Genomic DNA, 55,695 nt, shown 5'->3' with positions numbered 1-55,695 from the left:
AGAGACAAACGGTTTCAGTATGAACATATAAAGCCGGATCCGCCATCTCCGCGCGTAGAACTGATCACCTCGTAAGCTGTGCGCATGGCCGGGTTTTTTTCGGGTTCCTTCAAGCACGAGGCGCCGGAGCCCCTGGAGGGCCCCGTGGTCGCCACCGTCACCGGCGGCACCGTCGTCTGGTTCGTCCTCTTCCTGGCACAGCTGCCGTTCTACGGCTGGTTCGACGACCACGGGCACACCTGGTGGCTGTGGACCTGCCTGGCGGGCGGCGGGCTCGGTCTCATCGGCATCTGGTACGTCCGCCGGCGCGACGCCGCGCTCAAGCGGGCCGCGGCGGCCGCCGCGGAGCCGGAGGGCACCGCCGGGACCCCCGCCGCCGAGTGACCGGCGGCCCCGGCCCGGCGGGGCCGCGGCGCCGCACCGCGCCCCGCCCCTCCTCCCCGGGCCGGGACTTGCGCCCGTTCCAGGGGTGAAGCCGCACATCCGCACGTACCGTCGAGGGCATGACGCACCTCGACGCGGACACCGGACTCGTCCCCGCGCACCCCGCCGTCTCCCCGACGCCGACGACCGGGCTGACCGCGGCGGAGGTCGCCGAACGGGTCGCGCGAGGGCAGGTCAACGACGTTCCGGCGCGCAGCAGCCGCTCCACCGTCGACATCGTCCGCGCCAACGTCTTCACCCGGTTCAACGCGATCATCGGCGTGCTGTGGCTGGTCATGCTGGTCGTCGCGCCGATCCAGGACAGTCTGTTCGGCTTCGTGATCCTCGCCAACACCGGCATCGGCATCCTCCAGGAGTGGCGGGCGAAGAAGACCCTCGACTCGCTGGCGCTGATCGGCGAGGTGCGGCCGACCGTGCGCCGGGACGGGGCGGCCGCCGAGATCGGCACGTCCGAGATCGTGCTGGACGACCTGCTGGAGATCGGGCCCGGGGACAAGATCGCCGTCGACGGGGTGTGCGTCGAGGCGGACGGGCTGGAGATCGACGAGTCGCTGCTCACCGGTGAGGCCGACCCCGTGGTGAAGCGGCCGGGGGACCCGGTCCTGTCCGGCAGTTTCGTGGTCGCGGGCGGCGGCGCGTTCCAGGCGACCAAGGTGGGGCGCGAGGCGTACGCCGCGCAGCTCGCCGAGGAGGCCTCCCGTTTCACCCTGGTCCACTCCGAGCTGCGCTCCGGCATCTCCACGATCCTCAAGTACGTGACGTGGATGATGGTCCCGACCGCGATCGGCCTGGTCGTCAGCCAGCTGGTCGTGGAGGGCGACGACCTCAAGGACTCCGTCGCGCGCACCGTCGGCGGCATCGTGCCGATGGTCCCCGAGGGGCTGGTGCTGCTCACCTCGGTCGCCTTCGCCATCGGCGTCATCCGGCTCGGCCGGCAGCGGTGCCTCGTGCAGGAGCTGCCCGCCATCGAGGGCCTGGCCCGCGTGGACACCGTCTGCCTCGACAAGACGGGCACCCTCACCGAGGGCGGCATGGACGTCACCGGGCTGCGTGTCCTCGACGGCCACGACGAGACGTACGTGCGGCGGGTGCTCGGCGCGCTCGGCGAGTCCGATCCGCGGCCGAACGCCTCCCTGAGGGCCGTCATCGACGCCTACCCGGACGCCGAGGACTGGCGCTGCACCGAGTCCCTGCCCTTCTCCTCCGCCCGCGGGTACAGCGGCGCCGCCTTCGGCGAGGGCGACGGGGAGACCAGCACCTGGCTGCTCGGAGCGCCCGACGTGCTGCTGGACGAGGACGATCCCGCGCTGGCCGAGACCGAGCTGCTGAACCGGCAAGGGCTCAGGGTGCTGCTGCTCGCCCGCGCCGTCCGCGACCTCGACGACCCGGAGGTGGCCCGGGACGCCGCGCCGGCCGCCCTGGTCGTCCTGGAGCAGCGGCTGCGGCCGGACGCCGCCGACACCCTGCGCTACTTCGCCGAGCAGGGCGTGGCCGCCAAGGTCGTCTCCGGCGACAACGCGGTGTCCGTCGGCGCGGTCGCCGCCAAGCTGGGGCTCGGCGGCGACCCGGTCGACGCGCGGCGGCTGCCCGCCGACCGGGAGGGCATGGCGCGGGCGCTGGAGAGGGGCACGGTGTTCGGGCGGGTCACCCCGCAGCGGAAGCGGGACATGGTGGGCGCCCTGCAGGCGCGCGGGCACACGGTCGCGATGACCGGCGACGGCGTCAACGACGTGCTCGCCCTGAAGGACGCCGACATCGGGGTGGCCATGGGCTCCGGAGCGGAGGCCACCCGGGCGGTGGCGCAGATCGTGCTGCTGGACAACAGCTTCGCCACGCTGCCCTCGGTGGTGGCGGAGGGCCGGCGGGTGATCGGCAACATCACGCGCGTGGCGACCCTGTTCCTGGTGAAGACGGTCTACTCGGTGCTGCTGGCGCTGCTGGTGGTGTGCTGGCAGGTGGAGTACCCCTTCCTGCCCCGCCATCTGACCCTGCTGTCCACCCTGACCATCGGCGTCCCGGCGTTCTTCCTCGCCCTCGCGCCCAACCGGGAACGCGCGCGGCCGCACTTCGTGCGGCGGGTGATGCGGTACGCGGTCCCGGGCGGGGCGGTGGCGGCCGCGGCGACCTTCGCGACGTACCTGCTGGCCCGGCACCACTACGTCGGGCCGGGGGCGCTGGACGCGGAGACGAGCGCCGCGACGCTGACGCTGTTCCTGGTGTCGATGTGGGTGCTGGTGATCGTCGCCCGCCCCTACACCTGGTGGCGGGCCGCGCTGGTGGCGGCGATGGGCGCGGGGTTCCTGCTGGTGCTGGTGGTGCCCTGGCTGCAGGAGTTCTTCGCGCTGCGGCTGGTGGGCACGGTGATGCCGTGGCTCGCGGTCGGTGTCGCGGCGGTGGCGGCGGCCGCCCTGGAGTTCCTGTGGAAGTGGGCCGGCCGCCGCTTTCCCGCCTAGCGGCGGGCGGAGCCGCTGTTACTGCACGTCGGCTACTGCACGTCGACGTAGTCGCCCGCGGCGTTGACCGCCGGGGTGGTCGTGGTGCCCGCGAAGGAGAAGCGGTAGTAGCCGTCGGCGGAGGCGGTGACGGTGGTCCGCAGCTCGCCCGTGGAGTTGCTCTTGATCGTCTTGATGGTGGTGTAGGTGCTGGAGCCCTTCTTGCGGAACTGCAGCTTCACCGACTGGTTCGTGTAGCCGTGGTACTTGTTGTCCTCCCAGTTGGCCCGGGAGAGCTTGCCGGTGACCGTGATGGTCTTGCCCTTCTTCACCGGCTCCGGCGAGGCGTTGACGGTCAGCTTGGAGTACCGCTGCACCTTGGTGGTGCCCAGGTCGCCCTGGTCGGCGTAGGCCTCGGTGCGGTAGTCGAGGGCCAGCGCGCCGCCCTTCCAGGTGCCGGCGTCGGAGTTGAACAGCTCGCCGTAGGCCGGGTAGACGTCGATGTCGCCCTTGCAGGTGGCGGTGGTCGCCGAGGTCGCGGTGCAGGTCGCCGGCTCGTCGCCGAACAGCATGTTGTCCGGGAGGTCGAAGTCGCCCTTGTAGATGTAGGGGCCGGTGGCGAAGTCCACGTCGTCGATGTCCACGTCCGCGCCGTGGGTCAGCTTGTAGGTGACCGTGGTGGCGACGTGGTTGGTGGTGCCGACCTTGATCGCCGAGGTGATCTTGAAGTTGGAGAAGGAGACGTTCATGTCGTCGACGGCGGCGGCGCTGAACGCGGCCTTGGCGGACCCGCCGTGAGCGTCCGCGAAGGCCGCGGCGGCGTCCTCACGGTACGAGGGGCCGTCGGCCTGCGCGGCCGGCACGGCGAGGGCGGACAGGGCCACGGCGCCGGTGACGGCGGCCACGGTGGCTCGAATGCGCATGTGTTCTCCAGGTAAGGAGAGGGGCCCCGCCGGTCCTCGCCCCCAACGGCTCGCGGTGTGGGCGGGGCCCAAGTGATCGTGGAGTCTCTTGACTCAGATGATCAGATGCGCGACAAGATCGAATGGTTGTACGGCCGGTGAAAGATGTTCGAAGACCGGTGGAAGACCTCCGGGGGTCAGTCGAACCACCGGTCCCGGGCCAGCTCCTCCGTCCGCGACGGGTCCTCCAGCAGGGCCGCGACCTCGAAGCGGCGCGGCCACTGGCCGGCCGCCCAGGCGAGCCCGGCGGCGACCCCCTCCAGGGTGGCGGCGTGCAGCACGCCGTCGGCGGTGAGCCGCCAGTCGATCTCCACGCCGTCGACGACGAGTTCCTCGTGCTCGACGTAGGTCGCCGGGGTCCGCGGCCCGAGCAGCACCCGCACCGGCTCCGGCACGTCGTGCTCGGTGCCCGCGGAGTCCACCTCACCGGTGACCGACTCGCTCAGCCGCCGCACCTGGAACAGCTCGGCCAGTTCGGCGGCGCGGGCCGGACGCACCGGCAGCAGCGGCACGCCCTCGGTGAACGGCAGCAGGTCGGGCGAGTCGACGACCACCGCCTCGGCCGCGTCCACCACCTCGACCCGGCCGTCCACGACCGCGCGCAGCTCCTCCGGCAGGGTCACCTGCTCGGGGTCCAGCTCGGCCAGCGCGCTGTACAGGCCGTGCAGTTGGGCGGGCGTGACCTCGCGCCCGGGGTCGGCGAGCCGGTCCAGCAGCTCGGCGGCGCCGCCCGGCTCGTCGAGCAGCGCGGCCACCGAGGTCCGCACGCCCAGCGCCCGCAGCACCTGCTCGTCGTCGAAGCCGGCCGCGTCGGCCTCGTCGTACAGCCCGCGCAGCAGCGGGTCCCCGCCCGCCGCCAGCAGTCCGGCCGGGCGGCGGCCGCCGAGCACCGGGTGCCCGCGCAGCCACCAGGCCGTGTAGGGCCGCACCACCTCGTGGGTGCCGTCCGGCAGCAGGATCCGCACGGGCTGGGTGAGCGCGTCCCGCAGCGGCGGCCGGGACAGCAGGGCGAGGGCCTCGGGCCACTTGTCGTCGTCGACGAGGTCCAGGTCGCGCACGGCGACGATCTCGGTGGCGACCGGGGGCACGGGCGTGTCGGGGAAGCGGTCGAGGACGTCCTCGCACCACACGTCCACGGCGTCCAGCAGCCCGGCGTCGTCGGGCTCGGCGAAGTCCCCGTCGCGGGGCTCCAGCTCGTCGGGGTCGAGGACGACGTCGGTGGCGCGGACGAGGGCGAAGTCCACCAGCACCCCGCAGGCGGCCAGCGGCTGCTCGCCCCACCGCTCGGCCAGCTCGGCGTCCACGGCGGCCAGCTCGCCCTCGCGCATGACGCGGGCGAAGGGGCCGCCGGGGAAGACGAGTTCGCCCGCGGGGGCGAGTTCGCCGTCCTCGTCGGGCAGGGCGAGGGCGCCGAGCCAGGGTTCCTCGCCGGGTTCGAGCCCGGCGTCGCGCACCAGCGCCAGCACGGTGTCGGCCAGTTCCTCGGCGTCGAGGGCGTCCTCCTCCCAGGACGGGCCGCCCTCCTCGTCGAGGGAGGCGGCGACCGCGGCCCGCACCTGCGGGGTGGTGAGCACGGCCCGGGGGGTCGCCGGGAGGGCGCCGAGCTTCTCCAGCAGCGGGTGCGCGGCGTCCGGGTGGGCGACCTTCAGGCCGAGCCGGGCGAGGACCTCCGGGTCCAGGGCCGCCTCCGCGGTGGGCAGCAGCACCTGCCGGGGTCCGATCACCGTGCGCCCGTCGGCCAGCGGCACCGGCAGCCCGGACAGCCGGTCCGGGTCGACCCCGGCCAGGCTGTCGTACAGCCGCCGCCACCAGCCGGGCTCCTTCTCCAGCCCGGCCAGCCGGTCGATCGCGTCGGTCAGCGGCACCCGGGCCACGCCCAGCGTGCGCAGCTCCGCGCGCCGCTCCAGCCCGGCGGGCAGCAGCGTCGGCAGCACCTCGGCGAGCACCCGCACGGTGTCCGCGCCGGCGCCCTCCACCACCTCGGCGTCGCGCGGCCGGAGCGACTCGGGCAGCTCGGAGTCGGGTCCGGCGGGGACGGCGGCGGGCGGCAGGAAGGAGGTCCGCGGCAGCCGCTGGAGGATCGCCTGCCGCAGCGCCCCGTCCAGTTCGCCCTTGCCGAGCGGGCCGGGCACGAGGCCGATGACGCCTTCGGTGACCGGCCGCCAGTCGGCGAGCAGCCCGGCGTAGGCGTCCGCGGCGCGCTGCACCAGGAAGTCGGTCAGCGGGCCGGGCGCGGCGTGCCGGCGGGTGGAGTCCAGCGGGAAGGACGCGATGAGCAGGGCGGGCACGCCGAGGGGTTCGTCGCTGGGCGTGGGCGCGTGCACGACGGGGCTGGTGCGGGGCCGGGCCGGGCCGCCGTCGGCGTCGACCGGGACGGCCCAGGTGACCGACCAGTGGGGCCGCAGCCGCTCCTCCACGGGCCGGTCGGCCAGCAGTTCGGGCGTGAGCGGCCCGTGCGCGGACGCGGTGCGCCACCGGGTCGTGCCGTCGCGGGAGTCCTCCACGACGGTGAGGCCGTCCTCGGTGCGGCGCCACAGCGTGCGCGGCGCGTCGTCGCCGGTCTCGACGACGACCTCCTCCAGGCCGGGCAGGGTGAGCAGCAGGGAGTCGTCGACGGCGTGCAGCAGCCGCTCGGCGAGGCCGGCGGCGGCCGTGTCGCGCAGCGGCAGGATGACGACCGTGTCGTACGGCTCGGGCGCGCTGCCCTCGGCGGCGAACGGCAGCCGCAGCAGCGGCACGTGCCCGTCGCGCCGGCGGATCTCGTCGCCCAGCCCGGGGCTGTGCCGGGCGGTCTCGGCGGCCAGGTCGCGGGCCTCGGCCAGCGACCAGCGCACCCCGCCGTGCCGGCCGACGACGGCGGGCTCGTCGGTGACGGCGAGGACGGCGGCGAAACCGACGCCGAAGCGGCCGACGGACGGCGTGTCCCGCTTGGCCGAGGCGCGCAGGGTGGACAGCGACTCCACCCCGGCCGCGTCCAGGGGGGCGCCGGTGTTGGCGGCGACGAGGACGCCGTCCCTGAGGGTGAGGCGCAGCCGGCCCGGCACACCGGCCCGGGCGGCGGCGTCGGCGGCGTTCTGGGCGAGCTCGACGACGAGGCGGTCCCGGTAGCCGCCGAGGACGAGGTCCTCCTCGGCGTTGGCGTCCTCGCGGAAACGGGCGGGGCTGGTGGCCCAGGCGTCCAGGACACCGCGCCGCAGACGTGCCGTACCGAACGGGTCGGTCCCCTCGGCGGCGGACCGCACGAACTTGCTCACGTTGACTCTCCTCATCGGCTGACGACGAAGGTACCGCGAGCGCGAGGCTCCGCGTTCCCGCGCCGTCACCGCCCCACCGGCCCGGCCGCATCCCGCGCGGGACGGGCCGTGTGGCGGCCCGCACGGCCGGGTCGCAGGAACGACGTGCACGGCCGGACAGCGGGGACAACGTGTACGGGGTCGGCAGGTCAGGCGCCGGGCCCAGGGGTGATCAGGAGTCGAGGCGGGTCAGGCCGCGCGGTCCTCGAAGCGGAATTCGGGACTGGTGCGCGGATCGATGCGGGCTCCGGCTTCCAGAGCCGTGGCCAGTCGCTCGATCAACTCCAGTGTGGGGTCGACGCCGCTCTCCTCGATGGCCTCGATGTCCTCTTCGGACAACTCTGCGCGCCGGGCCAGCTCCGCGGTGCTCCAGCCAAGGGCGGAACGCCGGTCGTAGACGGCTTGGGCGAAGTCCATGCGGCGGCCCGCAGCACGGTATGCCGGATCCTCACGGTGCTCCGGCGGCACTTTCCAGCTCGTGTGGTATCCGCTGCTCATCAGGCCTCCTCTTCCCTACTGTAAGTGGCGTGCTCACCGGCTGGTGCATGCTCCGCCTCGCATAGTTTCCTCGCTCGCTGCGCTCTCAGGACTTCGTCCCGCTCCCGCATTCTGGTCTTGCGGAAGACCGTGAGGAGGACCGCTCGTCGCCCCGGGGCGAACCAGTAAGTGACGCGCACTGGCCCGATGCGCAATTCCCGCAGCCCGTCGCCGAGGTGGCTGGCAAGTGGGAACGGCAGCGCGGGGCCGTCGGCGGCGAGCCGTTCCGCGAAGCGTTCGGCAGCTCTGTAGTCCGGAAGCGGGAGGCTCTCCAGCCAAGATCTGACCTCCGGCTCGATTTCGATGATGTAGGGATCCGAGCTCGGCGGTTCCGACATGACCGTTCCGTTCGTGGGGCGGGTGCGTGGACGAGACGTACGGTGTCCACACAATCGGGCAGTCGGCTGCCCTCAAGGCGGATCCCCCCGGGTTCACACGATCAGGTACGGGTCCACGCCGGGATGAACCGATTCTTCGGCGTCAGTCCCGTGGGACGCCCAGAAGGCCAGAGAACAAGGAGTACGAAGCCCAACACCCACCCGCCCACGCCGTCCACGACCTTTTTCCGGAGAAGTCCCCATGCATCACCCCTGCCGAGAGACCAGAAACGATCTTCCGGTCATCTTCATTTCCGGACCGCTCGACCTCTGTCTTTCTCATGCCCCTGGACATTTCCGTTGCGCTGCTGGAGCAGCGGCGAGGTAGTGACCATCGGAAAGAGGGGATCAGACCGTCGCCGGCCGGCCTGTTCAAGGTCCTGGCGATCCACGACCCGGACGATCAGGACGAGATCACGACGGCCTTCCGGATCCTGTGCGAGCTGGTCGACGAGGACCGCAACCACATCTGGTCGTACTACGTCCGCCTCGATCGCCGTCATGCCGCACCTCTCCGTCGGAACCGTCCCTGATGCACCCGCGCTCTACCCGTACGGCCCGTCGGCACAGCCTCGACAGCACCGGACAACCTCCGGACGGTGACCGTACGTACGCGCTGAGTCACCCACCACGGTACGCAGGCACGGCCACGCTGAGTGACGTGAATCAGAAAACCGGCGAAGCCGCGATCCCCGTCCTCGACTTCAGCGTGCAGCTCTCCGCCACGCCGCGCGGCGCCCGCCTCGCCCGCCTGCTCGGAGCGGAACAACTGCGTTCCTGGGGGCTGCCGTTGGACCCCGCCCGCCAGATCATCGCGGAGCTGGCGGTCAACGCGGCCACGCACGGCCGCGTGCCGGGCCGCGACTTCCGGCTCGCGCTCCACGTCGTCGCCGGGGTCCTCCGCATCGAGGTCGCCGATACACGCGGCGAGGAACTGCCCCGCTCGCAGCGGCCCGCCCCCGACGCCGAGTCCGGACGCGGCCTGCTGCTGGTCGAGGCCCTCGCCGACCGCTGGGGCGTGACCGGGGACCGCTTCCCCCGCAAGACCGTCTGGGCCGAACTGCGCCTCACACCGCCGGAACCCGGTTCCCCGGGTTCCGGTGCCGCCGGCGCCTTTCCGGAGGAACGTGAGAGGGAAAAGGACCCCCGCCGAACCCCACCCCTCCCGCCCGGGACCGGCCCTCACTCGGGCGGGTGAACATCACCGGCTCGACTGGTTTTCCCGGCCCTCGGCTCCCCTACGCTCAGCGCACATCACCACAAAAGAGATCGGCCCCCGCCGGGACGGCAATCCCAGTGCGAGGGCCTGACCACCGAGGAAGAAGTAGCTTCCCGATGGGTGCCCAGAACCCTAGCGTGCCCCCGCCCACCCGGTCAGCCGTCGGCGGCATCCGACCCCACTCCCGGGTGAACCGGCGCCCTCCCGGGTGAACCGGCGCCCTCCCGTGCGATCCGCCACGCCGCCACCGGTCCGGCTCCCCTCCGGAACCGCGACGGCCGCGACCGCGCCTTCCGCGCTCCCGAACCCGGTCACCGCCACGACCGCCACCGTGCCGTACCCGTGCGGGCTGCCCGAACGGCAGTTCCCGCGCCCCGACGAAAGAAGCACATCCATCCGATGGTCGGCTCATCCCACGAGGCGATGCACCGCATCTTCCAGGACCACCCGGGCCTGTTCTCCCGGGTGTCCGAGGTGCTGGGCATCGACTTCGCCCCACCCACTTCGGTCACCGTCCTGCCCACCGACCTCACCGAGGCCCGCCCGCTGGAGCGCCGCGTCGACACCCTGCTCCGGCTGGAGACGGAGGACGACGAGCCGTTGATCCTGGCGGTCGAGGCCCAGAGCGGGAAGGACCCGGACAAGCCCGCGAGCTGGGCGTACTACGCCTCGTACCTGCTCACGAAGTACCGTCTGCAACCCATGCTGCTGGTGGTCTGCCAGGACCGCGCCACCGCGGAGTGGGCGGCGCGCCCGGTCCGCTTCGGCCCTCCCCAGTGGCCCCTGCTGGTCCTGCGCCCGCTCGTCGCGGGACCGCACAACATGCCGGTGATCACCGACCCGGCCGAAGTACGCAAGGACCCCGCGCTCGCCACGCTGTCCGCCATCACCCATGCCACACACCCGGACATCGGGCGCATACTCAAAGCAATGACCACCGTGCTGCGGGACATGCCGCACGCCATCGCCGACCCGATCGTCGAACTCATCGCACAAGGCATGGGCAAGCACCCAGCCGCGGAACTGTGGAGGAACCTGGTGGCCGTGGACCTCTCCTTCTACAAGTCGTACATCTCGCAGGAGATCCGGGCCGAGGGCCGGGCCGAGGGCGAGACGCGGCGCGCCGCCGAGGACGTTCTGGCCGTCCTCGACGCACGCGGCATCCACGTCCCCGAGGAAGCCCGCGCCCGCGTCACCGGCTGCGCCGACCCCGAGGCCCTGCGCCGCTGGCTCCGCCGCGCCGTCACCGCCACCACCGCCGACGAGATCTTCACGGACGAGTAGGCGGTGGCCGTGGACCTCTCCTTCTACAAGTCGTACATCTCGCAGGAGATCCGGGCCGAGGGCCGAGCCGAAGGCCGGGCCGAGGGCGAGACGCGGCGCGCCGCCGAGGACGTTCTGGCCGTCCTCGACGCACGCGGCATCCACGTCCCCGAGGAAGCCCGCGCCCGCATCACCGGCTGCGCCGACCCCGAGGCCCTGCGCCGCTGGCTCCGCCGCGCCGCCACCGCCACCACCGCCGACGAGATCTTCACGGACGAGTAGGCGGGCGGCCGGGCGGTGACCGGCCGCCCGGTCAGCCGGCTACGAGTGCCCCAGCTCCGCCGCCGACTCGTCCTCCGCCTCCGGGACCGACCCGGAGTCGGCGGCCGGCCGCAGCGGGAACGGGTCCACCCGCGTCTCGTCGACCACCGGCGGGGCCGGCTGCGGCGGCTTCGGCATGACCGCGGCCTCGGAGTGCCCGCCGCAGCCGTACGCCAGCGACACCACGCGGCCGTCGGCCGGGGAGAACTCGTTGGCGCAGACCCCGAACGCCTGCCCCAGGGAGCCGCCGATGGGCATGAGGAATCCGCAGCTGACGCAGGAGGCCGGCGCCGCCTGCGCCATCGGCGTCTTGGGTCCGAACGCCTCCTCCCAGCGGTCCGCGGCCGTGTGCAGCCCGTACCGGGACAGCACCCGGGCCCGCCGCAGGCCCAGTTCCTCCGCCACCGCGGCGATCGAGCCGCGCAGCGGGACGGCCGGGAGGTGGGCCGGCGTCCCGGCCGTGACCTCGGCGTCCTCCGCCTCCGCCAGCTCGGCCATCTCCCCGGAGACGGCGGAGTCCGACGGCGGCTCGTCCACACCGGTGTAGCCCGGCTCCAGCCGCAGGTCGTCGGCGTCGGTGGGCAGCAGGTCCCCGGGGCCGAGGTCGCCGGGGCGCAGCCGCTCGCTCCACGGCACCCACTCGGGCGCGAGCAGCGCGTCCGGGCCGGGCAGCAGCACCGCCTCGTCCACGGTGACGATCCTGGCGCGCGAGGCGCGGGCCACCGTCACGGCCCAGCGCCAGCCGCGGTACCCGAGCTCCTTGCACTCGAAGAAGTGCGTGACAACGCGATCGCCCTCGGAGACCAGGCCGATGTGCTCGCCCACCACACCGGGCGCGGCGGCCTCCTCGGCGGCGGCGCGGGCGAGGTCGACGGCCTCGGCGCACAGACGGTCGGGGGTGCGGCTTCGCGTTGTCGCTGCGCTCACAGGTATCGCTTCTCTCCATACGCCGTCTCACGAGTGCGCCACTGTCAGCGGGGACGGCGGACGGAGCGGACCGGGGGACCGCGTCGACGTCCGCGCCCGATCGCACCCGGGCGCACCTACGTCATCCATTCTGCGGGATGGCCGTACGGCGCGCGGCCGGGAACGTTCGCCACGGCGCCCTACGCACGCTACCTGCTCGCGTGCGCTCGGCATACACCGCCGGTGCCCCGCGGCGGGGTTCGCCGGATCCCGCCCGGGCCGGGACGGCCGGACCCACCGTCCCCCACCCCCGCCGGCCCGGCCCGGTCCACCGGCTCTCACCTGTGCCGGTCCGCCACGAGACGCACCGCCATACGCGCGGCGAGGGCACTACGCACGGCGTTACCGGGGCACTATGAACGTCGTGGCAGCCGCGAGGACGCCCCGAGGTGCCGCCGGGGCCGGCGGGACGAAAGAGGGCAAGGGGAGCAGCCGGAGGAGCGGAGCGGGCCGGGGCGGTCCCCTCCGCGCGATCGGCCGTGCCCTGCACCTGCCGCTGACCGGTCCCGCCCGCGGCATCCGCCGGGTCACCCACGCGCACGGCGCCGGCGAGTCCGGCCTCGGCAGGCTGATCGAGCTGCACGGCGTGAACGGCGCCGGCGACGTCATGATCACCGTGGCGCTCGCCTCCACCGTCTTCTTCTCCGTGCCCACCGACGAGGCCCGGGGCCGCGTCGCGCTCTACCTCGCCATCACCATGGCGCCGTTCACCCTGCTCGCCCCCGTGATCGGCCCGCTGCTCGACCGGGTCCCGCACGGCCGCCGGGTGGCGATGGCGAGCGCGATGATGGCCCGCGCGCTGCTCGCCCTGGTGCTGTCCGGCGCGGTCGTCACCGGCAGCATCGAGATGTACCCGGCGGCCCTGTGCGTGCTGGTCGCGTCGAAGGCGTACGGCGTGGTCCGCAGCGCGGTCGTGCCGCGGCTGCTGCCGTCGGGGTTCTCCCTGGTCAAGGCCAATTCGCGGGTCACGCTGGGCGGGTTGCTGGCGACCGGCGTCGCGGCGCCGATCGGCGCGGGGCTCCAGCAGATCGGGCCGCGCTGGCCGCTGTACGGAGCGTTCGTGATCTTCATGGCGGGGACGTTCCTGTCGTTCTCCCTGCCGCCGAAGGTCGACTCGGCCAAGGGCGAGGACACGGCGCTGCTCGCCGCGGACGAGCGGCACCTGCACGGGCCGCACCGCAAACCGGTCAAGCGTCCGGGCCTGCGCACGGTCGGTCCGGCCGTCACCCACGCCCTCGCCGCGAACGCCGCCGTCCGCTGCCTGTCCGGGCTCCTGATCTTCTTCCTGGCGTTCCTGCTGCGCGAGCACCCGCTGACGGGGCAGAGCGCCGCGGTGTCGCTGGGCGTCGCCGGTGTCGCCGCCGGCGCGGGCAACGCGCTGGGGACGGCGGTCGGGGCGTGGCTGCGGTCCCGGGCGCCGGAGATCATCGTCGTGACCGTGGTGGCGTGCGTGCTGGGCACGGCGCTCACGGCCGCCGTGTTCTTCGGCGCGGTGCTGGTGGCCTGCCTGGCCGCGGTCGCCGGGTTCGCGCAGGCGCTGGCCAAGCTGTCGCTGGACGCGCTGATCCAGCGGGACGTGCCGGAACTGGTGCGCACCTCGGCGTTCGCGCGGTCGGAGACGCTGCTGCAGATGTCGTGGGTACTGGGCGGGGCGATCGGCATCGCGCTGCCCCTGAACGGCGCCTTCGGCCTCGCGGTGGGCGCCGCGGTCGTCGCCGTGGGCTGGCTGACGACCGTGCGGGGCCTGCTGGACTCGGCACGGCGCGGGGGCGCGGGCCGGCCGCGGGCGGGGTGACGGCCCAGGCACGCCGTACCCCGCGTGGGAGGGCGGTGGGGCCTGCCCGATAGCCTTCGCCCATGACCACGTTGCAATCCGTTGTGCGACGCCGCCGCGCCGTCGCCGCCGCCGGCGCCGTATCCGCCGGACTGCTCGTCCTGTCGGCCTGCGACAAGCCGACCCCGATGGCCACGATCACCGTGGGCCAGTCCTCGGTGAGCTCCGAGGCCACCTGCGGCGGCGAGGGCGGGTCCCTGAAGTCCGCCGCCCTCACGAAGTGCCTGAAGGACAAGGACATCAAGACCCTCTCGGTCGACCCGGACGAGACCGTGCGCTTCGGCGTCGACCCGGAGATCGCCGACGAGCGGTGGACGATCCTGATGAACGGCCAGCCGCTGCTGCCCGAGGACCTCGGCAAGACGTACACCACGATCCCCGGCAGCGTGTTCTTCAGCCAGCAGTACGGGGCGCAGGGCAACTCCACCCTCGTCTCCGTCAAGGCAGGCGACGGCAAGAAGAACAGCAACACGGTCACCGGCCTGTGGTCCTTCAAGCTGGAGAAGAAGGACTCCTGACCACGTCCGCCGTACGCGTCCTCGTGGCCACCGCGGTCCCCGCCGAGCGGGACGCGGTGGCCCGGGCGTTCCCGGGGCCGGTGCGCGAGGTGCCCCTGCCCGGTGCGGCCGTCCACCGGGTCGCCGGCGGCCCCGACCTGCTCGCCGCCGGCGTCGGCCCCGCCCTGGCCGCCGCCTCCACGGCCGCCGCGCTCACCGCCGCCGCCCTCGGCGGCGCCCCCTACGGCCTCGTCGTCTGCGCCGGGATCGCCGGCGGCTTCCCGCCCGGCGCCCCCCTGGGCTCCCTCGTCGTCGCCGACGAGATCACCGCGGCCGACCTGGGCGCCGAGACCGCCGACGGGTTCCTGCCGGTCACCGACCTCGGCTTCGGAACCGTCACCCACCGCCCGCCCGAGGGCCTGGTGCGCCGGGTCGCCGCCGCGGCCGGGGCACGCCCCGGCACCGTCCTCACCGTCTCGACCGTGACCGGCACCGCCGGACGCGCCGCGGAGCTGCGCGCCCGCCACCCCGGCGCCCTCGCCGAGGCCATGGAGGGCTTCGGCGTCGCCGAGGCCGCCGCCGCGCACGGCGTGCCCGTGCTGGAGCTGCGCGCGGTGTCCAATCCCGTGGGCCCGCGCGACCGCGCCGCCTGGCGGATCGGCGCCGCGCTCACCGCCCTGACCGAGGCCTTCGGGAAGCTCGCGCCCGTACTGGAAGGTTGGAACCCGCATGACCAGTGAGCAGCTGAAGATCGCCTACTCCCCCTGCCCGAACGACACCTTCGTCTTCGACGCCCTGGCCCACGGCCGCGTCCCCGGCGCGCCCGCCCTGGACGTCACCTTCGCCGACATCGACCTCACCAACGGCATGGCCGAGCGCGGCGAGTACGACGTGCTGAAGGTGTCCTACGCGGTGCTGCCGTACGTCCTGGACGACTACGCCCTGCTGCCCTGCGGGGGCGCGCTGGGGCGGGGCTGCGGGCCGCTGGTGCTCACCCGGGAGCCGGGCGTCGACCTGACCGGCCGCACGGTCGCGGTGCCGAGCGAGAAGTCGACGGCGTACCTGCTGTTCCGGCTGTGGGCGGCGGACACGGTCCCCGGCCGGGTCGGGGAGATCGTCGTCATGCCGTTCCACGAGATCATGCCGGCCGTGCGGGACGGGAAGGTCGACGCGGGGCTCGTCATCCACGAGGCGCGGTTCACGTACCGGAACTACGGGCTGCACCAGCTCGCCGACATGGGCGAGCACTGGGAGCGCACCACCGGGCTGCCGATCCCGCTGGGCGCGATCATCGCGAAGCGGTCGCTGGGCGCGGACACGCTGCGGCTGCTCGCCGACTCCGTCCGCGCCTCCGTGCGGGCCGCCTGGGACGACCCCGAGGCGTCCCGCCCGTACGTCATGGAACACGCCCAGGAGATGGACCCGGCCGTCGCCGACCAGCACATCGGGCTGTACGTCAACGAGTTCACCGCCGATCTCGGCGCGGACGGCTACGCGGCGGTGCGGGGCCTGCTGGACCGTGCGGCGGCCGAGGGCCTGCTGCCGCCCCTCGGCCCGGACGCGCTGGCCTTCCCGTAGCCCCGGCTCGCGCGGCCTGTACGCCCCGTACAGGCCGCGGGGCTCACACGTCCAGCTGGTCGGCGACCGCGCGGAGCAGGCCGGCGATCTTCTTGCCGGAGGCCTTGTCGGGGTAGCGGCCCCGCTCCAGCATCGGGGTGATGTTCTCCAGGAGCGTCGTCAGGTCCTGGACGATGGAGGCCAGTTCGTCGGGCTTCCTGCGCTGCGCGGCGGCCACCGACGGGGTCGGGTCCAGCAGGGTCAGGGACAGCGCCTGGTCGCCCCGCTGCCCGGCCACCACCCCGAACTCCACGCGCTGGCCCGGCTTGAGTGTCTCGACTCCGGCGGGGAGGACCGAGGAATGGACGAAGACGTCACCGCCGTCGTCCCGGGAGAGAAAGCCGAAGCCCTTCTCGCTGTTGAACCACTTGACCTTGCCGGTAGGCACGTCTGTCCTCGTCCTCGTTACTCGTCGGAAAACTGCTTCTGAAACGGCTCTTGATAGCACTGGGGCGGGCCGCTCCGACCCGCCGGTACCAAGGCTAATGGGCTTCAGTCCCGTGACAAGACGTCACCCGGTTGTTCCTTCGCGCTGGGAACTACCCTGGTCCGGTGCGTGACAAAACCCAAACGAATTCCGCCGCGCCCGGTGACCGGCTGGTCCGCGCCGGTGCGCTCGTGTTCTTCATCGGCGCCGTGGCCACCCTGGTCACGGTCGCTCCGCTGTTTCTGGGAACGACGCCCTTTCCCACATACATGTTCGGATTGAGCATGTTCATGGCCGTCGGATTCCTGATGGCGGGCGCGGGGGTGCTCCGGTCGGTCGCGGCCGGGCGGCGCCGGGCGCGTCAGGCGTCGCGGGCGTCCGGCGCGGCGGGCGCGGCCGGCTCCGCCCGGTAGGCCGCGAGCCACCGCGGGAACTCCGTCAGGTCGGCGAGGACCGCGTCGGCCCCCGCCGCGCGCAGTTCCCCGGCGGCGTACGGGCCCGTGGCCACGGCGAGGGAGTACGCGTCGGCCGCGCGGGCGCCGCGTATGTCGCCGAGGTGGTCGCCGACGTACACGTGCGCCCCGTGCTCGCGCAGCGCCTGCGCCTTCTGCTCCGCCCACAGGTCGCCGATCACCGCGTCCGGCTCGATGCCGAGGTGGGCCAGGTGCAGCTTGGCGTTCGGCTCGTACTTGGCGGTGACGACGATCGCCCGGCCGCCGGACGCCCGTACGGCGGCGACGGCCTCGCGGGCCCCGGGCAGCGCCGGGGTGGCGGCGACGGCGATGGCCGGGTACATCGCGCGGTACAGGTCGGCGATCTCCGCGATGCGCTCCGCCGGGAACCAGTGCGCCAGCTCCTCCTCCAGCGGCGGCCCGAGCCGGGTGACCGCCAGATCGGCGTCGATGTGCACGCCGGTCCGCTCGGCGAGCGCCGTGTAGCAGGCGTGGATGCCGGGCCGGGAGTCGATCAGCGTCATGTCCAGGTCGAACCCGACGGTCGGCGCGGAGGAGGTGGTGAAGGCCATGGGGGACATTGTGCCGGGCCGGCCGCCGGTACCGGGGCGACGGGCCGGTGACGGCGGCCGGGCGGGTTCAGCGGCGGGGGCGGCGGGCCCGCCAGACGAGGTAGAGGGCCGAGGCCAGGGCCGCGCCGCGCAGGACCCAGGGCCAGGTGTCGGCGACCGCGTCGTTCATGTGGCCCTCGGGGACGGGATCGCCCCAGCGGCCGTCCGTGCGGCCCCAGAGCCAGACCAGGCCCGCCGCGGCGACCAGGCCGGGCAGGCCCAGCACTGCCCACTTCGCCTCGGCGGGCGTCAGCCGGCGGGAGAGGTGGACGATGAGCCAGCCCATGGCCAGCGGCAGGAGGTTGCCGAGCACCGCGCCGGCCACCAGCAGCACGGCGGCGACCAGCAGCAGGGGGTTGTTCCAGCCGCCCTCGGGCCACAGCCGGGGCAGCCGGCGGCGCGCGGCGGCCGGAGCGGCGGCCTTCCCGGCCGCGGCGGTCGCGGCGGCCGCGTCGCTCCCGGCCCGGCCGGTCCCCTCGTCCCCGTCGTCCCCGTCCGCGGCCGGCTCCCGGGCGGCCCGTTCCTTCGGCGGCGGAGGCTTCAGCAGCTCGGGGATCTCCACCCCGCCGACGAATCCCGGCACGCCGTCGCCGTCCCCGAGCGGGCCGCCGTCCACCCGCCACCAGTCCGCCCGCAGCCCGGCGTCCCCCAGTTCGTGCGCGCCCGCCAGGTGCGGCGGGGACGGCGCGTCCGCGGGCGCGGGACCGGGCGCGGCGGGACGCGGGCGCGGCACGACCCGCCGCAGGCCCCTGCGCCGCTGCCCCGCCCGCGGCTCCCCGTCCCGCTGTACGGGCACGGCGGCGGACGGTTCCGGCGGCGCGCCCCCGCCGCCGGCGCCGTCGCCGGCCGCGTCCACCACCTCGTCGGGGCTGCCGATCCGGGACAGGATGCGGCGGACGGCGGCGGGCGAGTCGACGGGGGACTTGGCCCGGCGCCGGTCGATCTCGTCGCGCAACTGGGACACCAGGCGCATGCGGGCGGCGGACGGCAACTGCCGCTGCTGCGCCACGTCGCCGACGCGGCTCAGATACTCGTAGACGACCTGGTCGCTCTCGATCCCCACGAAGTCCCCTCCGGGGCGGGTGCCTTGGATATCCCGTGGCACGACGGTAGCGCAGCGGGGCGGGCACCGGCGCGCGCCCCGCTGCACGTCACCCGGCCCGCGCGGCGGCGGGAACGGCTCCCGCCGCCCGGGCTTCCGCCCGCCGCGCACCGGTGCCGGGCCCCCGGCCGGGCCGCGCGGGCCGTGCCGTGCGCCGCCACCCGCTACCGTGGGGCGGATGAGCAGTGATGCGAAGCCGGCCGCGCCCAGATCCCTCGCCGAGGCGCTGCGCGCCCGCGACGACGCGTCCCTGGCCGCCCTTCTGCGCAGCCGCCCCGACCTCATCACCCCCGTCCCCACCGACCTGACGCAGCTCGCCACCCGCGCCGGCACCCGGGCCTCGGTCGTGCGCGCCCTGGAGCGGCTGGACCGCTTCGCGCTGCAGACGGCCGAGGCGCTGGCCGTGGCGCCGGACCCGGCGACGTACGGCGGACTGCTCTCCCTGATGGCCGGCGACCCGGGCGACCCGGCCGTGGCCGGCGCCCTGCCCCGGGCGCTGGCCACCCTGCGCGAGCAGGCCCTGGTGTGGGGCGGCGACGACCGGCTGCGGCTGGTGCGCACGGCCCGTGAGCTGCTGGCGCCCTCCCCGCAGCACCCCTCCCCGACCGGCCTCGGCCCGACCGTGCGGGAGGCCGCGTCGGGCATGTCCCCGGGCCGCATCCAGGAGATCGTCACCGCGGCCGGGCTGCCCTCGACGCACGACCCGGTGTCCGCGGCGGACGCGCTCACCGCCCTGTTCACGGACCGCGCGCGGCTCGCGGCGCTCCTGGACCGGGCCCCGCAGGAGTCGCGGGAGGTCCTCGCCCGCCTCGTCTGGGGGCCGCCCTACGGGCAGGTCACCGCCGACCCCGCGCCGCACCTGCGCTGGCTGCTGGACCGCGGGCTGCTGCTGCCGGCCGTCCCCGGCACGGTCGTCCTGCCCCGCGAGGTCGCCCTGCACCTGCGCGGGGGCCGGGCGCACCGCGCGCCGGAGCCGGTGCCGCCGCCGCTGGAGGCCGCGGCCGCCCACCGCCCGCAGGTGGTGGACGCGACGGCGGCCGGGCAGGCGCAGGCGGCGCTGGGCACCGTCGAGGAACTGCTGAAGGAGTGGGACGAGGGCGGCCCGGCGGTGCTGCGGGCCGGCGGGCTGAGCGTGCGGGACCTGAAGCGGACCGCCGTCGCGCTGGACGTGTCCGAGCCGGTCGCCGCGTTCTGGGTGGAACTGGCCTACGCGGCGGGCCTGCTGGCCTCCGACGGCGAGGCCGACGAGCGGTACGCGGCGACCCCCGCGTACGACGAGTGGCTGGAGCTGCCGCCGGCCGAGCGGTGGGCGCGGCTCGCCGGGGCGTGGCTGACGGCGACCCGGACGGCGGGGCTGGTCGGCGGGCGGGACGCCAAGGACCGTGTGCTGTCGGCGCTGGGGCCGAACCTGGACCGTTCGGCGGCGCCGGAGGTGCGGCACCGGGTGCTGGCCCTGCTGGCGGGGCTGCCGGAGGGCACGGCGCCGTCCGCGGAGTCGGTGCTGGCCCGGCTGCGCTGGGAGCGCCCGCCGCGCGGCCGCCGGCCGGAGGACGACCTGCGCGGCCGGCTCGCCCGGTGGACGCTGTCCGAGGCCGAACTGCTGGGCGTCACCGGGCGGGGAGCGCTCTCGGCGCACGGCCGGGCGCTGATCGGCGCGCCCGCGCCGAGGAGGCCGGACGCCGAGCCCGAGGGCCCCGGCGACAAGCTCCCCGTCCACCACCGCGCCCCCGCGCCCCCCGCCCCCCTCGCGCCGCCGGCCCCCGCCGAGCAGGCCGCCGCGCGGGCCGCCGCCGCCCGGCTGCTCGCCCCGCTGCTGCCCGAGCCGCTGGACCACGTCCTGCTCCAGGCCGACCTGACGGCGGTGGCCCCCGGCCCGCTGCGGCGGCCGCTCGCCGACCTGCTGGGGGTGCTCGCGGACGTGGAGTCCAAGGGCGGGGCCACCGTCTACCGGTTCACCCCCGCCTCCGTACGGCGCGCCCTGGACACCGGGCGGACCGCCGCCGACCTGCACGCCTTCCTCGCCGAGCACTCCCGCACGCCGGTGCCGCAGCCGCTGGCCTACCTCATCGACGACGTGGCCCGCCGGCACGGGCGGCTGCGGGTGGGCGCGGCCTCGGCGTACGTGCGCTGCGACGACGACGCGATGCTCAGCGAGATCCTCGCCGACCGGCGGGCCGCGGGGCTCGGGCTGCGCCGTCTCGCGCCGACCGTGCTGGCCGCGCAGGCCGGTCCGGCCGCGCTCCTCGACGGGCTGCGCGCGATGGGTTTCGCGCCGGCCGCGGAGTCCGCGGAGGGCGACGTGCTGATCACCCGCGCGCACGCCCGCCGCACGCCGCCGCGGACGCCCCCGGAGCCCGTCCCGGACGGTCCCCCGGTGCCGGACGACACCCTCCTGACGGCCGCGCTGCGCGCCGTCCGGGCCGGTGACCTGGCCTCCACCGCACCGCGCAAGCCCGGCCCCGGCGCCCCGGCCGCGGACGGCGAGCCGCCCCGCACCAGCTCCGCCGAGACCCTCGCCACCGTGCAGGCCGCGGTCCTGACCGGCGAGTCCCTGTGGATCGGCTACGTCAACGCCGAGGGCGCCGCCAGCCAGCACGTCATCGCCCCGGTCCGCGTGGAGGGCGGTTTCGTCACCGCCTACGACCACACCGCGGACGAGGTCCGCACCTTCCCCCTGCACCGCGTCACCGGGGTCGCGGAACTGGCCGACGACGGGGTGTGACACGGCCCGGCCGGCCGGTCACCGTCACCCGTCCGGGCGTACGCGGCGTTTCATGCACGCCACACCGGGCGCTTCCCACCGACGGGCGATCCGCGGGCGTGTCGCGCATCACGGCGTGCGGCGCCGGGCAGCCCACGGGTGTTCCGACCGCGCTCGACCGAGCGACACAGAAAGGTAGTTCCTCCATGCGCACTGCTCGTCGTATCGCCACCGTGCTGACCGCGACCGCCGCCATGATCGGCGCCTGCGCCGTCCAGGCCTCCGCGGTCGCCATCGAGGCCGCGGGGGTCGTCCTCGAACTGCCCGCGCTCTGATCCACCGGGCGACGGCCGGCCCCGGCCCCTCCTGGGGCCGGCCCGTCCCGCCACCGTCACTCCGTGAAAGGCCCGTCCGCGTCCATGCGTCCCGAACTGCCCGTCCGCGCCCGCCGCGCCGCCTCCGCCGCCCTGGTCCTCACCGCCGCCCTGGTGGGCGCGCTCGCCCCGGGGGCCGCCGCGGCGGCCGAGGCCCCCGCCGTGCTGCCGCTCCCGCTCCCGGGCGCGGAGTCCCTCGTCACGGAGGGGCTCACCATCGAGGGACCGCTGATCAACAACATCAGTCTGCCCACGCTGCGGTAGCGCGCCGCGTCCGGTAGCTGTCCCCGTCGAGCCGCACGATCTCGGCGTGGTGGGCCAGCCGGTCCACCATCGCCGCCGCGGACGGGCCGCCGAAGACCTCGTCCCAGCGGCCGAGCGGACGGTCGGTGGTGACGATCAGCGAGCCCCGCTCGTAGCGGTGGGCGACCAGCTGGAAGAAGAGCCGGGAGGTGTCCGCGTCGAACGGCACGTACCCGACCTCGTCGACGATCAGCAGGGGGCAGTCGTCGAGGGCGGCCAGTTCCTCGGCGAGCCGGCCCGCCGCCCGCGCCCGGCCGAGGCGCCCGGCCCACTCGGCGACCGTCGCGAACAGCACCCGGTGCCCGGCCTGGCAGGCGCGCACGCCGAGGGCGACGGCGAGGTGCGTCTTGCCGGTGCCGGGCGGTCCGACGAAGACCGCGTTCCGCCGGGCGGCGACGAAGTCCAGCTTGCCGAGCCGGGCCACGGCCTCCCGGTCGAAGTCCCGGGGATGCCCGGCGTCGAAGTCCTCCAGCTCCTTGCGGGCGGGGAAGCCGGCGGCGCGGATGCGCGCCTCGGCGCCCGTCTCCTCGGCCGGCGGCGGGGCCTGGGCCGGGATCGGCACGCGCTGCCGGGCCGGCGCCGCCGGGGGCCCGGGGTCCGGGCGGTGCCCGTGGCCGTCCCGGTGGGCGGCCTGCTCGGCCCGCGCGACCATCGGCCCCGACATGTACGCCAGGATCGCCGCCGAGACGATGAAGGCCATGTGGATCACCGTGCCCCACAGCAGGCTGTGGCGGGAGGTGTGCTGCACGTCCACGAACATCTGCAGCAGGTGGACGGAGGAGATGCCCACGATGGCGGTGGCCAGCTTCACCTTCAGCACGTTGGGGTTGACGTGCGAGAGCCACTCGGGCTGGTCGCGGTGGCCCTGGAGGCCGATGCGGGAGACGAAGGTCTCGTAGCCGCCGACGATCACCATGATCAGCAGGTTGGCGATCATGACGACGTCCACCAGCTTGAGCACCGCGAGCATGACGTACGTCTCGGTGGCGCGTCCGGTCACGCACCGGACGATTAAGTTCCACAGCTCGTAGAAGAACTTGTAGACGTACACCCCCTGGACGGCGACCAGGCCGAAGTAGAGCGGGGCCTGGAGCCAGCGGGTCGCGAACAGCGCGTATCCGAGGGTGGCGGTCGGCGGGGACGGGGAACCGGGGGAACCAGTGGAAGCCTGCACAATGCGCATTCTTCGCAGAAAACGGCCATCCGGCCCCATCCGCTCCACCCACAGGACTGACGCGCTCCACCCGCAGGGCTGAATAGACATCCTGTAGGACTGGACGAGGACTGGACGCGCCGGACGGGACCGGCCGGACCGCGCGGGGCCGGACCGGACGGCTGCCCCGGCCCCGGCCCCGGCCCCGGCCCCGGCCCCGGCCCCGGCCCGGGGAACGATCAGGCACACTGGACGTTTGGCCACGCCGTCCGGCCGTACGAAAGGGTGCCGCGTGTGAACGGTCCGCTCATCGTCCAGTCCGACAAGACCCTGCTCCTGGAGGTCGACCACGAGCAGGCCGACGACTGCCGTCGCGTCATCGCCCCGTTCGCCGAACTGGAGCGGGCGCCGGAGCACATCCACACCTACCGCGTGACGCCGCTCGGCCTGTGGAACGCGCGGGCGGCGGGGCACGACGCCGAGCAGGTCGTCGACGCGCTGGTGCAGTACAGCCGCTACCCGGTGCCGCACGCGCTGCTCGTCGACATCGCCGAGACGATGGACCGCTACGGGCGGCTGACCCTGCACAAGCACCCCGCGCACGGCCTGGTCCTGACCACCACCGACCGGCCGGTGCTGGAGGAGGTGCTGAAGTCGAAGCGGATCACGCCGCTGGTCGGCGCCCGCCTCGACCCCGACACCGTCGCCGTGCACCCCTCGGAGCGCGGACAGATCAAGCAGGTGCTGCTGAAGCTGGGCTGGCCGGCCGAGGACCTCGCCGGGTACGTCGACGGCGAGGCCCACCCGATCGAGCTGCGCGAGGACGGCTGGACGCTCAGGCCCTACCAGAAGCAGGCCGTGGAGAACTTCTGGCACGGCGGCAGCGGCGTCGTGGTGCTGCCCTGCGGGGCCGGCAAGACGCTGGTCGGCGCCGGGGCGATGGCGCAGGCCAAGTCGACCACGCTGATCCTGGTCACCAACACCGTCTCGGCCCGGCAGTGGAAGCACGAGCTGGTCAGGCGCACCAGCCTCACCGAGGACGAGATCGGCGAGTACAGCGGGACGAAGAAGGAGATCCGGCCCGTCACCATCGCCACCTACCAGGTGCTGACGACGCGGCGGAAGGGCGTCTACCCGCACCTGGAGCTGTTCGACTCCCGGGACTGGGGCCTGATCGTCTACGACGAGGTGCACCTGCTGCCGGCGCCGGTGTTCAAGTTCACCGCCGACCTCCAGGCGCGCCGCCGCCTCGGGCTCACGGCCACGCTGGTCCGCGAGGACGGCCGCGAGTCGGACGTGTTCTCCCTGATCGGCCCCAAGCGGTTCGACGCGCCCTGGAAGGAGATCGAGGCCCAGGGCTACATCGCGCCCGCCGACTGCGTGGAGGTCCGGGTCAACCTCACCGACTCCGAGCGGCTCGCGTACGCCACCGCGGAGGCGGAGGAGAAGTACCGGTTCTGCGCGACGACCGCGACGAAGCGGAAGGTGACGGAGGCGATCGTCCGCCGGTTCGCCGGGCAGCAGATCCTGGTCATCGGCCAGTACATCGACCAGCTGGACGAGCTGGGCGCGCACCTGGACGCGCCGGTGATCAAGGGCGACACGTCCAACGCCCAGCGGGAGAAGCTGTTCGAGGCGTTCCGGCAGGGCGAGATCAGCGTGCTGGTGGTGTCGAAGGTGGCGAACTTCTCCATCGACCTGCCGGAGGCGACGGTCGCCATCCAGGTGTCGGGCACCTTCGGGTCGCGGCAGGAGGAGGCGCAGCGCCTGGGCCGGGTGCTGCGGCCCAAGGCGGACGGCCACCAGGCGCACTTCTACTCGGTCGTCGCCCGCGACACGATCGACCAGGACTTCGCCGCCCACCGCCAGCGCTTCCTGGCGGAACAGGGCTACGCGTACCGGATCGTGGACGCGGACGAGATCCTCACGGGGAGCTGAAGGTCACTGGCGTCCTGAGCCCGTCAGCACCGGGCCGTCCGCGCCTGCTCCAGCAACCAGTCGACGAGGATGTCGACGTCAGTCCAGGGATTGGCGCTGTGTCCCCTTCCGGAGGCGTCACGGAGGGCGCGCGCTCGGCCGGCGGCTGCCGGATGGGCGAGGCGGAAGGGCTCGTAATCCAGGTGCTTGCGGTCGGTGCGGTAACCGCAGGCCTCGTGCTTCTCAAGGAGCTTCTGGGCAGCCTCCGACGTGTTGTATTTCCTGACCTCTTGAAAGTGGAGGAGCAGCCACAGTTCGAAGCACGGATTGCTCAGCGCAACCTTGATTCCGTGGTCCCGGGCCTCACGCAGAGCTCGCTCCAGGTCGGGGTGGGGCGTCGGGGCTTCCACGTCCATGACGCACCACACTTCGTCGTAGGCGGTGAACCTGTCCTGCCGGCTGCGTGGAGCCCGTTCCTTGTGCTTGATCGCCGCCCTGACCAAAGCGGTCGGCACCCCGTGCTCCGGGCCCAGCGCGATTTGGACGGGAAGTCCGCTCAGGTCGGAGCGCAACCCGCGCAGGTAGTGCTTCTCCGTGCACTCCCCCTCGCAGTAAACGAGAACCCTACGCAGCTCCGGCCGCTTGGCGCCTTTCCTCTTCAGCGACTTCCCCCGCCCCACTCGCCCCTCCGTCCGAGATCTCGTCGGCCAACCGTCGCAGTGATTCGTCGTCCAGGAGCGGCAACGCCCCGTACCGCCCCGAAAGGTACCGCTTCTCCAGATTGTCCCTGGTGTTCGCGGAGTCCCTCACATAGAAGTCGGTGACCGGAAAGATCCGTGTCGCCAAGGTCTGCCGGTCCTTCTCCGTGAACCAGATCTGATCCCTGTACAACTCGGTACGGGCATTGTTGCCGAGCAGTGACGCCTCGTGCGTGGTGAAGAGGAGCTGGGCCCCCGACCTGTTGACGTCAGGCGCCTGGAACATGCCGACCAGGGCATCGGCCAGGTAGGGATGAAGCCGGGCGTCCAGCTCGTCCACGGCGAGAACACTCCCCTGGGACAGCGCCGTGAGCACCGGGCCCAGGAGTCCGATCCAGGTCCGGGTACCGCTGGATTCTTCCGGAAGCGTGAGCGAGAAGATCCCGTCGGTCGTCCGATGCTGGACGTGCACGCGGTATCCCGGCGCCCCGTCCACTCGCACCCGGTCCCCCACGACCTCGTTCAGAGCCGCGACGATCCTCTTGTGCTCTTCGAGCAGTTTCTGGTCGGGTTCCTGGAACTGCAGTCCCTCCACGCCCAGGTCCGCGAAACGCAGCAGATGGGTCATCGCATCGGGGGACGTCTCCCGGTCGCCGCGGCTCTCGAACTGCCGACGCAGCAATTTCATGGTGAAGTCGAGCCGCTGGGAGAAGTCCTGGTCGCTGGCCGTACGCAGCCCGTCCCGGAACCAGCGGTGCAGGGTGCGGAGGAGTTCATGGTTCTGAGCTGCGGCCACGGACAGATAGAGGCTGTTGGGCCGGAGCAGTTCGGAGATCGTCTTGCGTCGACCGGTCAACCAGCGGCCGAAACGCAGGGTGTCCGGCGCACTGCCTTCGCGTACGTACAGCTTCCGGCGATTTCCCTCGGGGAAGTAGAAGAGCCACTCCTCCAGTACGGCCTCGTCGTCGACCGTGAAACCGAATTCGTACCGGATGCCGTCGACGACGAAGTCGATCTCATAGGTGCTCGGATGGCTCCCGGGGGCCGGCCGGAACCGGAAGGGCCGGCGCGGGACACCGCCCGCGGGGTCCCACCGACGGAACGAGTCGAGGACCGCGTGTTTCATCCATTTCAGGGCGTCGATCACGTTCGACTTGCCGGAGGCGTTCGACCCGTACACGGCGGCCACGGGAACCGCGTGCAGGTCGGTCCCGAACACTGGGTGCTGAACCCGCTCCGGCCGGTCGTCACCCGCGATCATCGACAGTTCCTGCTCATCGCGGATCGACGCGTGATTGGTCACCTGGAATCGCAGCAGCACGGCGACCTCCTCTGCAATCCACGATGTCGGCGGTGGGGGGTTATCGTCGAATCTCGACGATAACCCCCCACCGCCGACATCGCCAGGTGCTCCCTCGGATGGTGAACTCGTGGGAGTGCACCATCCCGTCTTCGCAGACGGCTTTGGAGGGCGGACGGAACAGGGCGTGCCCGGCATCGCAGCAGCAGCGTCCCGAGTCCGACGGGCGGGGCCGCCGCCGCGGCGGGGAACACGGGCCGGGCCTGCGGCTCGGCCCGCCCCGGTGAACGCGAGAGGCCGGGGCGGAGCGTCAGGCCGCCGGAGAGGGCGGCCGGGCCGGTCACCTGCGGTGGACGCCCGCCTCCATGCGGTGCTCGCCGAGGGCGATCACGTCGAAGGTGGCGCCCAGGAACACCCGGACGGCGCGCAGGGCGTCGCCGAGGCGGTGGGGGTGGCCGCCCCGCGGGACCGTGGCTCCGGACCGGCCGGGAGCCGGAGTGAAGGTCGCTGTAGTCATGCCTCCAGGGTGAGTTCCGGCGCACCCGGGCGGCATCGGTCCATGGACCGAACCCGCGCGGCCCGCGCGTACGCCTCCCGGACCGGCCCGCGCCCCGGGAAGAACGGCCGCGTCCCCCGGAAGGACGACGGGGCACGGCCGGGAAAACGATTGGCCCCCGTCCGCCCCCGCACCCTAGAATCTCCGCTCTTGCCCGCCTCCCTCACGGAGTGCCGCCCGCCCGTCTCCCACCACCACCCTCGATCGAGGCCCTTCGGGCCGCCCCCGCATTGCCGGACGGAAACCGGCCGGCCCCCGTCCACACCAGCAGGTCCCTTCGGAGGCACCCCCGTGTCCGCGTCCCCGCCCGCAGACGACCCCCTGGCCCGCGAGCGGGCCCACCTCGCCGCGTCCCGCGCCGCCCTGCGCGCCATGCGGGAGGACGTCGAGTCCCTCGACATCCGCGACGTCACCGCGAACTGGGTCAACGCCCAGGTGCTGGAGCGTCAGATCGAGGAGCGCGTCAAGGCGCTGGCCGACCTCGGCGACACCCCGCTGTTCTTCGGCCGGCTCGACTACCTGCGCTCCCCCGGCGCCGAGCAGGCGGAGGAGGCGCGGGGGGAGAGCTTCTACATCGGGCGGCGGCACGTGCACGACGCCGACGGCGACCCCATGGTGATCGACTGGCGCGCGCCGGTCTCGCAGCCGTTCTACCGGGCCTCGAAGAAGGACCCGATGGACGTCGCGCTGCGCCGCCGCTTCGGCTACACCGGCGGCGACCTCACCGCGTACGAGGACGAGCACCTGTCCGACCCCGCGGAGGCCGCGCGGACCAGCAGGCTGCTCCAGCAGGAGATCGAGCGGCCCCGCGTCGGCCCGATGCGGGACATCGTGGCGACGATCCAGCCGGAGCAGGACGAGATCGTGCGCAGCGGGCTCGGCGGCACCGTCTGCGTGCAGGGCGGTCCCGGCACCGGCAAGACGGCCGTCGGCCTGCACCGGGTCGCGTACCTGCTGTACGCGCACCGGGAGCGGCTGGCCCGCGCCGGCACCCTCGTCATCGGGCCGAACCGGTCCTTCCTGCACTACATCGAGCAGGTCCTGCCGGCGCTCGGCGAGCTGACGGTCGCCCAGGCCACCGTCGACGACCTGGTCGCCCGCGTGGAGGTGCGCGGCGCGGACGACGCGGCGGCCGCCACCGTCAAGGGCGACGCCCGGATGGCCGAGGTGCTCAGGCGGGCCCTGTACTCCCACGTGACCCCGCCCGCCGAGCCGGTCGTCGTGGTGCGCGGCTCGCGCCGCTGGCGCGTTCCGGCGTACGAGCTGGAGGAGATCGTGCGGGGCCTGCTGGACCGGGACATCCGGTACGGCGCCGCCCGCGACGCGCTGCCGCAGCGCATCGCGCACGCCGTGCTGGTGCAGATGGAGCGCGCGGGCGAGGCCCCGGACGACCGGGTGCAGGACGCGGTGGCCCGCAACAGCGCGGTGAAGGCGGCCGTGAAGGCGGTCTGGCCGGCCGTGGACCCGGCGAAGCTGGTGCTGCGGCTGCTGACGGACGCGGACTTCCTCGCCGCGCACGCCGACGGCGTCCTCACCGAGGACGAGCAGAAGACGATCCTGTGGACGAGGCCGGCGCGGTCGGTACGGTCGGCCCGGTGGTCGCCCGCGGACGCCGTGCTGATCGACGAGGCCGCCGACCTGATCGAGCGCACCCCCTCCCTCGGGCACGTCGTCCTGGACGAGGCGCAGGACCTGTCCCCCATGCAGTACCGGGCGGTGGGCCGCCGCTGCACCACCGGTTCGGCGACCGTGCTGGGCGACCTGGCGCAGGGCACCACGCCCTGGGCGACCCGCAGCTGGCAGGAGGCGCTGACCCACCTGGGCAAGCCGGACGCGGTGGTCGAGGAGCTGACGGCCGGCTTCCGCGTGCCGACCGACGTCATCGCCTACGCCTCCCGGCTGCTGCCGCACATCGCGCCGGGCCTGACGCCGGTGCGGTCGATCCGCGAGAACCCCGGCTTCTTCGAGATCCGCGCCGCCACCGGCACCGCCGACGTGGTCGGCGCCTGCCGGGAACTGCTGCGCCGGGAGGGCTCGGTCGGCCTGATCGCCGCCGACGCCCGGGTCCCCGGCCTGGCCGAGGCCCTCGACGCGGCGGGCGTCGGCCACCTCGGCCCCGGCGAGGAGACGACGCGGGAGACCCGTCTGACCCTGGTCCCGGCCTCGCTGGCCAAGGGCCTGGAGTACGACTACGTCGTCCTGGACGAGCCGCGGGCCGTGGTCGACGGCGAACCGGACGAGCGCACCGGCCTGCGCCGCCTGTACGTGGCGCTGACCCGGGCGGTGTCCGGGCTGATCGTGACCCACGCGGCCCCGCTGCCGCCGCAGCTGGCGTAGCCGCGACCCCGACGGCCCCCCTCCGGGGCCCCGTCCGGCGCCTCCCACCGGGGGCGCCGCCGGGACCGCCGCTCAGCCGTCGACCGCCCGCCGCCACCGGGCGACCGCCGCCGCCGACACCGGCCCGGCCCAGCCGTCCGGCCGGGCCGCCCCGCCGATGTGGAAGGCGTCGATCCCGGCCTCCCGCAGCACCGGGACGTGGTCCAGCCGCAGCCCACCGCCCACCAGGAGCCGCTGCCCGTACCCCGGCTCGCCGCGCCGCCGGGCCTCCGCGCGCAGGACCGGGAGCCCCTCGTCGACCCCGCCGGCCGCCCCGGCCGTCAGATAGGTGTCCAGTCCGGGCAGGTCGGCGAGGTGCTTGCGCAGGGCATCGCGGTCGGCGGCCCGGTCGATCGCCCGGTGGAACGTCCACCGGCAGCCGTCCAGCACACCGGCGATCCGTTCCACCGCGGCCAGGTCCACGCCGCCGTGCGGGTCGAGGAACCCGAGCACGAACTGCTCCGCGCCGGCCTCCCGCAGCTCCCCGGCGACCCGCGCCAGCCGCTCGACGTCCCCGGCGGCGAAGCCGTCCGCGAGCCGCAGCATCACCCGGGCGTCGATGTCGACGGCGGCGCGGACCGCGGTCACGGTCCGGACCGACGGGGTGAGCCCGTCGGCCGCCATGTCGGTGACCAGTTCGAGGCGGTCCGCGCCTCCGGCCTGGGCGGCGACCGCGTCCTCGACGCCGAGGGCGATCACCTCCAGGAGTGCACGCTTGCTCATGGGACCCCATTCGTCGGCGGCCACAGGTCTGGCAGCTCTCTGACAGCTCCTACAGGTCTAGTCCAATCACAGACTACGCCCACCCGTCCGCCGGGGACCGCCCGAGCGCCCCGCTCACCCGAAGATGTTCAGCTCCCGCGCCTCGGCCCCCGCCAGCTCGTACGCGGCCCCGTCCACCGGCCGCCCCGCGTACAGCCGCACCAGCGTCGGCCCGTCCCCGATGTACCGCGCCGGGGACCGCCGCCCCGAGGCGCCGCCCAGCCGCAGCGGCTCGTCGGCGTCGTCGAGGTCGGCGTGCAGCGGCAGATGCCCCCGTTCCCGGGTGACCCGGGCGAGCAGGGCGAGCGCGTACGGCAGACCGGCGCCCGCGTACGCCCCCGGCTCCCCGAACGCCTCGCGCACGTCGCCGGCGTGCACCCACTCCCCCAGCGCCAGGCCGTCCAGCGCCCCGTCCGTCTCCGCGATCACCGGCCCGGCCCCGGTCATCCCGCGCTCCAGCTCGTCCACGACGCGCCGGTTGCTCCACCCGGCCCGCTCGGCGATGTCCCGCTCGTTGGACGCGGGCGAGAACACCCCCTTCTCCAGCCGTCCCTCCACCACCCGGGTGAGCGCGGCCGAACAGTGCGCGAGCACGTCCCGCACCGTCCAGCCCGGACAGGCGGCGACCGGCACCGCGAAGTCCTCCTCGGGCCTGGCCCGCAGCAGCGGGATCAGCGTGTCGCGTTCGACGGCCAGCAGCCGCCCGGGCAGCTCGGGGTCGCGTTCGGTCCGCACATCCGCAGGAGTCGTCATGGGGCCACGCTAGTGCGGGGTCCCGGCACATGCCCCGGACGGGACCGCGCCGCACGGCGCTCGGCGGGTCCCCGCCGGCCGTCCGCCGCGCGGGAGGGGCGGCCCCGGACGCGCCGGGCTTCCCCGGCCCGGGCATCGGGGCCGCGTGCGCCGGTGCGCCGCGCAACGGTGCCCTTCCCGGGACAATGACCCCATGGCCGATCTCGACGCCCTGCGCGCCCGCTTCGTCCGCGCCCTGGAAGGAGCCCGGGGCCCCGGCGGCGGCCCGGACCCGGTCCCCTACGCCGACCGCCTGCTCGCCCGCTGGCGGGAGCCGCAGCGCCGCTACCACACGCTCACCCACCTCACGGCGGTCCTGGACCACGTCGACACGCTGGCGGAGTACGCGGCCGACCCGGACACGGTCCGGCTGGCCGCCTGGTTCCACGACGCCGTCTACCTCCCCGAGCGCTCGGAGAACGAGGAGCGCTCGGCCCGCCTCGCCGAACGCGCCCTGCCCGAGGCCGGGGTGCCGCAGGAGAAGACGGCCGAGGTGGCCCGGCTGGTGCGGCTCACCGCCGGCCACGACCCGGCCGACGGCGACCGCGACGGCCAGGTGCTGTGCGACGCCGACCTGGCGATCCTCGCCGCGCCGCCGTCGGCGTACGCCGCGTACACCGCGGCCGTCCGCGAGGAGTACCACTTCGTCCCGAACGACGCCTTCCGCGCGGGCCGCGCCGCGGTCCTGCGCGAACTCCTCGCCCTGCCCCGGCTGTTCCGCACCCCGTACGGGCACGACACGTGGGAGGCGACCGCGCGCTACAACCTCACCGGCGAACTGGAAATGCTGTCGACCCCGGGCGGCCCGCCCGCATAGCCTTCCCGCATGCATGCCGTGGGCGGGGAACAGGTGGAAGCAGCCGTGGCGCACTGCGTGGCGCTGCTGCGGACGGTCGCGGACCGGGACTGGGACGGGGTGACGGCGGGCCGGCTGGAGTGGAGCTGCCGGCACACGGCCGCGCACCTGCCGCACGCCTTCCTCATGTACGCGGGACAGCTGGCGGGACGCGTCCACGACAGGCGCCTGCCCCTGCGGATCTCCGTCGACGAGGGCGCCGACAACGCCGGTGTCCTGCGGGCCGTCGAAGCGGCCGGCGCCCTGCTCGCCACCGCGATCCGCGCCGCGCCGCGCGAGGCCCGCGGCTACCACCCGTACCCGTTCCACAGCGCGAACCGCGAGGGCTTCGCCGCGATGGGGGTCGCCGAGGTGCTGCTGCACACGCACGACATCGCCGAGGGCCTGGGCGTGGCGTACGAACCGCCCGCCGACCTGTGCGCGTTCGTCCTGACCCGGATCTTCCCCCACGTCCGGCCCGGCCCCGGCCCCTGGCGGACCCTGCTGTGGGCCACCGGGCGCGCGGACCTGCCCGGCCGCGCCCCGGTCACCGAGTGGCACTGGTACAACAACCTGGTGCTCCCCGCCGAACGGCTCACCCTGGAGGGCGTCACCCCGGCGGCCGCCATCGATCTGTCCACGGGCGGCGACGGCGGATTCCCGTGGATCGGGGGAAGCCCGGCCGACGGCACCCGGGAGGGCGCCGGGATGGTGGTCAAGCAGTACGAGGCGGGGGTGCACCGGCCCCAGTGGGGCATGTACGCGCTCGTCCGCCGCGCGGACGGCCGCGCGGTCGGCGCCATGGGCTTCCACGGCCCGCCGGACGAGGACGGCCGGGTGGAGATCGGCTACGACCTCGTCGAGGCCGCCCGCGGCCACGGCTACGCGACGGAGGCGCTGCGCGCCCTGTCGGCGTGGGCGCTGGCCCGGGAGGAGGTCACGTCGGTGTGCGCGACGGTCGCCCGGGACAACCTCCCCTCCCAGGGCGTCGTCTCGCGCGCCGGTTTCACCCGGGTGGCGGAGGACGGGGAGCAGTTCGCCTACGCGTTGCGGAAGTGACCCTTCGGCCGGCGCAGTCCGGCCGCGCGCAGCAGCCGCACCACCTCGCGGCTGCGGACCTCCACCGCCCCGGCGGTCACCGCGTCCGCGTACCGCTCGGCGGGGACGTCGTAGTGGTCCCGCTCGAAGGCCCGCCGCGGCAGGCCCAACCGCTCGGCGAAGGCGTGGAGTTCGTCGTAGGAGACGTCGCTGACGAGGTGGGACCACAGGCGGCCGTGGCCCGGCCAGGCGGGCGGGTCGATGTAGACGGTCACCGGGTCCTCACGGGGTGCGGGTGCCGCCGATGGCCTCGCCCAGCGCCCCCACCGCCGCGACCTTCACGCCCGCCCGGGTGCACACCCAGTGCGGGTCGGGCCCCAGTTCGGGCTCGACCTCCAGCGCGTGCGGGTCGCCGGAGCCGCAGGCCGGGCACAGGGGCCAGCGGCCGTACCGCTCCAGCAGGGCGTCCTGCACGTCCTGCGCGACCAGCCCGGCGACGTACAGGGCGCCGTCCGGCCACTGCTCGACCCACCAGCGCCGCTGGGCGACGGACTCCTCGACCAGGGACACGACGTCGGCCTCGGCCACCCGGCCCGCGACCAGGTCGGCGAGTACGAGGGCACGCGCGGCGTGCAGGGCCTGTTCCAGGGGACTGATGGGATCCATGTCCCCATTGTGCGCACTCTTGACCACGACGCCGACTCGAAAATATCTTTCAGAAGTGACCCATGCAGTGAAGGAAACTTTCGCACAAGGGGGAGGCGGGCTGCCCGCGCCCGCCGCTCTGGCGGCCAAGGTGCGCACCCTGGCGCCGTCGATGACCCGGTCGATGCAGCGGGTCGCCGAGGCCGTCGCGAGCGACCCGGCCGGCTGCGCGGCCCTCACCGTCACCGGCCTGGCCGAACTCACCGGCACCAGCGAGGCGACCGTCGTGCGCACCGCGCGCCTGCTGGGCTACCCGGGCTACCGCGACCTGCGCCTGGCGCTCGCCGGCCTGGCCGCCCAGCAGCAGTCCGGCCGCGCGCCCGCCCTCACCACCGACATCGCCGTGGACGACCCGATCGCGGACGTGGTGGCGAAGCTGGCGTACGACGAGCAGCAGACCCTCGCCGACACGGCCGCCGGCCTGGACACCGTCCAGCTCGGCGCGGCCGTCACCGCCCTGGCCGCCGCCCGCCGCACCGACGTCTACGGCGTCGGCGCCTCCGGCCTGGTCGCCCAGGACCTCACCCAGAAGCTGCTGCGGATAGGGCTCGTGGCCCACGCCCACAGCGACCCGCACCTCGCCGTGACGAACGCGGTGCAGCTGCGCGCGGGCGACGTGGCGATAGCCGTCACCCACTCCGGCTCCACCGGTGACGTCATCGAGCCACTGCGGGTCGCCTTCGAGCGCGGGGCGACGACGGTGGCGGTCACCGGGCGCCCCGACAGCCCCGTCACCCAGTACGCCGACCACGTCCTGACCACCTCCACCGCCCGCGAGAGCGAGCTGCGCCCGGCGGCGATGTCCTCCCGCACCGGCCAGCTCCTCGTCGTGGACTGCCTGTTCGTCGGGGTCGCCCAACGGACCTACGACAAGGCGGCGCCGGCCCTGTCGGCGTCGTACGAGGCGCTGGCGCACCGGCACGGCCCGCGGGGCGGGACGAGCCGCTAGCCCCCGCCCCCGCCCGCCACCGCGCAGACGCACCGCACCCGGGAGGGCCGCCCCCGCCATGACCCCGATCCCCCACGACCGCGAGCTCAGGGCCCAGTTGGAGCACCTGCCCACCGAGGCGTTCCGCCCGGAGCTGTCCGAGATCGACCGCCTGCCCACCCTTCAGCTCGCGCGGCTGATGAACGCCGAGGACGCGACCGTGCCCGCCGCGGTCGCCGCGCGGCTGCCCCAGATCGCCGCCGCGATCGACGCCGCGGCCGAGCGGATGGCGCGCGGGGGCCGGCTGGTCTACGCGGGCGCGGGCACCGCGGGCCGCCTCGGCGTGCTGGACGCCTCGGAGTGCCCGCCGACCTTCAACACGGCCCCCGAGCAGGTCGTCGGCCTGATCGCGGGCGGCCCGCCGGCGATGGCCGCCCCGGTCGAGGGCGCCGAGGACTCCGCGGAGCTGGCACGGGCCGACCTGGACGCCCTCGCCCTGACCGCCGACGACACCGTGGTCGGCGTCTCGGCCTCCGGCCGCACCCCGTACGCCCTCGGCGCGGTGGCGCACGCCCGCGCGCTCGGCGCCCTCACCGTCGGCCTGGCCGGCAACCCGGGCAGTCCGCTGGCCGCCGCCGCCGAGCACGGCATCGAGATCGTCACCGGCCCCGAGCTGATCGCCGGCTCCACCCGGCTGAAGGCGGGCACGGCCCAGAAGCTGGTCCTCAACATGTTCTCGACGATCACGATGATCCGCCTGGGCAAGACGTACGGGAACCTGATGGTCGACGTCCGCGCCTCCAACGACAAGCTGCGCGCCCGCTCCCGCCGCATCGTCGCCCTCGCGACCGGCGCCGCCGACGAGGAGATCGAGGCGGCGCTCGCCGCCACCGGCGGCGAGGTGAAGCACGCGATCCTCGCCCTCCTGGCCGGCGTCGACGGCCCCACCGCGGCCCGCCTCCTGGCGGAGTCCGGCGGCCGGCTGCGCGCCGCGCTGGCCACGGCCGCGGGGTGAGGCGGGGCGGGCCCGGACCCGCTGTCCGTGCCGTGTGCGATTCTGAGCGGCATGAACCACGCCCAGCTGACCGCCCTCGGCCGCGCCCTGCGCCTGCTCGGTGAGCACGGCGAGGCCCTGACCGCCGACACCCCCGACGCCCGGCTGCACGAGGTCCGGGCGGACCTGCGCCGCGCCCTGGACCTGCTGGAGGAGAGCGTCACGACCACGGCGCCGAGCACGCGCTGCCCCGAGCATCCGCACGGCCCGGTCGACACCGCCGCGCCGGACCTGTGCCTGCTGTGCGAGACCCGCCGCCGCGCCGCCCGCCGCGCCGAGTACCAGGGCGGCCCCGCGCAGCCCCGCCCCGCCGGCCCGGCCCCGTCCCGGTACGGGGTGCGCGGCGACCGTCCCCAGCCCCAGCAGCGCTGGCTCCCCGAGGCGTGGAACGGGCAGGCGTGGCAGCTGTGCGGCACCCCGCGCCGCGACCGCCGCGAGGCCGAGCTGTACCTCGCGGCCCAGCGCCGGGGCCCGCGCCCGGCCCCGGCGTACCGGCTGGTGCACGAGTTCACGGACTACGAGGTGCTGCGCGTGTGGGGGACGCCGGTGCGGATGAACGCCGAACCGGCGGGATAGTCCCGGACCGGCCGCGCTCCGGCGGCCTCAGGCGCCGGGGCCGGAGCCGGGGTCCAGCAGCGGCAGCGCGGCGAACTCGTACCCCTCCCACAGCCGCCGCGTCGTCTCCTCCGGATAGGGGGCGGCCACCGGCTCGGCGTCCAGGACCTGGACCAGCCGGCGCTCGGGGTCGTACGCGGGCCAGCCGGGATCGCCGGTACGGGCGAAGGCCGCCCACGCGGTGCGGAACCAGGACGACAGCGCCCGCGCCTCCTCGGGGGGCTCCTCGTCGCCGAAGTACAGCACGCCCAGGTCGGCGCGGAAGGTGCCGAAGAGCAGCGGCAGGTCCAGGGCGTGGGCGGCGCCCAGCGCGCCGCCCAGGGCCGGGGTCGGCCAGGTCAGTTCGTAGACGTGGGCGCGTCCGCCGCCCGCGACCTGGGCCTCGGCGAGACGCAGCGAGGGCATCGCGAACAGCCAGTCGGTCTGGACGCGTTCGTGCAGCTCGCCCGGTGTGGCGCCGGGGTACGCGGCCCGGTAGGCGGCCGCGCCGTCCGCGCCCGGCGCGTACCGGCGCAAGGTGGCCGCGGCCTGCTCCGCGGTGGCCTGGCCCAGGCGTCCGGCCATGGCGGTGAACAGGCGGAACTCGTCGCGGTTGTGACCGACCACCAGCTCCACGTCCCGGGCGGCGCCGGCGGCCAGCGCCTGCCACGGGGCGGCCGGCAGCACCTCGCCGTCGACGACGGGCGCGAACGGCGTGCGGGTGGGCGCGGCCTGGCCCCAGCGGTCGGCGTACCGGGGCATCCTGGCGCCCAGCGCCTCCCCGGCGGCGGGCAGTGCGCGGGGGTCGACGGCGGACAGGTCGGCGGCCGTGGGGCGCCGGCCCGCCTCGGCGGCGAGGGCCCCGGCCACGTCCCGGGCGAGTTCGTCGGAGAAGAACACGCCGGGGACGCTCTGGGCGACGGCGCGGCGGAACAGCCCGGCCGCGCGGTCCATGACCAGCAGGGCGGCGATCGAGCCGGCGCCGGCCGACTCGCCGAAGACGGTGACCCGGTCCGGGTCGCCGCCGAATCCGGTGATGTTGTCCCGCACCCACTCCAGCGCGGCCACCTGGTCGAGCAGGCCCCGGTTGGCGGGCGCGCCCTCGATGCGGGCGAACCCCTCGACGCCCAGGCGGTAGTTGACCGTGACGACGACGAGGTCGCCGTCACGGGCGAGCAGGCGGGCGTCGTAGCCGGGGCTGCCGGAGTGGCCGAACTTGTAGGAGCCGCCGTGGATCCACACCATCACCGGGCGGCGGGCGGCCGGGTCCGCGTCGGGCGTCCAGACGTTGAGGGTCAGCCACTCGTCGCCGGCCGGCAGGGCCCGCAGCGCCTCGGGGCCCGACAGGCCCGCCTCCTGCGGGGGCGGCGGGCCGAAGACGTACGCGTCGCGTATGCCGTCCCAGGGCCGGGGCGGGCGCGGGGCGGCGAACCGGGCCTCGCCCACCGGCGGCGCGGCGAACGGGATGCCGCGGAACACCGCCAGGCCCTCCTCGCGCCGTCCGCGCACCGCGCCGGCGCCGGTCCGCACCACGGGGTCGGTGGTCGTCATCGATCACTCCTCACTGTGCCGTCGCGGGTACGGCGGTCGGTGGTGATCCCACGGACCCTACGCCGGGGCGCGGACGCGGCTCAGTCGAGGGTCTTGAGCGACGCCGGGTCGTACGGGGCCAGTTCGTCGAAGCGGCCCGCGAGGACCTTCTCCGCCCACCGCGGGTCCTGCAGCAGGGCCCGGCCGACGGCCACCAGGTCGAACTCCTCGCGCTCCAGGCGGTCCAGGAGGTTGTCCAGGCCGCCCACCCGGGCGCCCTCGCCCTGGAACGACTTGAGGAAGTCGCCGCCGTCGAGGCCGACCGAGCCGACGGTGATGGCGGGCCTGCCGGTGAGCTTCTTCGTCCAGCCGGCCAGGTTGAGGTCGGAGTCGTCGAACTCCGGGAGCCAGTAGCGGCGGGTGGAGGCGTGGAAGGCGTCCACGCCGGCCGCCGCGAGCGGGGCGAGGATCGCCTCCAGCTCCTCCGGGGTGTCGGCGAGGCGGGCGTCGTACGCCTCCTGCTTCCACTGCGAGTAGCGGAAGATCACCGGGAAGTCGGGCGAGACCGCCTCGCGGACCGCGGCGACGATCTCCACCGCGAACTTCGTGCGGGCCACCGGGTCGCCGCCGTAGGCGTCGGTGCGGCGGTTGGTGCCCGCCCACAGGAACTGGTCGATGAGGTAGCCGTGGGCGCCGTGCAGCTCCACGCCGTCGAAGCCGATGCGCTCGGCGGCGGCGGCCGCCTCGGCGAAGGCGCCGACGACGGCGTCCAGGTCGGCCCGGGTCATGGCCTTGCCGGTGGGCTCGGTCTCGCCGATGCGCAGCCCGGAGGGGCCGACGGCGGGGGCGTCCGGGAACGGCGGCTCGCCCTGCTTGCGGACCATGCCGACGTGCCACAGCTGCGGCACGATCGTGCCGCCCGCCGCGTGCACCGCCTCGGCGACCTTCGCCCAGCCGGCGAGCTGCTCCTCGCCGTGGAAGCGCGGCACCCGGTCGCTCAGCCCGGCCGAGGGGTGGCCGACGTAGGTGCCCTCGGTGACGATCAGGCCGACGCCGGCGGCGGCGCGGCGCGCGTAGTACGACACCACGTCCTCGCCCGGGACGCCGCCCGGGGAGAACATGCGGGTCATCGGCGCCATCACGATCCGGTTCGGGACGGTCAGGCCGTTGATCGCGGCGGGGCGGGAGAGGATCTCGGCCGCGCGGGAGGCGGTCGCGGAGGCGGTGACGGTCACGTGGGGCTCCTCGTGGGGGAACGAGTGGAAACCAAGCGGTACATGCATACGCATCTACTCTGCCCCGACGTCAACCGCTCCGGCGGAAGCCTCATTCCGCCCGCCGCGCGCACCGCCCTGTGATCCCGGCCACGCCCCCGCCGGGGCCCCGGCAACGCCCGAAGGCGGCACCCCTGTCCGACAGGAGTGCCGCCCTCGGATCCACGGAAGGACGGTCGATCAACCGGTACCGGTCGATCAGAAGTCCATGTCACCGCCCGGCATGCCGCCACCGGCGGGCGCGGCGGCCTTCTCCGGCTTGTCGGCGATGACGGCCTCGGTGGTGAGGAACAGCGCGGCGATGGAGGCGGCGTTCTGCAGCGCGGAACGGGTCACCTTCGCCGGGTCGATGATGCCCTCGGCGACCAGGTCGACGTACTCGCCGGTCGCGGCGTTCAGGCCGTGGCCCGGGGTCAGGTTGCGCACCTTCTCCACCACGACGCCGCCCTCGAGGCCGGCGTTGACGGCGATCTGCTTCAGCGGGGCCTCCAGGGCGAGCTTCACGGCCTGGGCGCCGGTCGCCTCGTCACCCTCCAGCTCCAGCTTCTCGAAGACCTGGGAGGCCTGCAGCAGGGCCACGCCACCACCGGCGACGATGCCCTCCTCGACGGCCGCCTTGGCGTTGCGGACGGCGTCCTCGATGCGGTGCTTGCGCTCCTTGAGCTCGACCTCGGTGGCGGCACCGGCCTTGATGACGGCCACGCCGCCGGCCAGCTTCGCCAGGCGCTCCTGCAGCTTCTCGCGGTCGTAGTCGGAGTCCGACTGCTCGATCTCGGCGCGGATCTGGTTCACCCGGCCCTGGACCTGCTCGGCGGAGCCGGCACCGTCGACGATGGTGGTCTCGTCCTTGGTGATGACGACCTTGCGGGCCTTGCCCAGGAGGTCCAGCGTGGTGTTCTCCAGCTTGAGGCCGACCTCCTCGGAGATCACCTCGCCGCCGGTGAGGATGGCGATGTCGTTCAGCATCGCCTTGCGGCGGTCGCCGAAGCCCGGGGCCTTGACGGCGACGGACTTGAAGGTGCCGCGGATCTTGTTGACGACCAGGGTCGACAGGGCCTCGCCCTCGACGTCCTCGGCGATGATCAGCAGCGGCTTGCCCGACTGCATGACCTTCTCCAGCAGCGGGAGCAGGTCCTTGACGCTGGAGATCTTCTGGTTCGCGATCAGGATGTAGGGGTCGTCGAGGACGGCCTCCATGCGCTCCATGTCGGTCGCGAAGTACGCCGAGATGTAGCCCTTGTCGAAGCGCATACCCTCGGTGAGCTCCAGCTCCAGACCGAAGGTCTGGGACTCCTCGACGGTGATGACGCCTTCCTTGCCGACCTTGTCCATGGCCTCGGCGATCAGCTCGCCGATCTGGGTGTCGGCGGCGGAGATGGAGGCCGTGGAGGCGATCTGCTCCTTGGTCTCGATGTCCTTCGCCTGCTCCAGCAGGGCGGCGGAGACGGCCTCGACGGCCTTCTCGATGCCGCGCTTCAGGGCCATCGGGTTGGCGCCGGCGGCGACGTTGCGCAGGCCCTCCTTGACCAGCGCCTGGGCCAGGACCGTGGCGGTGGTCGTACCGTCACCGGCGACGTCGTCCGTCTTCTTCGCTACTTCCTTGACCAGCTCGGCGCCGATCTTCTCGTACGGGTCCTCGAGCTCGATCTCCTTGGCGATGGAGACACCATCGTTGGTGATCGTGGGGGCGCCCCACTTCTTCTCGAGGACGACGTTGCGGCCCTTGGGGCCGAGGGTCACCTTGACGGCGTCCGCGAGCTGGTTCATGCCGCGCTCAAGGCCGCGCCGCGCCTCTTCGTCGAACGCGATGATCTTGGCCATGTGAAGTGGTCCCTCCAGGACTGGGGGTGATTACTTCGGACCGCGCCCGCGCCCGCGACGGACGGCCCCGGCCGGTGGTTCCTTGCCCCACCCGGCCCGTGGCCTCACCGACCCGGTCCTTCCATTGTCACTCTCACCTTCAGAGTGCTAACGCAATGATTAGCACTCGCCCCTGCCGAGTGCAAGCGCCCCCGGGGGGTCCGCGGGCGCGCTCAGCCGGGCGCGAACACGGCGCGCCGGGCACCGCGCCCCGCCCCGCACCCCGCCGCCGGCCCGTCCCCGGCACGCCGAAGGCACGTCGAAGGGCCCGCACCCCGGGAGGTGCGGGCCCTTCGACGGAAGACGACGCCTGTACGGTTCGCCGGTCGCGCGTATCAGGCGGTGACGCGAACCATGTCGGCCTGCGGGCCCTTCTGGCCCTGCGAGATCTCGAACTCGACCCGCTGGCCCTCTTCAAGGGTGCGGTAACCGTCCATCTGGATCGCGCTGTAGTGGACGAAAACATCCGCACCACCGTCGACCGCGATGAAGCCGTACCCCTTCTCCGCGTTGAACCACTTGACGGTGCCCTGAGCCATGCCTAACTCCCCTATTACTGGCCCTTGCACAGATCCACACTTCGCGGATCCGGGTCATACCTCACCCCCCAACGGTTGGGGGTGTGCGCCGGAACGCGTCGACCGCGGCCGAATGTATCTGCCCAACTGCCGTCCGCAACAGGTCAATCGGACGAGAATTCCGGACGCAGCCGGCCTGGAATGTGGCGAGAATTCGCCGTAATTCAGGGCAAGTCGGGCTGCACAAAGAGCACATAAGCCGCGAAAGACGCCCACACTTTGGCTACATCTCATCGGGCGTGCGACAGGAACACGGGGGTACCGATCAGGGGATCAGCAGCGCGTTCCCCAACTCTACCGCGTTCAACCACACTGAATTGCCCCCTCCGCTTCTCTCACGGAGGGGGCAATGCGCAGAACGCTCGGTGACGGCCATTACCAGAGGTAACGGCGAATCCCGGTCAGCCGCCGGCGACCGCCGGAATGATGGACACGCCCGCGCCCGCGGGGGTCGGCGTCTGGAGCCCGTGCTCGAAGCGCACGTCGTCGTCGTTGACGTAGACGTTGACGAAGCGGCGCAGCCTGCCCTGGTCGTCCAGGACGCGGGCGGCGATGCCGGTGTGGTTCTTCTCCAGGTCCTCGATGACCTCGGCGAGGGTCGTGCCCTCGGCGCTCACCTCGGCCCGGCCGCCGGTGTAGGTGCGCAGGATGGTGGGGATGCGGACGGTCACGCTCATGCGAGGCCAGCCTCTCGGAAGGAGTCCAGGGTCGGGCGGATGGTGGCGGTCGGGCCGGTGCCGGCCACCGCGTCGAGGGTCTTCAGGCCGTCGCCGGTGTTGAGCACGACGGTGGTCTTCGCCGGGTCGAGGACGCCGTTCTCGATCAGCTTGCGCGTCACGCCCACGGTGACGCCGCCCGCCGTCTCGGCGAAGACGCCCTCGGTCCGGGCGAGCAGCCTGATCGCGTCGACGACCTGCTCGTCGGTGACGTCCTCCACGGCGCCGCCGGTGCGGCGCGCGACGTCGAGGACGTAGGGGCCGTCGGCCGGGTTGCCGATCGCCAGGGACTTGGCGATGGTGTTCGGCTTCTGCGGGCGGACGACGTCGTGGCCGGCCTTGAAGGCGGCGGACACCGGCGAGCAGCCCTCGGCCTGCGCACCGAAGATCTTGTACGGCCGGTCCTCGACGAGCCCGAGCTCGATCAGCTCGCGCAGCCCCTTGTCGATCTTGGTGAGCTGCGAGCCTGAGGCGATCGGCACCACGATCTGGTCGGGCAGCCGCCAGCCGAGCTGCTCGCAGATCTCGTACGCCAGGGTCTTGGAGCCCTCCGCGTAGTAGGGCCGCAGGTTGACGTTGACGAAGCCCCAGCCCTCGCCGGCCGGGTCGCCGATCAGCTCGGAGCAGAAGCGGTTCACGTCGTCGTAGGTGCCCTCGATGCCGACGAGCTCGCCGCCGTAGACGGCGGCCATGACGACCTTGCCCTGCTCCAGGTCGTGCGGGATGAACACGCAGGAGCGCAGGCCGGCGCGGGCGGCGGCGGCGCCGACGGCGCCGGCCAGGTTGCCGGTGGAGGAGCAGGACAGGGTGGTGAAGCCGAAGGCGCGGGCGGCCTCCAGGGCCTGGGCGACGACGCGGTCCTTGAAGGAGTGCGTCGGGTTGCCGGAGTCGTCCTTCACGTACAGGCCGCCGGTCACGCCGAGTTCGCGCGCCAGGTTGTCGGCCTTGACCAGCTTGGTCCAGCCCGGGTTCAGGTTGGGCTTGTCGGCCACGTCGGCCGGGACCGGCAGCAGCGGTGCGTACCGCCAGATGTTCGCGGGACCCGCCTCGATGCGCTTGCGGAGCTCCCCGGCGTCGTAGGACGAGAAGTCGTAGGCGATCTCCAGCGGGCCGAAACACTCCTCACAGGCGAAGACCGGGCCGAGGGGCACGCGGTGACCGCATTCGCGGCAGGAGAGCGCCGCGGCGGGGCCGAGGTCCACGGTGGAGTCGGTGGTGCTTGCAACTGTCTGCACAGCCATGTGAGGCGAGGCCCTTTCTCCTCATCTTCCCCACGGCGTACCTCGCCGTGAGACGGAATTGGCACCTTCCCTGACCGGGAGCCTCGCGAAGACGAGTTCGGCTCAGGGGGGTTGCCGGGGCTTCATCGGGCCGTGTCCCTCTGCCCCTCTGGATGAGCGGTATGTGGTTGTCGACGCACCGGACCCCCGACATGGGATGGTCACGAGCGTTGTTCAAGACTGTAACCGAAGGCCAGGACAGTTGAGAGAAGCCGTCCGAACCGCGAGACAACCGTGAGGAGCCGGACACCGTGCTGGAAGAAGTCGAGCGCTGGCTGAGGACCCGCTCCTGGTCCGTGGGCGACCGCCCGCTCCACCAGGTCCTGGCCGCCAAACGCGCCACGGGCCAGTCGGTCAGCGTCGTGCTGCCCGCGCTCAACGAGCAGGAGACGGTCGGCGACATCGTCGCCGTGATCCGCCGCGACCTGATGCGGCGGGCCCCGCTGGTCGACGAGATCGTGGTGGTCGACTCCGGGTCGACGGACCGTACCGCCGAGGTGGCCGCCGCCGCGGGCGCGACCGTGGTGCACCGGGACGAGATCCTGCCGCGCATCCCGGCCGTGCCCGGCAAGGGCGAGGTGCTGTGGCGCTCCCTGCTGGTGACCGGCGGCGACATCGTCTGCTTCGTCGACGCCGACCTCAGGGAGTTCTCCTCGGACTTCGTCACCGGGATCGTCGGCCCGCTGCTGACCGAGCCGGGCGTCGACCTGGTCAAGGCGATGTACGACCGCCCGCTGGGCGGCGCGGCCGGGCAGGGCGGCCGGGTCACCGAGCTGATGGCCCGCCCGCTGCTGAACATGCACTGGCCGCGGCTGGCCGGTTTCGTGCAGCCGCTCGGCGGCGAGTACGCGGCCCGCCGCTCGCTGCTGGAGCGGCTGCCGTTCCCGGTCGGGTACGGGGTGGAGCTGGGCATGCTGGTCGACGCCCTGCACCTGGTGGGCCTGGACGCCCTGGCCCAGGTGGACGTGGGCGTGCGGCGGCACCGGCACCAGGACGGGCAGGCCCTCGGCCGGATGGCCGCCGCGATCTACCGCACCGCGCAGCTCAGGCTGGCCCGCGGTCACCTGGTCCGCCCGTCGCTCACCCAGTTCGTGCGGGGCGAGGACGGCTTCGAGCCGCGCACGTACTCCGTGGACACCGAGGAGCGCCCGCCGATGGCGGAGATCGCGGAGTACGCGGCGCGCAAGGCGGCCTGAGGGCGGCCCGGGGCCGTATACGGCCCGGATACGAGGCCGGGTCGTACGTTTGAGCGGTTGGGGGCCGGGCTAGGTTGAGGCGTATGGCTTCGACGAACGGTGCTGCTCAGGTACTGGTGGCCTCCAACCGTGGCCCGGTCTCCTACGAGGTGCGGGACGACGGCTCGCTGCACGCCCGGCGGGGCGGCGGCGGGCTGGTCTCCGGACTGTCCGCCATCGGGCCGGACGCGGGCGCGCTGTGGGTGTGCTCGGCCCTGTCCGACGGCGACCGGGAGGCGGTGCGGCGCGGGGTCGGCGAGGACGGCGTGCGGATGCTGGACATCCCGGCCGGCGTGCACGCCGACGCGTACAACGGGATCGCCAACTCGGTGCTGTGGTTCGTGCACCACATGCTGTACCAGACGCCGCTGGAACCGGTCTTCGACGCGGAGTTCCGCCGCCAGTGGGCGTCGTACGAGACCTACAACCGGGCCTTCGCCGAGGCGCTGGCCGAGGAGGCGGCCGAGGGCGCGGCGGTCGTGGTGCAGGACTACCACCTGACGCTGGTGCCGGGGATGCTGCGCGAGCTGCGCCCGGATGTGCGCATCGGCCACTTCTCGCACACGCCCTGGGCGCCGCCGGAGTACTTCCGGCTGCTGCCGGACGACGTGGCCGGGCAGGTGCTGCGGGGCATGCTCGGCGCCGACCGGCTGGGCTTCCTCACCCACCGCTGGGCGGAGGCGTTCACCGCCTGCTGCGAGCGGTTCGCCGGAGGCCTGGGGAACACCCGGGTGGGCGTGCACGGCCTGGGGGCCGACGCGGAGTTCCTGCGCAAGCGGTCGCGCGAGGCCGACGTGGACGAGCGGATGGCCGCGCTGCGGGAGGAGATCGGCGCGGGCCGCAGGACGATCGTGCGGGTGGACCGCACCGAGCTGTCCAAGAACATCGTGCGCGGCCTGCTGGCGTACCGGCAGCTGCTGCACGACCGCCCGGAGTGGCGGGAGCGGGTCGTGCACGTGGCGTTCGCCTACCCCTCGCGGCAGGACCTCGCGGTGTACCGGGAGTACACGGACGCGGTGCGGCGGGTGGCGGAGGAGATCAACGCGGAGTACGGCACGCCGGGCTGGCGGCCGGTCGTCCTGCACGTCGAGGACGACTTCGCGCGCTCCCTGGCGGCGTACCGGCTGGCCGACGTGGCCCTGGTGAACCCGGTCCGGGACGGCATGAACCTGGTCGCCAAGGAGGTCCCGGTCGTCTCGGACGAGGGCTGCGCGCTGGTGCTGTCCCGGGAGGCCGGGGCGTACGAGGAGCTGGGCGAGGACGCGCTCGCGGTCAACCCGTACGACGTGATGGAGACGGCGCGGGCGCTGCACGAGGCGCTGTCGATGGGGGCGGCGGAGCGGGCGGACCGCACCAAGCGGCTGGCCGCCGCCGCGACCGCGCTGCCGCCGGGGCGGTGGTTCCTGGAGCAGCTGGAGGCGCTGCGGGGCTGAGGCCCGGTCGCGGCCGGGGCCGGTCCCCCCGGGCGGGGACCGGCCCCGGCCGTCGTCAGCCGAGCCGTGCCGCCAGGGCCCGCAGCAGCCCCACGACCCCCGCCGGGCCGTCCACCACCAGGTCCGCCCGCTCTCTCAGCTCCGTCACCTCGTCGCTGCCGCTGCACACCAGCAGGCCCGGGACGCCGTCGGCGCGGAGCGTGTCGACGGCGGCGAAGGCGGGCAGGTCGCCCAGGTCGTCGCCGGCGTACAGGACGGCGGCGGCGCCGGTGGCGCGGACGTGGTCGAGGAGGGCGACGCCCTTGTCCATGCCGGGCGGGCGCAGTTCGAGGACCATGCGGCCGGGTTCGACGATCAGGCCGTGGCGGGCGGCGAGGTCGGTGAGGGGGGCGCGCAGCGCCTCGAAGGCGGCCTGCGGATCGGCGGCCCGGCGGGTGTGCACGGCCACCGAGCGGCCCTTGTCCTCCACCCGGACGCCCCGCGCGGCACCGGCCCGCTCCAGCAGTCCGGGCAGCTCGGCGCGGACCGCGGCGACGCCGGGGTGCGGGGCGGGGGCGCCGACCTCGCCGCTGTCGGCGTCCCAGCGCTCGGCGCCGTAGTGGCCGAGGACGACCAGGTGGTCCAGCCCGGGGACGCCCGCGAAGCCGCCGTGCCGGACGGCGACCTCGGCCGGGCGGCCGGTGATCACCGTGACGGCGGCCACCTTCGGGGCCAGCGCCGCCAGCGCGGGCACCGCGTCCGGGTGGGCGCGGGCCTGCTCGGGGTCCGGCACGATCGGTGCGAGCGTCCCGTCGAAGTCGAGCGCGATCACCGCCTTCCCGGGTCGCGCGAGGATCGCCTCCAGCCCGGCCCGTCCGGCTTCGGTGACGGGCGCCGGCAGGGGGGCCGAGGGGTCGAGGGGTTCGGTCGGGTCCGTGTGACTGCCCATACGGCGACCCTATCCACGGGGGCGGAACGTACGCCTGGTGATCCGCGGGAGGGCCGGGGTTCCGCACGCCGGTCCCGCGGGACCCCGGGTTCCGCACGCCGGTCCCGCGGGAGCCGCCCGGCGGCGCGCGGGAAGCGGGGAGCCGCCGGCCGCGGCGCCCGTCACCGCTCGGCCCGCCGGGCCCGGCGGATCCGGCGCAGCCGGTTCACCGTCACCGGGTCCAGCGCCAGCGCCCGGGGGTCGTCCAGCAGCGCGTTGAGCAGCTGGAAGTACCGCACCGGCGCCAGGCCCAGCTCCTCCCGTATCGCCCGCTCCTTCGCGCCGGGCCCGGAGAACCCCCGGCGTTCGAGCGCGAGGATGTCCCGCTCCCGCTGTCCGAGCTGCTGCTGTTCCTCCGCCATGCCCAGCACGGTAACCCCGCCCACCGACACCGCCGGCGGCCGGCGGGGCTACTCCGCGCTCTCGGCCCGCGTCGCCGCCGACTGGATCAGCGCCAGCACCGCCGCCGGGCTGCTCCCGGAGGCCACCGCCTGGCCGATCCGCTTCTTGATCTCCGCGCTGACCTCGGCCCAGGACGTCTTGCCGACCGGGTACAGCTCCGAGAGCACCAGCTCGTCCAGGAACGGCTTCAGCTCCTTGTCCTGCTCGGCCGCGCTCATCGCCTCGGACGCGGAGCCGGTCACCGGCAGCAGGTCGTACCTGCGGGAGAAGTCGAGCACGTTCTTCTCGCTGTAGACGAAGTCGAGGAAGTCGCCGATCTCGTCGCGGTGGCCGTTCTTCTTGAAGGCCGTCATCCAGTCGGTGACGCCCAGCGTGGCCTTGCTCTCGCCGTTGACGCCGGGCGTCGGCACCATGCCGAACTCCACGCCCTTCGCGGCGGCCGTCTTCATCAGCGTGGGGTGCCCGTTGAGCATGCCGACGTCGCCGTCGGCGAACGCGGCGAAGGCGTCCGCCCGGTTCAGCTTGCCCGGTGCGACCGGCCCGGTGAGGTCCTTGCCGACCAGCTCCTCCTTGAGCCAGGTGAAGGTGGCGACGTTCTCCGGGGAGTCGATGTCGTAGGTGCCGATGGTGTCGAGGTAGCCGCCTCCGCCGCTGAGCAGCCACTGCATGGTCTCGGCCTGCGCCTCCTCGGGGCCGAGGGGCAGCGCGTACGGGTACTTCACGCCCCGCGCCTTCAGCGCCTCGGCGGCCGCGGCGAGGTCGTCCCAGGTCTTGGGCGGGGTGAGGCCGGCCTCGGCGAAGAGGGTCTTGTTGTAGAAGAGCACGCGCGTGGAGGCCGCGAACGGCATCCCGTACTGCACCCCGTTCACCTGGCCCGCGGCGGCGAGCTGGGAGACGAAGTCGGCCTGGACGGGGATGGAGAGCACGTCGTCGGCCTTGTAGAGCAGGTCCTTCGCCGCGTAGTCGGCGTAGGCGCCGATCTGCGCCAGGTCCGGCGGGTCCCCGGCCGCGACCCTCTCCTTGACCTCGCGGTCGATGTCGTTCCAGGAGTGGACGGTGACGTCGATGTGCACGTCCGGGTGGTCGGCCTCGTACTTCTCGACCAGGTCGTCCCAGTAGCGCTGGGAGCTGGTGGCCTTGCTGTCGCCGTAGTCGGCGGCGACCAGTTCCAGGGTCACCTCGCCGGAGTCGCCGGTGAGGCCGCAGCCGCCGAGGACCGCCGCCATGCCCAGTGCGGACACCACCGCGATCGTTCCTGTTCCACGCCGCTGCACCGAATCCTGCCCCAAATGTCGTGCGAAAACTTTCGAAACGTCATACATAACGTCTCCATAAGGTCTACACCACGTAAGTGGACTAGACCTCTTCCGGGTCATCGGGCCACACTGTCCCCGTGAGACATGTCATCGCCCTCGACGTGGGCGGCACCGGGATGAAGGCCGCCCTGATCGGGACGGACGGCGAGCTGCTCCACCAGGCCCGCCGGCCCACCGGGCGCGAGAGAGGGCCCGAGGCGGTCGTCGCGGGCATCGTCGACTTCGCCGCCGAACTGCGCGCGTGGGGCGCCGGCCGTCTCGGCGAGCCCGCGGCCGCCGCCGGGGTCGCCGTCCCCGGCATCGTCGACGAGGGCCGCGGCGTCGCCGTCTACTCGGCCAACCTCGGCTGGCGGGACGTCCCGCTGCGCGCGCTGCTGACGGAGCGGCTGGACGCGCCGGTCGCCGTCGGCCACGACGTGCGCACCGGCGGGCTCGCCGAGGGCCGCGTCGGGGCGGGGCGGGGCGCGGACCGGTTCCTGTTCGTGGCGCTCGGCACCGGCATCGCGGGCGCGATCGGCCTCGACGGCCGGGTGGAGGCCGGCGCCCACGGCTTCGCGGGGGAGATCGGCCACGTCGTCGTACGCCCCTCGGGCCTCCCCTGCCCGTGCGGGCAGCGCGGCTGCCTGGAGCGGTACGCGTCCGCGACGGCGGTCGGCGAGGCGTGGGCGGCGGCCTGCGGGGACCCGGACGCGGACGCGGCGGACTGCGCCGGGGCCGTCGAGGCCGGGGACGTCCGGGCCCGGCGGGTCTGGCGGGAGGCGGTGGACGCGCTCGCCGACGGGCTGGTGACCGCGCTCACCCTGCTGGACCCGCGCACCCTGATCGTCGGTGGCGGGCTCGCCGAGGCGGGGGAAACCTTGTTCGCACCGCTGCGGGAGGCGGTGCGGCGGCGCGTCACCTTCCAGAAGGTCCCGTCCCTGGTCCCCGCGGCCCTCGGCGACACCGCCGGATGCCTGGGCGCGGGCCTGCTCGCCCGGGACCTCCTGGCCGCCGGTCCCCCGGACTGCGGCCCGTCGTCTCCCGCCGCCCCCTCTGCGGCCGCTCCCGCCGCCCCCACCGACCCCTCGGAGGTAACCGCCTGATGGCCCCCACGAAGGTTCTCGCCGGCGCCCGGGTGGTGCTGCCCACCGGGATCGTGGACGGCGGCCGCGTGATCGTCGAGGGCACGCGGATCGCCGCCGCTCCCGCCCCGGCCGACGCCCAGGTCGTCGACGTCACCGGCCACTGGCTGGTGCCCGGCTTCGTCGACCTGCACAACCACGGCGGCGGCGGCGCCTCCTTCACCTCCGGGACGGTCGACGAGGTCCTCCGCGGCGTCCACGCCCACCGCCTGCACGGCACCACCACCCTCGTCGCCTCGACCGTCACCGGCGACCTGGACTTCCTCGCCCGGCGCGCCGGGCTGCTGGCCGAGCTCGCCCAGCAGGGCGAGATCGCCGGCATCCACTTCGAGGGGCCGTTCATCTCGCCGTGCCGCAAGGGCGCCCACTCCGCCCGGCTGCTGCGCGACCCGGACCCGGCGGAGGTCCGCAAGCTGATCGACGCCGCCCGCGGCCGGGCGAAGATGGTCACCCTCGCCACCGAGCTGCCGGGCGGCCTGGACTCCGTACGGCTGCTGGCGGAGCACGGCGTGATCGCGGCGATCGGGCACACGGACGCCACGTACGAGGAGACGGTCCAGGCCATCGAGGCGGGCGCGACGGTCGCCACGCACCTGTTCAACGCGATGCCCGCGCTCGGCCACCGGGCCCCGGGCCCCGTCGCCGCCCTGCTGGAGGACGAGCGGGTCACCGTCGAGCTGATCAACGACGGCACGCATCTGCACCCCGCCTCCCTCCAGCTGGCCTTCCACCACGCGGGCGCCGGGCGCGTCGCGTTCGTCACGGACGCCATGGACGCCGCCGGTTTCGGCGACGGCCGCTACATGCTCGGCCCGCTGGAGGTCGAGGTCGCCGACGGGGTGGCCCGCCTGGTGGAGGGCGGCTCCATCGCGGGCTCCACCCTCACCCTGGACCGCGCCTTCAAACGGGCGGTGACCGTCGACGGGCTGCCCGTCGAGGACGCGGTCGCCGCCCTGTCCGCCAACCCGGCCCGGCTGCTCGGCCTGGCCGACCGGGTGGGCTCCCTGGAGCCCGGCAAGGACGCCGATCTGGTGCTGCTGGACTCCGCCTTCGACCTCAAGGGCGTCATGCGCCGGGGCGAATGGGTGGTTGATCCCCAACTGCCCTGATCCGTCCGGCGGGAGGGAGTCGCGGGCCGGCCGGACGACTGGGCGGACCGCCGTGTCTTTGGCATGATCGAGCCTCCGGAAACCACAGCGAGAGCATTCCATCGGGGGAGGTCGGCCCAGGTGATCCTCACGGTCACGCTGAACACCGCTCTCGACATCACCTACCGCACGCCGGCCCTGCGGCCGCACGCCTCCCACCGGGTCTCCGAGGTGACGGAGCGCCCCGGCGGCAAGGGGCTGGCCGCGGCCCGGACGCTCGCGGCCCTCGGACACGAGGTGACGGTCACCGGCTTCGCCGGCGGCGCCACCGGCCGGGTCGTACGGGAGCGGCTGACCGGGACGCCGGGGGTGGTCGACGCGTTCGTGCCGATCGGCGGCGCGACCCGCCGCACCATAGCCGTCGTGGACGGGCGCACCGGCGACACCACCCGGTTCGACGAACCGGGCCCGCTGATCACGCCCGCGGAGTGGTCCGCCTTCCAGGAGGTGTACGCGGACCTGGTCCCGGCCGCCGCCGCGGTGGCCCTGTGCGGCAGTCTGCCGCCGGGCGTGCCGGTGGGCGCGTACGCCGGGCTGGTGCGCACCGCGCGGGCGGCGGGCGTGCCGGTGCTGCTGGACACCGGCGGGGAACCGCTGCGGCGCGGGGTCGCCGCCCGGCCCGACGTGATCAAGCCGAACGCGGCGGAGCTGGCCGAGCTGACCGGCTCGTACGAGCCGCTGCGGGCCACGCAGGACGCCCGGCGGCGCGGCGCCCGGGCCGTGGTCGCCTCGCTCGGCGCCCAGGGACTGCTGGCGGCGACCCCCGAGGGCCGCTGGCGCGCCGCCCCGCCGGCCCGGCCGCACGACGGCCCGGCGGACACCGGCGACCCGGCGGACACCGACGACTCGGTCGTCGCGGGCCTGCTGGCGGGCCTGGTCGAGCGCCTGCCCTGGCCGGACCGCCTGCTGCGCGCGGCCGCCCTGTCCGCGGCGGCGGCCCCGGCGGCGGGCGGGTTCGACCGGGCGGCCTACGAGGAGCTGCTGGACCGGGTGGCCGTGACCACGGAGGTCAGCGCGGCCTAGGGCTCCCGTGCGGGGTCTTCGGGGAGGGCGAAGCGGCGTCCGGCGCGGGGACCCGCCGGAGGGGTCCCGGCGGTCGCCGGCGGCCTCAGTCCTTGACCTGGCCTTCCTTCAGCCACAGCTGGTCCAGCAGGACGTTGCACTTGTCGCCGTCCTGGCAGGAGATCGACAGGGTGTTGGTGCCCTTGTTGAGGGAGGGGTAGGCGTAGGTCTGCGTCCAGCCCTTGGCGAAGTCGCCCTCGGCGGCGCCCGTGAAGTTGCTCATGTTGAGCTTGCTGCCGAACGTCTTGCCGTTGACGGTGAGCGTCATCGACTGGTCCTCGCCGGCCACGCTGTAGCGGGCGAACAGGGTGTAGGCGCCGTCCCGGGGGATGCCGTCGACGGTCCAGGTGACCGTGGAGCCGGCCTGGTTGAGGCCGGCCACGTAGGCGCCGCCGTCCGCCCGGGCGCCCTCGACGTCCGAGGCGACGGTGGCGCCGCCCGCCAGCCGCAGCGCCTTGGCGTCGGTCGTCGGCAGTTCGGCCTGGTTCCCGGCGCCGCTGCCCGACGGGCTCGGCTCGGCGCTCTGCGGGGCGGTGGGGGTCGCGGACGCGCCGCCGCCGGCGGTGTCGTCCTCCGAGTCGCCGCTGACCATCGCCACGCCGATGCCGATCACGACCGCGGCGACCACCGCGACCGCGCCGATCAGCAGCCCCTTGGTGTTGGGCCCCCGGCCCCGGCCGCCGCCGTGCGACGGCTGGCGCTGCTGGGCGGCGGGGGCGCCGCCGGGGAGCGTCTCCGGGGCGGCGTAGTGCGCGTTCGGCCTGCCGTACGCGCCGTGCTGCTGCGGCGCGGCGGGAGCCTGCTGGCCGTACTGGCGCGTGCCGACCGTCCGCACCCGGTTGACCGAGTTCGGGTAGCCGTAGCCACCGGACGGCGGCTGGGCTCCGTTGGCCTGTCCGTCGGCGTACAGGTAGCCGAACGGGTCGTCGTCCTCGGGCGTGCTCGCGCCGTTGGTGCCGGGCGTCATCCCTTGGTCTCCTCAGTCGGGTGCGGTGCGGATGCGGTACGGGGGTGAGACAAGCGAGCCTACCCGCTCCGGCCGGCCCGAAAAGGTGATGCAGACCGCATCAACGCGCTGACCTGCGGCTCATCCCGCCCGCCGATGCTGTTTGGGACGAGATCGTTTCTCGACGTACATCCGCTCGTCAGCGGACTTCAGCACTTCGTCCGCCGTCATGCCGCAGTGCGCCCAGCCGATGCCGAAGCTGGCCCCGACCCGGACGGCCCGCCCCTCGGCGCGGATCGGCTGGATGATCTCGTTGCGCAGCCGTGCGGCGAGGTCCTGGGCGTCGGCCCGGCCGAGCCCGTCGGCGAGGATCACGAACTCGTCGCCGCCGAGCCGGGCCACCGTGTCGCCCTCCCGCACGCCGTTGCTCAGGCGCCGGGCGACCTCGATGAGCACGGCGTCGCCCGCGTTGTGCCCGAACCGGTCGTTGATCGACTTGAAGCCGTCGAGGTCGCAGAAGAGCACCGCGAGTCCCTTGGCGCCGTCGTCGCGGTCGTCGGCGGGGGCGACGGTGTGCACATGGTGGTCGTAGCCGTCGTACGCCTCCGCGCCCGGCGGGAAGTCGAAGCCGTGGACGGCCATGTCGAAGACGGGGTGGCCGTAGGCCGCGTCCACCGAGTCGATCGCGACCGGGTGCGGGGAGTGGGGGCGCTGGCACAGGCGGGCGGAGAGCCGGGCGCGCAGTTCGGCGGAGTTCGGCAGGCCGGTGAGCGAGTCGTGGGAGGCGCGGTGGGCGAGCTGGAGCTCGCGGCGCTTGCGCTCCTCGATGTCCTCGACGTGGGTGAGCAGGAAGCGGGGCCCGTCCGCGGCGTCGGCGACGACGGAGTTGCGCAGGGACACCCAGATGTACGTGCCGTCGCGGCGGCCCAGGCGCAGCTCGGCGCGGCCGCCCTCGGGGGAGGTGCGCAGCAGGGTGCCGATGTCCTCGGGGTGGACGAGGTCGGAGAAGGAGTAGCGGCGCATCGCGGAGGCGGGGCGGCCGAGCAGCCGGCACAGGGCGTCGTTGGTGCGCAGGATCCGGCCGTGCTGGTCGCCGCCCATCTCGGCGATGGCCATGCCGGAGGGGGCGTACTCGAAGGCCTGCCGGAAGCTCTCCTCGCTGGCCCGCAGGGCCTGCTGCTCGCGCTCCAGGCGGACCAGGGCGCGCTGCATGTTGGCGCGCAGCCGGGCGTTGCTGATCGCGATGGCGGCCTGGAAGGCGTACATCTGCAGCGCCTCGCGGCCCCAGGGGCCGGGCCGGCGGCCGCTGCGGGGCCGGTCCACGGACAGCACGCCGATCAGCTCGCCGGAGGAGGAGCCGCCCTGCGGGCCGGGCGCGTACATGGGCGCGAAGAGCCGGTCGGCGGGGTGCCACTCGTCCTCGAAGCGGGGCGCGGGCCCGTCGCTGTACCACTGCGGGACGTCGTCGTCGTCGAGGACCCAGCCCTCGGTGTGGGGTATGAACACCAGGTCGCCCCACCGCTCGCCCATGCGGAGGCGGCGCTCCCAGGACTCGCGGGAGCCGACGCGGCCGGTGATCAGGGACTCGGCGGCGGAGTTGCCGGCGAAGGCGGCGACGACCAGGTCGCCGTCGGGGCGCACGAGGTTGACGCAGGCCAGTTCGTACCCGAGGGCGGTGACGACGCCGTCGGCGACGGTCTGCAGGGTGTCCGCCAGGCTGCGGGCCGTGTTCATGTCGGCCATGACCTGGTGCAGTTGCCGCAGGGCCGCAAGGTGGACGTAAGGTTCCGACTCGGTCTCCATGCTCGCCCTCCCCCCGAGACCTCGCAGCGAATCAAGGGTTCTCTTCGGCGCCCGTTCCGGCTCGTGCCGTCGCAGCTTCCCCGCCACTGAATCACAGCGCGCTGCCCACTCGGTACACAGGGTCAACAATTATCGCCCCTTGTGACTCAAGTCACATGGAAACGTGAACAATTGCGTGATGTTTCTGCGTTTTCCCCGTGCATTCACCGAACACAGGCTTTGTCATGTGTGGAGGTCGTCTGTACACGCTTCCCGCCCCGGCCCCCGGCGCCCGGCGCCCGGCTCCCCGCTCTCGGGCGCAGGTCCTAGGTCCGGGATCGGGCCGGGGCCCGATGCGGCACGCGGGCGGCGGCGACTAGCGTTCCGGGCGTGTCGAACATCCCGCCTGTCACGTCCCCGATGATCCTCCCGTCCGCCCCCGGGCATGCTGAGGGAGTGAGCAACGACGAGTTCCGCGCCGCCATGTCCCGGCTGGCCTCGGGCGTGGTCCTGGTGACCGCGCAGGAGCCGCCGCTCGACCCGGACGATCCCGGGGCGCCGGTCGGCGAGGACGTCGGCATGACGGCGACGGCGTTCGTCTCGGT

General features: G+C 74.1%; 53 protein-coding genes, 1 pseudogene and 1 riboswitch (1 of these 55 running past the window's edge). Of the genes and pseudogenes, 27 read left to right on the top strand and 27 right to left on the bottom strand.

Features of this window, described 5'->3' with window-relative positions; translation table 11 throughout:
- The first annotated feature begins 84 nt into the window (after window positions 1-84).
- A complete protein-coding gene (locus ABD363_RS09915; RefSeq protein ID WP_344601777.1) occupies window positions 85-384 on the top strand; it encodes a DUF2530 domain-containing protein in 300 nt (99 codons plus the stop codon).
- A 119-nt stretch (window positions 385-503) separates the two neighbouring features.
- Complete coding sequence (locus tag ABD363_RS09910; protein WP_344601775.1) at window positions 504-2,897, top strand: HAD-IC family P-type ATPase; 2,394 nt, start codon at window positions 504-506, stop codon at window positions 2,895-2,897.
- Between the two features lie 32 nt (window positions 2,898-2,929).
- Here the strand turns inward: ABD363_RS09910 and ABD363_RS09905 are convergent, their stop codons facing one another.
- The 4 genes from ABD363_RS09905 to ABD363_RS09890 all read right to left on the bottom strand — a co-directional run bounded on the left by ABD363_RS09905 (window position 2,930) and on the right by ABD363_RS09890 (window position 8,006).
- Window positions 2,930-3,799: a hypothetical protein gene (locus tag ABD363_RS09905; RefSeq protein ID WP_344601773.1), complete on the bottom strand. Its 870-nt coding sequence runs from the start codon at window positions 3,797-3,799 to the stop codon at window positions 2,930-2,932.
- Between the two features lie 176 nt (window positions 3,800-3,975).
- Window positions 3,976-7,092, bottom strand: coding sequence for a sacsin N-terminal ATP-binding-like domain-containing protein (locus ABD363_RS09900; protein ID WP_344601771.1), 3,117 nt, complete (start codon window positions 7,090-7,092; stop codon window positions 3,976-3,978).
- Between the two features lie 228 nt (window positions 7,093-7,320).
- On the bottom strand, window positions 7,321-7,629 hold the full coding sequence (locus ABD363_RS09895; protein WP_344601769.1) for a helix-turn-helix domain-containing protein: 309 nt from the start codon (window positions 7,627-7,629) through the stop codon (window positions 7,321-7,323).
- Window positions 7,629-8,006, bottom strand: a complete 378-nt coding sequence (locus tag ABD363_RS09890) for a type II toxin-antitoxin system RelE/ParE family toxin (RefSeq protein ID WP_344601767.1) — start codon at window positions 8,004-8,006, stop codon at window positions 7,629-7,631. The genes ABD363_RS09895 and ABD363_RS09890 overlap by 1 nt, the downstream gene beginning before the upstream one ends.
- A gap of 320 nt (window positions 8,007-8,326) precedes the next feature.
- On the opposite strand from ABD363_RS09890, the gene ABD363_RS09885 reads away from it, so the two are divergent.
- The 4 genes and pseudogenes from ABD363_RS09885 to ABD363_RS09870 all read left to right on the top strand — a co-directional run.
- Window positions 8,327-8,578, top strand: a complete 252-nt coding sequence (locus ABD363_RS09885; RefSeq protein ID WP_344601766.1) for a hypothetical protein — start codon at window positions 8,327-8,329, stop codon at window positions 8,576-8,578.
- 128 nt (window positions 8,579-8,706) lie between these two features.
- Complete coding sequence (locus tag ABD363_RS09880; RefSeq protein ID WP_344601764.1) at window positions 8,707-9,243, top strand: ATP-binding protein; 537 nt, start codon at window positions 8,707-8,709, stop codon at window positions 9,241-9,243.
- A gap of 420 nt (window positions 9,244-9,663) precedes the next feature.
- A complete protein-coding gene (locus tag ABD363_RS09875; protein WP_344601762.1) occupies window positions 9,664-10,548 on the top strand; it encodes a hypothetical protein in 885 nt (294 codons plus the stop codon).
- Window positions 10,549-10,551: 3 nt separating this feature from the next.
- A pseudogene (locus ABD363_RS09870) lies at window positions 10,552-10,809 on the top strand (hypothetical protein); the annotation flags it as partial.
- Window positions 10,810-10,848: 39 nt separating this feature from the next.
- On the opposite strand, the gene ABD363_RS09865 reads toward ABD363_RS09870, so the two are convergent.
- A complete protein-coding gene (locus ABD363_RS09865; protein ID WP_344601760.1) occupies window positions 10,849-11,775 on the bottom strand; it encodes a DUF3027 domain-containing protein in 927 nt (308 codons plus the stop codon).
- A gap of 403 nt (window positions 11,776-12,178) precedes the next feature.
- Here ABD363_RS09865 and ABD363_RS09860 point away from each other — a divergent pair, with 403 nt between their 5' ends.
- The 4 genes from ABD363_RS09860 to ABD363_RS09845 all read left to right on the top strand — a co-directional run bounded on the left by ABD363_RS09860 (window position 12,179) and on the right by ABD363_RS09845 (window position 15,723).
- Window positions 12,179-13,609, top strand: coding sequence for an MFS transporter (locus ABD363_RS09860; RefSeq protein ID WP_344601758.1), 1,431 nt, complete (start codon window positions 12,179-12,181; stop codon window positions 13,607-13,609).
- A gap of 62 nt (window positions 13,610-13,671) precedes the next feature.
- Entirely contained in the window at window positions 13,672-14,166 is a 495-nt protein-coding gene (locus ABD363_RS09855) for a DUF2771 domain-containing protein (protein WP_344601756.1), read from the top strand.
- The gene (locus ABD363_RS09850; protein ID WP_344601754.1) at window positions 14,133-14,885 is read left to right on the top strand and encodes a futalosine hydrolase; all 753 of its coding nucleotides are present in this window, start codon (window positions 14,133-14,135) and stop codon (window positions 14,883-14,885) included. Before ABD363_RS09855 ends, ABD363_RS09850 begins: the two co-directional genes overlap by 34 nt.
- Window positions 14,875-15,723, top strand: coding sequence for a 1,4-dihydroxy-6-naphtoate synthase (locus tag ABD363_RS09845; RefSeq protein ID WP_344601752.1), 849 nt, complete (start codon window positions 14,875-14,877; stop codon window positions 15,721-15,723). Before ABD363_RS09850 ends, ABD363_RS09845 begins: the two co-directional genes overlap by 11 nt.
- A gap of 43 nt (window positions 15,724-15,766) precedes the next feature.
- Here ABD363_RS09845 and ABD363_RS09840 read toward each other — a convergent pair whose 3' ends face one another.
- Window positions 15,767-16,150 (bottom strand): cold-shock protein, encoded by a 384-nt coding sequence (locus ABD363_RS09840; protein ID WP_344601750.1) that lies wholly within the window; start codon window positions 16,148-16,150, stop codon window positions 15,767-15,769.
- A gap of 164 nt (window positions 16,151-16,314) precedes the next feature.
- On the opposite strand from ABD363_RS09840, the gene ABD363_RS09835 reads away from it, so the two are divergent.
- Window positions 16,315-16,602 carry a hypothetical protein gene (locus tag ABD363_RS09835; protein ID WP_344601748.1) on the top strand — a complete coding sequence of 96 codons (288 nt, stop codon included), beginning with the start codon at window positions 16,315-16,317 and terminating at the stop codon, window positions 16,600-16,602.
- On the opposite strand, the gene ABD363_RS09830 is transcribed toward ABD363_RS09835, so the two are convergent.
- Together ABD363_RS09830 and ABD363_RS09825 are read right to left on the bottom strand one after the other, a co-directional pair.
- On the bottom strand, window positions 16,551-17,213 hold the full coding sequence (locus ABD363_RS09830; RefSeq protein WP_344601747.1) for an HAD family hydrolase: 663 nt from the start codon (window positions 17,211-17,213) through the stop codon (window positions 16,551-16,553). The two genes, ABD363_RS09835 and ABD363_RS09830, sit on opposite strands and share 52 nt — an antisense overlap.
- A 67-nt stretch (window positions 17,214-17,280) precedes the next feature.
- Window positions 17,281-18,315 (bottom strand): hypothetical protein, encoded by a 1,035-nt coding sequence (locus ABD363_RS09825; RefSeq protein WP_344601745.1) that lies wholly within the window; start codon window positions 18,313-18,315, stop codon window positions 17,281-17,283.
- 217 nt (window positions 18,316-18,532) lie between these two features.
- On the opposite strand from ABD363_RS09825, the gene ABD363_RS09820 reads away from it, so the two are divergent.
- The 3 genes from ABD363_RS09820 (at window position 18,533) to ABD363_RS09810 (ending at window position 21,693) form a co-directional block, all read left to right on the top strand.
- Window positions 18,533-21,076: a helicase-associated domain-containing protein gene (locus tag ABD363_RS09820; protein WP_344601743.1), complete on the top strand. Its 2,544-nt coding sequence runs from the start codon at window positions 18,533-18,535 to the stop codon at window positions 21,074-21,076.
- A 185-nt stretch (window positions 21,077-21,261) separates the two neighbouring features.
- The gene (locus tag ABD363_RS09815) at window positions 21,262-21,390 is read left to right on the top strand and encodes a hypothetical protein (RefSeq protein ID WP_344601741.1); all 129 of its coding nucleotides are present in this window, start codon (window positions 21,262-21,264) and stop codon (window positions 21,388-21,390) included.
- Between the two features lie 63 nt (window positions 21,391-21,453).
- Window positions 21,454-21,693, top strand: a complete 240-nt coding sequence (locus ABD363_RS09810; protein ID WP_344601739.1) for a hypothetical protein — start codon at window positions 21,454-21,456, stop codon at window positions 21,691-21,693.
- Here ABD363_RS09810 and istB read toward each other — a convergent pair.
- Window positions 21,671-22,906 carry an IS21-like element helper ATPase IstB gene (gene istB / locus ABD363_RS09805; protein WP_344601737.1) on the bottom strand — a complete coding sequence of 412 codons (1,236 nt, stop codon included), beginning with the start codon at window positions 22,904-22,906 and terminating at the stop codon, window positions 21,671-21,673. The two genes, ABD363_RS09810 and istB, sit on opposite strands and share 23 nt — an antisense overlap.
- 273 nt (window positions 22,907-23,179) lie before the next feature.
- Between istB and ABD363_RS09800 the strand changes: the two genes are divergently transcribed.
- Window positions 23,180-24,823: a DNA repair helicase XPB gene (locus ABD363_RS09800; protein WP_344601736.1), complete on the top strand. Its 1,644-nt coding sequence runs from the start codon at window positions 23,180-23,182 to the stop codon at window positions 24,821-24,823.
- A 23-nt stretch (window positions 24,824-24,846) separates the two neighbouring features.
- Here the strand turns inward: ABD363_RS09800 and ABD363_RS09795 are convergent, their stop codons facing one another.
- The 3 genes from ABD363_RS09795 to ABD363_RS09785 form a co-directional block, all read right to left on the bottom strand.
- Window positions 24,847-25,482, bottom strand: coding sequence for an RloB family protein (locus ABD363_RS09795; RefSeq protein ID WP_344601734.1), 636 nt, complete (start codon window positions 25,480-25,482; stop codon window positions 24,847-24,849).
- Complete coding sequence (locus tag ABD363_RS09790) at window positions 25,427-26,821, bottom strand: AAA family ATPase (RefSeq protein WP_344601732.1); 1,395 nt, start codon at window positions 26,819-26,821, stop codon at window positions 25,427-25,429. Before ABD363_RS09790 ends, ABD363_RS09795 begins: the two co-directional genes overlap by 56 nt.
- Before the next feature lie 319 nt (window positions 26,822-27,140).
- Complete coding sequence (locus tag ABD363_RS09785; RefSeq protein WP_344601730.1) at window positions 27,141-27,317, bottom strand: hypothetical protein; 177 nt, start codon at window positions 27,315-27,317, stop codon at window positions 27,141-27,143.
- Between the two features lie 411 nt (window positions 27,318-27,728).
- Between ABD363_RS09785 and ABD363_RS09780 the strand changes: the two genes are divergently transcribed.
- On the top strand, window positions 27,729-29,693 hold the full coding sequence (locus ABD363_RS09780; RefSeq protein WP_425577960.1) for a HelD family protein: 1,965 nt from the start codon (window positions 27,729-27,731) through the stop codon (window positions 29,691-29,693).
- Window positions 29,694-29,765: 72 nt separating this feature from the next.
- Here the strand turns inward: ABD363_RS09780 and ABD363_RS09775 are convergent, their stop codons facing one another.
- Complete coding sequence (locus tag ABD363_RS09775; protein ID WP_344601727.1) at window positions 29,766-30,455, bottom strand: copper homeostasis protein CutC; 690 nt, start codon at window positions 30,453-30,455, stop codon at window positions 29,766-29,768.
- A 114-nt stretch (window positions 30,456-30,569) separates the two neighbouring features.
- Window positions 30,570-31,247 (bottom strand): maleylpyruvate isomerase family mycothiol-dependent enzyme, encoded by a 678-nt coding sequence (locus ABD363_RS09770; RefSeq protein ID WP_344601725.1) that lies wholly within the window; start codon window positions 31,245-31,247, stop codon window positions 30,570-30,572.
- A gap of 193 nt (window positions 31,248-31,440) precedes the next feature.
- On the opposite strand from ABD363_RS09770, the gene ABD363_RS09765 reads away from it, so the two are divergent.
- A complete protein-coding gene (locus ABD363_RS09765; protein ID WP_344601724.1) occupies window positions 31,441-32,103 on the top strand; it encodes an HD domain-containing protein in 663 nt (220 codons plus the stop codon).
- Between the two features lie 9 nt (window positions 32,104-32,112).
- Window positions 32,113-33,180, top strand: a complete 1,068-nt coding sequence (locus ABD363_RS09760; protein WP_344601722.1) for a GNAT family N-acetyltransferase — start codon at window positions 32,113-32,115, stop codon at window positions 33,178-33,180.
- Here ABD363_RS09760 and ABD363_RS09755 read toward each other — a convergent pair.
- Window positions 33,162-33,434: a DUF4031 domain-containing protein gene (locus tag ABD363_RS09755; protein ID WP_344601721.1), complete on the bottom strand. Its 273-nt coding sequence runs from the start codon at window positions 33,432-33,434 to the stop codon at window positions 33,162-33,164. The genes ABD363_RS09760 and ABD363_RS09755 overlap by 19 nt on opposite strands.
- A 7-nt stretch (window positions 33,435-33,441) precedes the next feature.
- The gene (locus ABD363_RS09750) at window positions 33,442-33,825 is read right to left on the bottom strand and encodes a hypothetical protein (protein ID WP_344601719.1); all 384 of its coding nucleotides are present in this window, start codon (window positions 33,823-33,825) and stop codon (window positions 33,442-33,444) included.
- 55 nt (window positions 33,826-33,880) lie between these two features.
- On the opposite strand from ABD363_RS09750, the gene ABD363_RS09745 reads away from it, so the two are divergent.
- The 3 genes from ABD363_RS09745 to ABD363_RS09735 are packed head-to-tail and all read left to right on the top strand — an operon-like array spanning window position 33,881 to window position 36,422.
- Window positions 33,881-34,813, top strand: a complete 933-nt coding sequence (locus tag ABD363_RS09745) for a MurR/RpiR family transcriptional regulator (protein ID WP_425577958.1) — start codon at window positions 33,881-33,883, stop codon at window positions 34,811-34,813.
- A gap of 58 nt (window positions 34,814-34,871) precedes the next feature.
- Window positions 34,872-35,807 (top strand): N-acetylmuramic acid 6-phosphate etherase, encoded by a 936-nt coding sequence (gene murQ, locus ABD363_RS09740; protein WP_344601718.1) that lies wholly within the window; start codon window positions 34,872-34,874, stop codon window positions 35,805-35,807.
- Between the two features lie 51 nt (window positions 35,808-35,858).
- Entirely contained in the window at window positions 35,859-36,422 is a 564-nt protein-coding gene (locus ABD363_RS09735; protein WP_344601716.1) for a hypothetical protein, read from the top strand.
- 27 nt (window positions 36,423-36,449) lie between these two features.
- Here ABD363_RS09735 and ABD363_RS09730 read toward each other — a convergent pair whose 3' ends face one another.
- The 6 genes from ABD363_RS09730 to thrC all read right to left on the bottom strand — a co-directional run bounded on the left by ABD363_RS09730 (window position 36,450) and on the right by thrC (window position 43,639).
- A complete protein-coding gene (locus ABD363_RS09730; protein ID WP_344601714.1) occupies window positions 36,450-37,991 on the bottom strand; it encodes a carboxylesterase/lipase family protein in 1,542 nt (513 codons plus the stop codon).
- Window positions 37,992-38,071: 80 nt separating this feature from the next.
- A complete protein-coding gene (locus ABD363_RS09725) occupies window positions 38,072-39,205 on the bottom strand; it encodes an NADH:flavin oxidoreductase (RefSeq protein WP_344601712.1) in 1,134 nt (377 codons plus the stop codon).
- Between the two features lie 237 nt (window positions 39,206-39,442).
- Window positions 39,443-41,065: a chaperonin GroEL gene (gene groL / locus ABD363_RS09720; RefSeq protein WP_344601710.1), complete on the bottom strand. Its 1,623-nt coding sequence runs from the start codon at window positions 41,063-41,065 to the stop codon at window positions 39,443-39,445.
- Between the two features lie 374 nt (window positions 41,066-41,439).
- Window positions 41,440-41,643, bottom strand: coding sequence for a cold-shock protein (locus ABD363_RS09715; RefSeq protein ID WP_004986573.1), 204 nt, complete (start codon window positions 41,641-41,643; stop codon window positions 41,440-41,442).
- A gap of 440 nt (window positions 41,644-42,083) precedes the next feature.
- Complete coding sequence (locus ABD363_RS09710) at window positions 42,084-42,359, bottom strand: MoaD/ThiS family protein (RefSeq protein WP_344601708.1); 276 nt, start codon at window positions 42,357-42,359, stop codon at window positions 42,084-42,086.
- On the bottom strand, window positions 42,356-43,639 hold the full coding sequence (gene thrC, locus ABD363_RS09705) for a threonine synthase (RefSeq protein ID WP_344601706.1): 1,284 nt from the start codon (window positions 43,637-43,639) through the stop codon (window positions 42,356-42,358). The genes ABD363_RS09710 and thrC overlap by 4 nt, the downstream gene beginning before the upstream one ends.
- A gap of 18 nt (window positions 43,640-43,657) precedes the next feature.
- Window positions 43,658-43,798, bottom strand: a riboswitch (SAM riboswitch).
- A 131-nt stretch (window positions 43,799-43,929) separates the two neighbouring features.
- On the opposite strand from thrC, the gene ABD363_RS09700 reads away from it, so the two are divergent.
- Together ABD363_RS09700 and ABD363_RS09695 are read left to right on the top strand one after the other, a co-directional pair.
- The gene (locus ABD363_RS09700; protein WP_344601704.1) at window positions 43,930-44,874 is read left to right on the top strand and encodes a glucosyl-3-phosphoglycerate synthase; all 945 of its coding nucleotides are present in this window, start codon (window positions 43,930-43,932) and stop codon (window positions 44,872-44,874) included.
- Window positions 44,875-44,957: 83 nt separating this feature from the next.
- Window positions 44,958-46,346, top strand: coding sequence for an alpha,alpha-trehalose-phosphate synthase (UDP-forming) (locus ABD363_RS09695; RefSeq protein WP_344601702.1), 1,389 nt, complete (start codon window positions 44,958-44,960; stop codon window positions 46,344-46,346).
- A 55-nt stretch (window positions 46,347-46,401) separates the two neighbouring features.
- On the opposite strand, the gene otsB is transcribed toward ABD363_RS09695, so the two are convergent.
- The 3 genes from otsB to ABD363_RS09680 all read right to left on the bottom strand — a co-directional run bounded on the left by otsB (window position 46,402) and on the right by ABD363_RS09680 (window position 48,989).
- Window positions 46,402-47,274 carry a trehalose-phosphatase gene (gene otsB / locus ABD363_RS09690; RefSeq protein ID WP_344601700.1) on the bottom strand — a complete coding sequence of 291 codons (873 nt, stop codon included), beginning with the start codon at window positions 47,272-47,274 and terminating at the stop codon, window positions 46,402-46,404.
- Between the two features lie 161 nt (window positions 47,275-47,435).
- Entirely contained in the window at window positions 47,436-47,675 is a 240-nt protein-coding gene (locus tag ABD363_RS09685) for a DUF3263 domain-containing protein (RefSeq protein ID WP_344601698.1), read from the bottom strand.
- Window positions 47,676-47,723: 48 nt separating this feature from the next.
- Complete coding sequence (locus tag ABD363_RS09680; protein ID WP_344601696.1) at window positions 47,724-48,989, bottom strand: ABC transporter substrate-binding protein; 1,266 nt, start codon at window positions 48,987-48,989, stop codon at window positions 47,724-47,726.
- Window positions 48,990-49,108: 119 nt separating this feature from the next.
- Between ABD363_RS09680 and ABD363_RS09675 the strand changes: the two genes are divergently transcribed.
- From ABD363_RS09675 to ABD363_RS09665, 3 genes are all read left to right on the top strand, one after another.
- Window positions 49,109-50,113 (top strand): ROK family protein, encoded by a 1,005-nt coding sequence (locus ABD363_RS09675; RefSeq protein WP_344601694.1) that lies wholly within the window; start codon window positions 49,109-49,111, stop codon window positions 50,111-50,113.
- Window positions 50,113-51,261 (top strand): N-acetylglucosamine-6-phosphate deacetylase, encoded by a 1,149-nt coding sequence (gene nagA / locus ABD363_RS09670; protein ID WP_344601692.1) that lies wholly within the window; start codon window positions 50,113-50,115, stop codon window positions 51,259-51,261. Before ABD363_RS09675 ends, nagA begins: the two co-directional genes overlap by 1 nt.
- Window positions 51,262-51,381: 120 nt before the next feature.
- Window positions 51,382-52,323: a 1-phosphofructokinase family hexose kinase gene (locus tag ABD363_RS09665; protein ID WP_344601690.1), complete on the top strand. Its 942-nt coding sequence runs from the start codon at window positions 51,382-51,384 to the stop codon at window positions 52,321-52,323.
- An 85-nt stretch (window positions 52,324-52,408) separates the two neighbouring features.
- On the opposite strand, the gene ABD363_RS09660 is transcribed toward ABD363_RS09665, so the two are convergent.
- A complete protein-coding gene (locus ABD363_RS09660; RefSeq protein WP_344601689.1) occupies window positions 52,409-53,329 on the bottom strand; it encodes a carbohydrate-binding protein in 921 nt (306 codons plus the stop codon).
- 120 nt (window positions 53,330-53,449) lie between these two features.
- Window positions 53,450-55,111 carry a diguanylate cyclase CdgB gene (cdgB, locus tag ABD363_RS09655; protein ID WP_344601687.1) on the bottom strand — a complete coding sequence of 554 codons (1,662 nt, stop codon included), beginning with the start codon at window positions 55,109-55,111 and terminating at the stop codon, window positions 53,450-53,452.
- A gap of 399 nt (window positions 55,112-55,510) precedes the next feature.
- On the opposite strand from cdgB, the gene ABD363_RS09650 reads away from it, so the two are divergent.
- Window positions 55,511-55,695, top strand: the start of a protein-coding gene (locus ABD363_RS09650; RefSeq protein WP_344601825.1) for a flavin reductase family protein. It continues 370 nt past the right edge of the window; 185 of the gene's 555 nt are visible here — the first part of the coding sequence; its start codon is at window positions 55,511-55,513; its stop codon lies beyond the right edge, outside the window.

Source organism: Streptomyces glaucus, from assembly GCF_039533365.1.
Lineage (GTDB): Bacteria > Actinomycetota > Actinomycetes > Streptomycetales > Streptomycetaceae > Streptomyces > Streptomyces glaucus.
Note: the sequence above shows the minus strand (reverse complement) of the source record. Positions and strands in the feature narration are given on the sequence as shown.

Excerpts from the sequence above, each read along its gene's own strand:
- ABD363_RS09735 (WP_344601716.1), top strand. The coding sequence starts at position 35,859 with ATGAACCACGCCCAGCTGACCGCCCTCGGCCGCGCCCTGCGCCTGCTC.
- ABD363_RS09765 (WP_344601724.1), top strand. The coding sequence starts at position 31,441 with ATGGCCGATCTCGACGCCCTGCGCGCCCGCTTCGTCCGCGCCCTGGAA.
- ABD363_RS09770 (WP_344601725.1), bottom strand. The coding sequence starts at position 31,247 with ATGACGACTCCTGCGGATGTGCGGACCGAACGCGACCCCGAGCTGCCC.
- ABD363_RS09910 (WP_344601775.1), top strand. The coding sequence starts at position 504 with ATGACGCACCTCGACGCGGACACCGGACTCGTCCCCGCGCACCCCGCC.
- ABD363_RS09895 (WP_344601769.1), bottom strand. The coding sequence starts at position 7,629 with ATGAGCAGCGGATACCACACGAGCTGGAAAGTGCCGCCGGAGCACCGT.
- nagA (WP_344601692.1), top strand. The coding sequence starts at position 50,113 with ATGGCCCCCACGAAGGTTCTCGCCGGCGCCCGGGTGGTGCTGCCCACC.
- thrC (WP_344601706.1), bottom strand. The coding sequence starts at position 43,639 with ATGGCTGTGCAGACAGTTGCAAGCACCACCGACTCCACCGTGGACCTC.
- ABD363_RS09780 (WP_425577960.1), top strand. The coding sequence starts at position 27,729 with ATGCGGGAGGACGTCGAGTCCCTCGACATCCGCGACGTCACCGCGAAC.
- ABD363_RS09710 (WP_344601708.1), bottom strand. The coding sequence starts at position 42,359 with ATGAGCGTGACCGTCCGCATCCCCACCATCCTGCGCACCTACACCGGC.
- ABD363_RS09915 (WP_344601777.1), top strand. The coding sequence starts at position 85 with ATGGCCGGGTTTTTTTCGGGTTCCTTCAAGCACGAGGCGCCGGAGCCC.
- ABD363_RS09875 (WP_344601762.1), top strand. The coding sequence starts at position 9,664 with ATGGTCGGCTCATCCCACGAGGCGATGCACCGCATCTTCCAGGACCAC.
- ABD363_RS09730 (WP_344601714.1), bottom strand. The coding sequence starts at position 37,991 with ATGACGACCACCGACCCCGTGGTGCGGACCGGCGCCGGCGCGGTGCGC.
- murQ (WP_344601718.1), top strand. The coding sequence starts at position 34,872 with ATGACCCCGATCCCCCACGACCGCGAGCTCAGGGCCCAGTTGGAGCAC.
- groL (WP_344601710.1), bottom strand. The coding sequence starts at position 41,065 with ATGGCCAAGATCATCGCGTTCGACGAAGAGGCGCGGCGCGGCCTTGAG.
- otsB (WP_344601700.1), bottom strand. The coding sequence starts at position 47,274 with ATGGGCAGTCACACGGACCCGACCGAACCCCTCGACCCCTCGGCCCCC.
- ABD363_RS09815 (WP_344601741.1), top strand. The coding sequence starts at position 21,262 with ATGCGCACTGCTCGTCGTATCGCCACCGTGCTGACCGCGACCGCCGCC.
- ABD363_RS09760 (WP_344601722.1), top strand. The coding sequence starts at position 32,113 with ATGCATGCCGTGGGCGGGGAACAGGTGGAAGCAGCCGTGGCGCACTGC.
- ABD363_RS09750 (WP_344601719.1), bottom strand. The coding sequence starts at position 33,825 with ATGGATCCCATCAGTCCCCTGGAACAGGCCCTGCACGCCGCGCGTGCC.
- ABD363_RS09885 (WP_344601766.1), top strand. The coding sequence starts at position 8,327 with ATGCCCCTGGACATTTCCGTTGCGCTGCTGGAGCAGCGGCGAGGTAGT.
- ABD363_RS09905 (WP_344601773.1), bottom strand. The coding sequence starts at position 3,799 with ATGCGCATTCGAGCCACCGTGGCCGCCGTCACCGGCGCCGTGGCCCTG.
- cdgB (WP_344601687.1), bottom strand. The coding sequence starts at position 55,111 with ATGGAGACCGAGTCGGAACCTTACGTCCACCTTGCGGCCCTGCGGCAA.
- ABD363_RS09685 (WP_344601698.1), bottom strand. The coding sequence starts at position 47,675 with ATGGCGGAGGAACAGCAGCAGCTCGGACAGCGGGAGCGGGACATCCTC.
- ABD363_RS09695 (WP_344601702.1), top strand. The coding sequence starts at position 44,958 with ATGGCTTCGACGAACGGTGCTGCTCAGGTACTGGTGGCCTCCAACCGT.
- ABD363_RS09855 (WP_344601756.1), top strand. The coding sequence starts at position 13,672 with ATGACCACGTTGCAATCCGTTGTGCGACGCCGCCGCGCCGTCGCCGCC.
- ABD363_RS09845 (WP_344601752.1), top strand. The coding sequence starts at position 14,875 with ATGACCAGTGAGCAGCTGAAGATCGCCTACTCCCCCTGCCCGAACGAC.
- ABD363_RS09785 (WP_344601730.1), bottom strand. The coding sequence starts at position 27,317 with ATGACTACAGCGACCTTCACTCCGGCTCCCGGCCGGTCCGGAGCCACG.
- ABD363_RS09715 (WP_004986573.1), bottom strand. The coding sequence starts at position 41,643 with ATGGCTCAGGGCACCGTCAAGTGGTTCAACGCGGAGAAGGGGTACGGC.
- ABD363_RS09775 (WP_344601727.1), bottom strand. The coding sequence starts at position 30,455 with ATGAGCAAGCGTGCACTCCTGGAGGTGATCGCCCTCGGCGTCGAGGAC.
- ABD363_RS09660 (WP_344601689.1), bottom strand. The coding sequence starts at position 53,329 with ATGACGCCCGGCACCAACGGCGCGAGCACGCCCGAGGACGACGACCCG.
- ABD363_RS09890 (WP_344601767.1), bottom strand. The coding sequence starts at position 8,006 with ATGTCGGAACCGCCGAGCTCGGATCCCTACATCATCGAAATCGAGCCG.
- ABD363_RS09820 (WP_344601743.1), top strand. The coding sequence starts at position 18,533 with ATGAGCAGTGATGCGAAGCCGGCCGCGCCCAGATCCCTCGCCGAGGCG.
- ABD363_RS09830 (WP_344601747.1), bottom strand. The coding sequence starts at position 17,213 with ATGGCCTTCACCACCTCCTCCGCGCCGACCGTCGGGTTCGACCTGGAC.